Source organism: Pseudomonas frigoris (assembly GCF_047758635.1).
Lineage (GTDB): Bacteria > Pseudomonadota > Gammaproteobacteria > Pseudomonadales > Pseudomonadaceae > Aquipseudomonas > Aquipseudomonas frigoris.
This window is the reverse complement of sequence record NZ_CP180479.1, coordinates 3,771,433-3,828,771: the sequence shown is the minus strand read 5'-3', so window position 1 is coordinate 3,828,771 and position 57,339 is coordinate 3,771,433. Positions and strand designations below refer to the sequence as shown.

At 59.7% G+C, this 57,339-nt stretch carries 49 protein-coding genes and 6 pseudogenes (2 of these 55 cut by a window edge); 33 read left to right on the top strand and 22 right to left on the bottom strand.

Features of this window, described 5'->3' with window-relative positions; genetic code table 11:
- The 4 genes from ACMXYH_RS17580 to ACMXYH_RS17565 all read right to left on the bottom strand — a co-directional run.
- Positions 1–15, bottom strand: the 5' portion of a protein-coding gene (locus ACMXYH_RS17580) for an amino acid ABC transporter permease/ATP-binding protein (RefSeq protein ID WP_415764307.1). Its footprint begins 1,533 nt before the window's first position; only the first 15 of its 1,548 coding nucleotides appear in the window; the start codon lies at positions 13–15; its stop codon lies beyond the left edge, outside the window.
- Between the two features lie 64 nt (positions 16–79).
- The gene (locus ACMXYH_RS17575) at positions 80–874 is read right to left on the bottom strand and encodes an ABC transporter substrate-binding protein (RefSeq protein ID WP_415764305.1); all 795 of its coding nucleotides are present in this window, start codon (positions 872–874) and stop codon (positions 80–82) included.
- A gap of 45 nt (positions 875–919) precedes the next feature.
- A complete protein-coding gene (locus ACMXYH_RS17570) occupies positions 920–1,990 on the bottom strand; it encodes an isopenicillin N synthase family dioxygenase (RefSeq protein ID WP_415764303.1) in 1,071 nt (356 codons plus the stop codon).
- Between the two features lie 14 nt (positions 1,991–2,004).
- On the bottom strand, positions 2,005–2,856 hold the full coding sequence (locus ACMXYH_RS17565; RefSeq protein WP_415764302.1) for a sugar phosphate isomerase/epimerase family protein: 852 nt from the start codon (positions 2,854–2,856) through the stop codon (positions 2,005–2,007).
- 733 nt (positions 2,857–3,589) lie between these two features.
- Here ACMXYH_RS17565 and ACMXYH_RS17560 point away from each other — a divergent pair.
- Positions 3,590–4,141: a chalcone isomerase family protein gene (locus ACMXYH_RS17560; protein WP_415764300.1), complete on the top strand. Its 552-nt coding sequence runs from the start codon at positions 3,590–3,592 to the stop codon at positions 4,139–4,141.
- Between the two features lie 19 nt (positions 4,142–4,160).
- Positions 4,161–4,685, top strand: coding sequence for a DUF3833 domain-containing protein (locus ACMXYH_RS17555; RefSeq protein ID WP_129443797.1), 525 nt, complete (start codon positions 4,161–4,163; stop codon positions 4,683–4,685).
- 1 nt (position 4,686) lies between these two features.
- On the opposite strand, the gene ACMXYH_RS17550 is transcribed toward ACMXYH_RS17555, so the two are convergent.
- From ACMXYH_RS17550 to ACMXYH_RS17495, 12 genes and pseudogenes are all read right to left on the bottom strand, one after another.
- Positions 4,687–5,190: a DUF2878 domain-containing protein gene (locus ACMXYH_RS17550; protein WP_415767718.1), complete on the bottom strand. Its 504-nt coding sequence runs from the start codon at positions 5,188–5,190 to the stop codon at positions 4,687–4,689.
- 39 nt (positions 5,191–5,229) lie between these two features.
- Positions 5,230–5,847 (bottom strand): annotated as a pseudogene (locus ACMXYH_RS17545) (DUF1365 domain-containing protein); the annotation flags it as partial.
- A pseudogene (locus tag ACMXYH_RS17540) lies at positions 5,844–7,093 on the bottom strand (NAD(P)/FAD-dependent oxidoreductase). The pseudogenes ACMXYH_RS17545 and ACMXYH_RS17540, both read right to left, overlap by 4 nt.
- A pseudogene (locus ACMXYH_RS17535) lies at positions 7,090–7,344 on the bottom strand (SDR family NAD(P)-dependent oxidoreductase); the annotation flags it as partial. The pseudogenes ACMXYH_RS17535 and ACMXYH_RS17540, both read right to left, overlap by 4 nt.
- Positions 7,334–7,635, bottom strand: a pseudogene (locus ACMXYH_RS17530) (nuclear transport factor 2 family protein); the annotation flags it as partial. The pseudogenes ACMXYH_RS17535 and ACMXYH_RS17530, both read right to left, overlap by 11 nt.
- Before the next feature lie 290 nt (positions 7,636–7,925).
- Positions 7,926–8,447 carry a DUF3455 domain-containing protein gene (locus ACMXYH_RS17525; RefSeq protein WP_415764299.1) on the bottom strand — a complete coding sequence of 174 codons (522 nt, stop codon included), beginning with the start codon at positions 8,445–8,447 and terminating at the stop codon, positions 7,926–7,928.
- A gap of 291 nt (positions 8,448–8,738) precedes the next feature.
- Positions 8,739–8,939 (bottom strand): annotated as a pseudogene (locus ACMXYH_RS17520) (adenosine-specific kinase); the annotation flags it as partial.
- The gene (locus ACMXYH_RS17515; protein ID WP_129443800.1) at positions 8,936–9,847 is read right to left on the bottom strand and encodes a YeeE/YedE thiosulfate transporter family protein; all 912 of its coding nucleotides are present in this window, start codon (positions 9,845–9,847) and stop codon (positions 8,936–8,938) included. The gene ACMXYH_RS17515 and the pseudogene ACMXYH_RS17520, both read right to left, overlap by 4 nt.
- Positions 9,848–10,078: 231 nt before the next feature.
- Positions 10,079–13,099, bottom strand: a complete 3,021-nt coding sequence (locus ACMXYH_RS17510; protein WP_415764297.1) for an EAL domain-containing protein — start codon at positions 13,097–13,099, stop codon at positions 10,079–10,081.
- Positions 13,087–14,106 (bottom strand): substrate-binding domain-containing protein, encoded by a 1,020-nt coding sequence (locus ACMXYH_RS17505; RefSeq protein ID WP_129445168.1) that lies wholly within the window; start codon positions 14,104–14,106, stop codon positions 13,087–13,089. The genes ACMXYH_RS17510 and ACMXYH_RS17505 overlap by 13 nt, the downstream gene beginning before the upstream one ends.
- Before the next feature lie 648 nt (positions 14,107–14,754).
- Positions 14,755–15,558 (bottom strand): putative hydro-lyase, encoded by an 804-nt coding sequence (locus ACMXYH_RS17500; protein ID WP_415767717.1) that lies wholly within the window; start codon positions 15,556–15,558, stop codon positions 14,755–14,757.
- 91 nt (positions 15,559–15,649) lie between these two features.
- Positions 15,650–16,597 carry a LysR family transcriptional regulator gene (locus ACMXYH_RS17495; RefSeq protein WP_415764295.1) on the bottom strand — a complete coding sequence of 316 codons (948 nt, stop codon included), beginning with the start codon at positions 16,595–16,597 and terminating at the stop codon, positions 15,650–15,652.
- A gap of 266 nt (positions 16,598–16,863) precedes the next feature.
- Here ACMXYH_RS17495 and ACMXYH_RS17490 point away from each other — a divergent pair, with 266 nt between their 5' ends.
- A complete protein-coding gene (locus ACMXYH_RS17490) occupies positions 16,864–18,126 on the top strand; it encodes an OprD family porin (RefSeq protein ID WP_415767716.1) in 1,263 nt (420 codons plus the stop codon).
- Between the two features lie 150 nt (positions 18,127–18,276).
- Positions 18,277–18,492 carry a TOBE domain-containing protein gene (locus ACMXYH_RS17485; protein ID WP_008145745.1) on the top strand — a complete coding sequence of 72 codons (216 nt, stop codon included), beginning with the start codon at positions 18,277–18,279 and terminating at the stop codon, positions 18,490–18,492.
- A 35-nt stretch (positions 18,493–18,527) separates the two neighbouring features.
- Here ACMXYH_RS17485 and ACMXYH_RS17480 read toward each other — a convergent pair.
- Positions 18,528–18,725, bottom strand: a pseudogene (locus tag ACMXYH_RS17480) (LysR substrate-binding domain-containing protein); the annotation flags it as partial.
- Here ACMXYH_RS17480 and ACMXYH_RS17475 point away from each other — a divergent pair.
- Positions 18,670–19,029 (top strand): SDR family oxidoreductase, encoded by a 360-nt coding sequence (locus tag ACMXYH_RS17475; RefSeq protein ID WP_415764294.1) that lies wholly within the window; start codon positions 18,670–18,672, stop codon positions 19,027–19,029. The pseudogene ACMXYH_RS17480 and the gene ACMXYH_RS17475 overlap by 56 nt on opposite strands.
- Before the next feature lie 73 nt (positions 19,030–19,102).
- Here the strand turns inward: ACMXYH_RS17475 and ACMXYH_RS17470 are convergent, their stop codons facing one another.
- Together ACMXYH_RS17470 and ACMXYH_RS17465 are read right to left on the bottom strand one after the other, a co-directional pair.
- Positions 19,103–20,302 (bottom strand): MFS transporter, encoded by a 1,200-nt coding sequence (locus ACMXYH_RS17470; protein ID WP_415764292.1) that lies wholly within the window; start codon positions 20,300–20,302, stop codon positions 19,103–19,105.
- A gap of 86 nt (positions 20,303–20,388) precedes the next feature.
- Positions 20,389–21,411, bottom strand: a complete 1,023-nt coding sequence (locus ACMXYH_RS17465) for an alpha/beta hydrolase (RefSeq protein WP_415764291.1) — start codon at positions 21,409–21,411, stop codon at positions 20,389–20,391.
- 269 nt (positions 21,412–21,680) lie between these two features.
- On the opposite strand from ACMXYH_RS17465, the gene ACMXYH_RS17460 reads away from it, so the two are divergent.
- Together ACMXYH_RS17460 and ACMXYH_RS17455 are read left to right on the top strand one after the other, a co-directional pair.
- Complete coding sequence (locus ACMXYH_RS17460) at positions 21,681–22,616, top strand: AraC family transcriptional regulator (protein WP_415764290.1); 936 nt, start codon at positions 21,681–21,683, stop codon at positions 22,614–22,616.
- A gap of 254 nt (positions 22,617–22,870) precedes the next feature.
- Entirely contained in the window at positions 22,871–24,097 is a 1,227-nt protein-coding gene (locus ACMXYH_RS17455; RefSeq protein ID WP_134420342.1) for an RtcB family protein, read from the top strand.
- A 27-nt stretch (positions 24,098–24,124) separates the two neighbouring features.
- On the opposite strand, the gene ACMXYH_RS17450 is transcribed toward ACMXYH_RS17455, so the two are convergent.
- Together ACMXYH_RS17450 and ACMXYH_RS17445 are read right to left on the bottom strand one after the other, a co-directional pair.
- Complete coding sequence (locus tag ACMXYH_RS17450) at positions 24,125–24,838, bottom strand: cupin domain-containing protein (protein WP_415764287.1); 714 nt, start codon at positions 24,836–24,838, stop codon at positions 24,125–24,127.
- Between the two features lie 40 nt (positions 24,839–24,878).
- Positions 24,879–25,736, bottom strand: a complete 858-nt coding sequence (locus ACMXYH_RS17445; RefSeq protein ID WP_415764286.1) for a GNAT family N-acetyltransferase — start codon at positions 25,734–25,736, stop codon at positions 24,879–24,881.
- 242 nt (positions 25,737–25,978) lie between these two features.
- On the opposite strand from ACMXYH_RS17445, the gene ACMXYH_RS17440 reads away from it, so the two are divergent.
- From ACMXYH_RS17440 to ACMXYH_RS17380, 13 genes are all read left to right on the top strand, one after another.
- The gene (locus tag ACMXYH_RS17440; protein ID WP_415764285.1) at positions 25,979–27,451 is read left to right on the top strand and encodes an aldehyde dehydrogenase family protein; all 1,473 of its coding nucleotides are present in this window, start codon (positions 25,979–25,981) and stop codon (positions 27,449–27,451) included.
- Between the two features lie 476 nt (positions 27,452–27,927).
- Complete coding sequence (locus ACMXYH_RS17435) at positions 27,928–28,596, top strand: haloacid dehalogenase type II (RefSeq protein WP_129444761.1); 669 nt, start codon at positions 27,928–27,930, stop codon at positions 28,594–28,596.
- Positions 28,597–28,653: 57 nt separating this feature from the next.
- Positions 28,654–29,928, top strand: a complete 1,275-nt coding sequence (locus ACMXYH_RS17430) for an NAD(P)/FAD-dependent oxidoreductase (protein ID WP_415764284.1) — start codon at positions 28,654–28,656, stop codon at positions 29,926–29,928.
- Between the two features lie 94 nt (positions 29,929–30,022).
- Positions 30,023–31,660, top strand: coding sequence for an ABC transporter substrate-binding protein (locus ACMXYH_RS17425; RefSeq protein WP_415764282.1), 1,638 nt, complete (start codon positions 30,023–30,025; stop codon positions 31,658–31,660).
- Between the two features lie 45 nt (positions 31,661–31,705).
- Positions 31,706–32,662 carry an ABC transporter permease gene (locus ACMXYH_RS17420; RefSeq protein WP_033062145.1) on the top strand — a complete coding sequence of 319 codons (957 nt, stop codon included), beginning with the start codon at positions 31,706–31,708 and terminating at the stop codon, positions 32,660–32,662.
- Positions 32,659–33,534, top strand: a complete 876-nt coding sequence (locus tag ACMXYH_RS17415) for an ABC transporter permease (protein WP_033062146.1) — start codon at positions 32,659–32,661, stop codon at positions 33,532–33,534. The genes ACMXYH_RS17420 and ACMXYH_RS17415 overlap by 4 nt, the downstream gene beginning before the upstream one ends.
- Before the next feature lies 1 nt (position 33,535).
- Entirely contained in the window at positions 33,536–35,377 is a 1,842-nt protein-coding gene (locus ACMXYH_RS17410; protein WP_415764280.1) for an ABC transporter ATP-binding protein, read from the top strand.
- Complete coding sequence (locus ACMXYH_RS17405) at positions 35,374–35,682, top strand: (2Fe-2S)-binding protein (RefSeq protein ID WP_415764279.1); 309 nt, start codon at positions 35,374–35,376, stop codon at positions 35,680–35,682. The genes ACMXYH_RS17410 and ACMXYH_RS17405 overlap by 4 nt, the downstream gene beginning before the upstream one ends.
- Positions 35,664–37,055 carry an NAD(P)/FAD-dependent oxidoreductase gene (locus ACMXYH_RS17400; protein ID WP_415764278.1) on the top strand — a complete coding sequence of 464 codons (1,392 nt, stop codon included), beginning with the start codon at positions 35,664–35,666 and terminating at the stop codon, positions 37,053–37,055. The genes ACMXYH_RS17405 and ACMXYH_RS17400 overlap by 19 nt, the downstream gene beginning before the upstream one ends.
- Positions 37,052–38,206 (top strand): NAD(P)/FAD-dependent oxidoreductase, encoded by a 1,155-nt coding sequence (locus ACMXYH_RS17395; RefSeq protein WP_129444754.1) that lies wholly within the window; start codon positions 37,052–37,054, stop codon positions 38,204–38,206. The genes ACMXYH_RS17400 and ACMXYH_RS17395 overlap by 4 nt, the downstream gene beginning before the upstream one ends.
- Positions 38,203–39,360, top strand: coding sequence for an acetylornithine deacetylase (argE, locus tag ACMXYH_RS17390; RefSeq protein WP_415764277.1), 1,158 nt, complete (start codon positions 38,203–38,205; stop codon positions 39,358–39,360). The genes ACMXYH_RS17395 and argE overlap by 4 nt, the downstream gene beginning before the upstream one ends.
- 260 nt (positions 39,361–39,620) lie before the next feature.
- Positions 39,621–41,078, top strand: a complete 1,458-nt coding sequence (locus ACMXYH_RS17385) for an NAD-dependent succinate-semialdehyde dehydrogenase (RefSeq protein WP_415764276.1) — start codon at positions 39,621–39,623, stop codon at positions 41,076–41,078.
- A 25-nt stretch (positions 41,079–41,103) separates the two neighbouring features.
- Entirely contained in the window at positions 41,104–42,183 is a 1,080-nt protein-coding gene (locus tag ACMXYH_RS17380; RefSeq protein ID WP_415764275.1) for a tartrate dehydrogenase, read from the top strand.
- Positions 42,184–42,306: 123 nt separating this feature from the next.
- On the opposite strand, the gene ACMXYH_RS17375 is transcribed toward ACMXYH_RS17380, so the two are convergent.
- On the bottom strand, positions 42,307–43,233 hold the full coding sequence (locus ACMXYH_RS17375; RefSeq protein WP_415764274.1) for a 2-hydroxyacid dehydrogenase: 927 nt from the start codon (positions 43,231–43,233) through the stop codon (positions 42,307–42,309).
- Between the two features lie 272 nt (positions 43,234–43,505).
- Between ACMXYH_RS17375 and gabT the strand changes: the two genes are divergently transcribed.
- The 13 genes from gabT to ACMXYH_RS17310 form a co-directional block, all read left to right on the top strand.
- Entirely contained in the window at positions 43,506–44,798 is a 1,293-nt protein-coding gene (gene gabT, locus ACMXYH_RS17370) for a 4-aminobutyrate--2-oxoglutarate transaminase (protein ID WP_415764272.1), read from the top strand.
- Positions 44,799–44,893: 95 nt separating this feature from the next.
- Positions 44,894–45,550: an HAD family hydrolase gene (locus tag ACMXYH_RS17365; protein WP_415764271.1), complete on the top strand. Its 657-nt coding sequence runs from the start codon at positions 44,894–44,896 to the stop codon at positions 45,548–45,550.
- A gap of 45 nt (positions 45,551–45,595) precedes the next feature.
- Positions 45,596–46,084 (top strand): Lrp/AsnC family transcriptional regulator, encoded by a 489-nt coding sequence (locus ACMXYH_RS17360; protein ID WP_008055821.1) that lies wholly within the window; start codon positions 45,596–45,598, stop codon positions 46,082–46,084.
- 533 nt (positions 46,085–46,617) lie between these two features.
- Complete coding sequence (locus ACMXYH_RS17355; RefSeq protein WP_415764269.1) at positions 46,618–47,256, top strand: DUF4198 domain-containing protein; 639 nt, start codon at positions 46,618–46,620, stop codon at positions 47,254–47,256.
- 28 nt (positions 47,257–47,284) lie between these two features.
- Positions 47,285–48,490, top strand: a complete 1,206-nt coding sequence (locus ACMXYH_RS17350; protein ID WP_415764267.1) for a DUF1624 domain-containing protein — start codon at positions 47,285–47,287, stop codon at positions 48,488–48,490.
- Between the two features lie 66 nt (positions 48,491–48,556).
- Positions 48,557–49,900, top strand: a complete 1,344-nt coding sequence (locus ACMXYH_RS17345) for an OprD family porin (protein ID WP_415764266.1) — start codon at positions 48,557–48,559, stop codon at positions 49,898–49,900.
- A gap of 20 nt (positions 49,901–49,920) precedes the next feature.
- Complete coding sequence (locus ACMXYH_RS17340; RefSeq protein ID WP_129444745.1) at positions 49,921–50,166, top strand: hypothetical protein; 246 nt, start codon at positions 49,921–49,923, stop codon at positions 50,164–50,166.
- Positions 50,167–50,262: 96 nt separating this feature from the next.
- Positions 50,263–52,824, top strand: coding sequence for a nitrite reductase large subunit NirB (gene nirB, locus ACMXYH_RS17335; protein WP_415764265.1), 2,562 nt, complete (start codon positions 50,263–50,265; stop codon positions 52,822–52,824).
- Positions 52,824–53,201 carry a nitrite reductase small subunit NirD gene (nirD, locus tag ACMXYH_RS17330; RefSeq protein ID WP_129444743.1) on the top strand — a complete coding sequence of 126 codons (378 nt, stop codon included), beginning with the start codon at positions 52,824–52,826 and terminating at the stop codon, positions 53,199–53,201. The genes nirB and nirD overlap by 1 nt, the downstream gene beginning before the upstream one ends.
- A gap of 40 nt (positions 53,202–53,241) precedes the next feature.
- Complete coding sequence (locus ACMXYH_RS17325; RefSeq protein ID WP_415764264.1) at positions 53,242–53,682, top strand: CBS domain-containing protein; 441 nt, start codon at positions 53,242–53,244, stop codon at positions 53,680–53,682.
- Between the two features lie 189 nt (positions 53,683–53,871).
- On the top strand, positions 53,872–55,176 hold the full coding sequence (locus ACMXYH_RS17320) for an IS4 family transposase (RefSeq protein WP_415764263.1): 1,305 nt from the start codon (positions 53,872–53,874) through the stop codon (positions 55,174–55,176).
- 802 nt (positions 55,177–55,978) lie between these two features.
- A complete protein-coding gene (locus ACMXYH_RS17315; RefSeq protein WP_415764262.1) occupies positions 55,979–56,422 on the top strand; it encodes a CopD family copper resistance protein in 444 nt (147 codons plus the stop codon).
- A gap of 116 nt (positions 56,423–56,538) precedes the next feature.
- Positions 56,539–57,339 carry the 5' portion of a coproporphyrinogen III oxidase gene (locus tag ACMXYH_RS17310; protein ID WP_415764261.1) on the top strand. The gene runs 546 nt beyond the window's last position, so 801 of the gene's 1,347 nt are visible here — the first part of the coding sequence; it begins with the start codon at positions 56,539–56,541; its stop codon lies beyond the right edge, outside the window.

The window sequence follows — 57,339 nt, the reverse complement described above, 5'->3', positions numbered from 1 at the left end:
CCAATCGAATTGCATAGGGCACCTCAATCTGCCGCCCCGGTGCAGGGGCGGCAGATGACCAGACTACAAGGACACGTTCTTAGTTGGCAGTCGGTTCTTCCAAGCCATATTTCTTAAGAATAGAGGCGTATTCACCGCTCTTTTTGGTCTCCTCGAAGGCTTTTTGCACGGCCTGGAATGTTTCGTCGTTACCTTTTTTGACGAAGATACCCAGGGTTTGCTGATAGATCGGGTTTTCCGTGGTGATCACTACCCGGCCATTGGTCTTTTCCGCGATCATTTTTGCAGCGCCAGCGATTTCAACCTGGGCCTGAATGTTCTTGGACAACAGGGCCTGGGTCACTTCGGGCGCCGAGGGGTACTCGCTGACGGTGATGGCGCCTTTGTTGTTCGGCACGCAGTACTCATCGGAGAGCTTCTTGAATTCCTTGACCCAGGTGGTGCCCTGTTCCAGCCCCAGTTTCAAGCCGCACAGGTCTTCAGGTTTTTTCGCATTGATCTCGCTGCCCTTGGGCACCATGACTGCGGCACCGGTGTTGGCATAGGCGATGGTTTGGGCCTGAGTCTGGCGTTCCGGCGTGATGTACATGCCGGAAATGACCGCGTCGTACTTGGCGGAGTTCAGGCCCAGGATCAGGCTCGGGAACTTGGTGTCGACGAACTCCACCTTGGCGTTCATGTGCTTGGCCAGGGCCGCTGCCAGTTCGGGATCCGAACCCACCACGTTTTTGTCTTTGTCATAGGACTCGAAGGGCGGGTAGGTGATTTCCATGCCGACCTTGAACGTGTCTGTCGCGGCCATGCTCACCGAGGCACCGAGCATACCGGCTGCCAATACAGCCAAGCTCAACAGGTTTTTTTTATTGTTTTTCATTTTTTACTGACTCCGGCGTAGGTAAGGGGTAACTGAAAACTTCAATCAGGACGGTTGAGCCTGATTTTTCAAATGTCCGAAACTGGCGGGCTTGCGTGCCTTGCCTGGCAGTTGAACTTCCCCATTGGCCACCCTCTGGCGCAGATACTGATAGGTCTGCAGTGCCTGGCCATACATGTGTTCGCCGATTGTGATTTCTTCGTAGTCGTTGCCTCCCTGGGCGAACCCGGGCAGTGGTTTGATCTGGGTGTGATAGTCGCAGGCATAAAATAGAGGAAAGGAATAACGCTCCTCCTTCACGCTCCGCACCCGGTGCGCAGTGGCAACGAATGCGCCTGCCGTCATCACTTCCAGCATGTCGCCGATGTTGACCACAAAGGCATCGGCAATCGGTGGTGCATCGATCCATTGTCCAAGGTTGTTCATCACCTCAAGGCCTGGTTTGTCGGCCAGGAGGATGGTGAAGCACTCATAATCAGTATGGGCGCCAAGACCCGGTGCGTCATGGGCGGCACCGTCGAAGGGGTAGTGGATCAGGCGCAGCTTGGACGGCGGGCGGGTGACCAGGCTGTCGAAATAGTTTTCTTCCAGGCCCAGGGTCAGGGCAAAGCCACCGAACAGGCGCCGGCCCAAGGCGAAGATCGCTTCATAGTAGGCCTGCACCGACGCCTTGAAATCCGGCAACTGCGGCCAGTCGTTGGGCCCCAGCAACGGGGTGTTGGCCAGCACCAGCGGGTCATCGGCCGGGACTTCGAAGCCGACGTCGAAGGCTTCCTTGTGGTCCGGCTTGCCTTTGGAATAGACCTCTTCGCCTTCGGGTACAAAGCCCTTGTGGGTTTGCGAGGTGCCGATGTAGTGCCGCATCTTGGTGTCGAAGGGCTGGTCGAAAAAGTCCTTGGCAGCCTTGCGCAGGTTGGCGATCAGTTGCGGGTCGATACCGTGATCGGTGATATAGAGGAACCCGACTTCGCTGGCGGCGCGCCCCAATTGTTGGGCCACGGCCAGGCGGTGTTCCAGTTCGAAGCTGAACAGGCCGGCGATGTTGACCACCGGGATGCTATTGAAGTTGGCTTTGTGTGTGTCAGTGCTGGCGCTGTTGTTTTTATTGTCAGGCATGACGCATCGGCTCCCTAAGGATTGCTTGAGTGGTGGAAACGCTCGAAGTGTTCGCGCTCGGTCTGGCCCATCCACACGTTCAATGACCACAGGTCGGCGACCGGGACATTGGTGAAGGGCAAATGATGCAGGTAACCGTCGGCGCCGAATTCCGGGGTCAGGGTGCTGACCTGGTAACCGCGGGCTTGCTGCGAGCGCCAGATGCTTTCCCAGTGCTGCTGATGGAAAGCCAGTTCTTTTGCATATTCGGGAGCCGCCGGGTGCGGAACCTGCGGGCCTTGGTCGTAACCGACCCGTGCCTGGATATGGTGAACCCGCTCGATGAAAGCGCTCAGATCATCGGCCGGGTCATTCAACAGACGCTCGCAGGTCACGACCCAATGGCTGATGTCACTGGTGAACAACAGATCGGGTAGTTGCCGGATCAACTCCAGGGTCACCCAGGGGTTGAACAGCGAGCGCGAGCGGTGGGTTTCGAAACTGCAGACCTGACCGTGCTTGCGCGCCAGATCCAGCGCCTGACCAAAAAACTCCACTTGTTGTGGCAAGGACCAGCGGTCATTGCCCGCCAGCACGTTGACAAAACGTGGGCCGAGCTCGGCGGCCCACGCCAGTTTCTGATCGAGGTCATTGAGGTGAACATCAGCGGTCGCCGACTGGTCCGGCAGCACATCGTACGCCGTGAAGACTGTGCTGATGTAACCCAGGCGATTGGCCTGGAGAAAGAAGGCGAACTCAGCCCGTTCACGGGCGTCCAGTGGCAGACGTGCTTCCATTCCATCAAAGCCCGCCTGCAGCAGCTCTTCAAGCGCTTGGGCCTTGATGGCGGTGTAACCCCACAGCGTGCGGAAGATTTCCAGCTTCATCGGTGATCCTCAAAAATCCCTAGGCCTACTGCAAAAGCACTTCGACAAAGCCAGTCGGCGATCAAGGGCCAGCAACGGCACAGGATTTTTGAGCCGGGTCTCTGCCTGATGGGTCCCACTAAGCGCTGCCGAGGCTGGTTCGCTGTGGAGCCGATGTTAGGCATAGGCGGCGGGGTGGAAGAATCTGAAAATTCAAATGAATACTTCAGACTTTCGTCAACAAATAGCTAGCTATTTATCGCGCTTTTCAAGAGGGATTTTATGGGCGAGTAGGTGTCTACGCTGACTATTAGCGAGGGGTGCCATTGTTACGGCATTATTTTGAAGAGTCCCAAGCGACACTGGGGCGTTGATGGTCTGTTTCTGGCCGATTTCCGCCTGTCATGACTGACCGCGATCGATACCAAGTTTAAATCTGAGCCAGCCAGCAGCCTCTGATGTCCCGCAAGACAGTAATAAAGAAGTCGCCTCGTCAAAACAGCGCATGCCCAAGCCGGGTCGAGAAACGGCGCTGCGTAACCTGACAATTGCTTTCGAACACTACAACGAGCAGCGTCTGCACAACGCTTTCAATTATCGCTTGCCGAGGGAGTTCAGGCGCTTGGCAATTGCATCATTTGAACAAGACATTGTGTCCGTGTTGGTGGGGGATAAGGCCAGTTTAAGAGCTGTACAAAATAATTATTTAGTATAACTTTTAAAGGTGTCCATTGAGTCCTATCGAGGTCTTTGCATGACCATGCAGACGGACCGCTTAATCCGCCACCTTATCTGTCTTGTGCTGATGCTCCAGAGTGCTGAACTATTTGCTGATTGGCGCGAGGCGTTACCCGATTCTCGTCGGTTGGGTAGCGGGGAGATGCGCGTATTCGGTTTCTCCATCTACAGCGCGCAGTTCTGGAGCCCACGCCTGATTGCCGGAGAACCACTGGGTGCAGATGTGCCTTTTGCGCTAGAGCTGACCTACAGTCGCGCTATTAGTCGCGATGATCTGGTTGAGGCCAGCATCAAGGAAATCCGTCGCTTGTCGCCCAACTCCCTGAATTCAGAGTTGATGGCCCGCTGGGAGTGGGAGATGCAGCAGGCGTTTGTCGATGTGCGCGCCGGTGACCGCATCACCGGAGTCTATATCCCTGGAGAGGGCGCACGTTTTTACGTTGGCGAGAACCTACAACATGTGGTGAGGGATGATGCGTTCGCCAAAGCCTTTTTTGCGATCTGGCTTGACCCCCGAACACGCAACCCGGAGCTGCGCGCCCAATTGCTGGGTGCAGTTAAACCCTGAGTCCGTTGAGGAAATGCGCATGTTGAAGATATGGATGCTGCTGCTATGCATTGGCCTTACAAGTTGCAGCCGGGTGGATGTGCACACTTACAGCCAGGAGACGCCCACGCTTGAGTTGCGCGAATTCTTCGAGGGCCGGGTCGAAGCCTGGGGTATGTTTCAAAAGCGTTCAGGCGAGGTAACCAAGCGTTTCCACGTTGAGATCAATGGCCACACCGAAGGCAATAGGCTGATCCTCGACGAATCATTCACTTACAGCGACGGTACCAAGCAAAAACGGGTTTGGACTCTAACCCCCGCTGGCCCTAGTCAATGGCGCGGAACCGCTGGCGACGTGGTGGGCGAGGCGCGTGGTGAGGTGGCAGGCAATACACTGCGCTGGAAATATGTGCTGAACCTACCGGTGGATGGCAAGGAGTATCAGGTTCACTTAGACGACTGGATGTACCTATTAGACAAGAACACCATGATCAATCGCTCGTTCATGACCAAGTTCGGGGTGGAGGTAGGCCAGATCACCTTGTTCTTCCGCAAGCAGTCTTGAGTCAACGTGCATGCTGTCCGGCCATCCAGTGCAGCGCCGGCGTCAACATCGCCCATATCAATGCGAGTAGCAGAACGCTGGGCCAAACACCTAGCGGCAGACCCACGCCTGCTAGCTTAGCGCCTCCCAAATAGGAGAGCGGACCGCCTAAGGCCCCTAGTAGGCTGCCCATCCACCAAGGCCGTTTCGTCCAGCTCAGGCTGTGACGCAAAGTGCTGGCGAAAAGCAGCCATAGCATTGCCAGCCACAGCGGCAGAAAAGTAGCGGCACCGGAAAAGTAGAACAGCCCGAGGTGCAATAGGACACTGTCCAGGACCCAACCGCAGGCTGCCACCCGTAACAGACTGCGCCACTCATTAAGGTCGTTGGCAATCCAAAGCAGGTGTATAGCTAGGCAGGCGATTGCAATCAGCAGCAGCCATGGCCGTTGCGCACCAAACACGCAGGCGAACCAGCCGAGTTGGAACAGCCCTGCGTTCAGCAACAACTGGCCCCGCTCGCTCATGCCTTTAGGCCGAAGGGCTGCGGTCGTGTCCCGGGTTTGGCGCGTCAGTTCGATGCGCTCCAAGCCCAGGCCAGCTTCAAACATTTTTTGCTCGCCCTGCCAGTCCTGTATGGTCACGTGCAGCTTTTGGTCGGGAGCAGAGAAATGCATGCGGTACTCCAGATCGCGAGGCAGGAAGGGCGAGACGTGAAAGCTCTTGGCGACCCTATGGCGTGACTCAGCGGTCGCATGGGTCGGCAGTACGTAGTGGTAACGCTCTCGCCAAGGGGTGTTACTGACTTCGCAGAGAATTGCAGCCAAGCTGCCGTCCGTTTCGAAGCAGTAAAAAAGGCTGATCGGGTTAAAGGAAAGCCCCTAGCTACGCGGCTGGGTGAGCAGACAGATTCGTCCCTGCGGGGCGTGCCCGAGGGCTTGCTCCACGCGCTGGCGTACGGCATCGCTCAGCGTCATACCCTGATGCGTGGCGTGCGGCAGGTAGTCGGTTTCGCGGAAGGCGAAGGCGGCCCAGCGCGAATGTCCGGCCAGCCACGATAAGCCCAGCACCTGCGGTTGTTCCGCAAGATCCAGGTAGAGCATACCCATACGGTAACGAAACCCATGGGCGCGCGGCAGCAGCCGACGGTGGCTGACCCAGCCGCGATACAGCGCGCTGTTCACAGTTGTTCTCCGAAAGCAGCCGTCACGCGCAAGGCGCTCACCACTCCGTCCTCATGGAAGCCGTTAGCCCAGTAGGCGCCGCAGTAGTAGCTGTGTTGAGCACCCTGTAGTTCTTGCCAGCGTGCCTGGGCGACCAATCCAGCTTGGCTGTATTGCGGATGGGCGTAGCGGAAGTGGTCGAGGATTTTGCTCGGGTCAATGGCCGCGGTCTGGTTTAGGCTAACGCAGAAGGTGGTGTCGCTCTGGAACCCTTGCAGGATATTCATGTTGTAGGTGACAGCGGCCGGTTGCTGGGCTGAGCCGCCGAGGCGGTAATTCCAGCTTGCCCAGGCTAGGCGGCGGTTCGGCAGCAGACGGGTGTCGGTGTGCAGCACCACGTCGTTCTCGGCGTAACGCAGTGCGTCGAGTATCTCCCCGCTCGGCTTGGTTGGGAGCCGCCAGCAGGCATAATGCCTGGTCGCTGTGACAGGCGAACACCACGGTGTCAAAGCGCTCGTTGCCGGCGGAGCTGTGCAGGTTCACTCCTGCCATGTCACGTACCACACGATACACCGGACAGTTGAGGCGGACACGCTCGACAAAGCCGGCGCTCAGCGGCGCTACATAACTGCGCGAGCCGCCGCTGACCACACGCCACTGCGGCCGATGGGTAGCCGACAGGAGCCCGTGATTTTTACAGAAGCGCACGAAGAACTGAAGCGGAAAACCTTGCATATCGCCCAGTGACATCGACCAGATCGCCGACCCCATAGGGACTATGTAATGTTCGATAAAACGCAGACCGTAGCCGTTTTGCCGCAGGTAGGCTCCGAGGGTGGTGTCGGCGGTTATGCGGTGTTCGCGCAGGTCACGCAAGGCTTCGCGGTTGAAGCGCAAGATGTCGCGTAGCATGCCCCAGAAGCTGGGTGAGAGTAGGTTGCGCCGCTGGGCAAACAGGCTGTTGAGGTTGTTGCCGTTGTATTCGGTGCCGCTGCGCGGATCCTGAACTGAGAAACTCATCTCGGTGGGCTGCGAAGCCACGCCGAGTTGATCCAGCAGACGGATGAAGTTGGGATAGGTCCAGTCGTTGAAGACGATGAAACCAGTATCGATGGCATAGCGTTCGCCCTTTACTTCAACGTCAACAGTATGGGTGTGGCCGCCGATCCAGTCACTCGCCTCGAACACCATGACATCGTGCTGACGGTTGAGCAGGTAGGCGCAGGTCAGACCGGAAAATACCGCTAACGATGATGGCTATTTTCATGAAGACTCTTCTGTGGCGGGACGCGCCATGAGTTTGCCCAGCGTCAGTTGCAGGCGTTGAGGCAATATCGCTAATACGCGTAGGGCGGCGATAAATGGCCCGGGAAATGCGATTTCTAGCGGTCGTCTTTCCAGCCGAGTGGTGATATAGACAGCAGCCTTGTTGACCGGCCAACGCATAGGCACTGGGAAGTCGTTCTGTTGCGTGAGCGGCGTATCGACGAAGCCCGGGCTGACAACGGTGACGTCGACCAACAACCTCTATCAGTTGGCCACGGCGCAGGCGAGGATGGTGATAATGCATGGTCCAGCGTAGGTAACCGATGCCGTCTTGCACCTGGTCGTAGCCGTGAAACGTGAAACCTAGCTCGCTGACGTTGGCGTATAGCTCTGTAAAATAATCTTGCAGCGCTGTTAGGCCTTGGATCTCATGTAGCGGATCACTGAAGCGCACATCGTGACTGTACAACTCCTAAGTTTGTGCAAATTGCTGGCGTCCAGCGCTGCGAAGTCGTTGGCGAAACATCGCAGGAAGTCAGACACGTTGCGTCTCCACTGCCGGCAGATTCTTGGTCGAATTCAGCGTCCGCTGGTGTCTTCTGGCGACGTTGAGAGTCTGCCCTGGGTAATTCGCTATGCCAAATGGGTCACCTCGCTTGGATGAGGTGCTGATCCCGATTTTGCCGGTGTCTGTGGTGTCGACCATGGAACTCACCCCCTTTTTTCTTGTACAGCTCGAAGAATCCTGTACAGCTTTTTAAAGAATAGGGTGCATGCTGTACAGGTCGATTTTTTTGTACAACTATTTCTGCGGTTGGCCATTTGATGAGTGCTCAGCAGGACCAGTTCCTTTTCACTGAAGACAAAACATGTCTCTTCGGATCGTTGCGCTGGCTTGGGTGGTGGGGGTAGGTAGGTTTTTGCGCATGTGCGTAGGGCGCTTTGCCCGATAATGAGGTGTTAGAGGCGTAGTTGGCCTTGACCAACTGATAAGGGAGGTCACCAGTACCTGAGGGTGCAACCGCCAGTTGCGCCCCGGTGATTTTAGAGCCGTCTTTGGCTTGCCAGGTGGCAGGCGACCCGAAGTAGGTACCGACCTGTTTGCTGCTGCGATCATTCAATACCGCTTTAGGCCCGACAAAAAACCATTCAGTCTGGCCAGCGGCGTTCGCTTTGTCGCGACACTCATACGTGATTTCGCCCACGCCCACGGTCTCCAGCGCGACCTTGTGACCGTCAGGGACCTTGATGCTGTCGGGCAGATCTGTTTGGGCATAGGCAGCTGGGACTGTGACCAACAAGCAGGTTGCAGCAAGCGTAGTACTGACAATGCCCAGGACTCGTTTAGCGTTCATGCAAAGCTCTCCAGAAAGGTGATCAGTTCAGCAGCTATGGCTACTACCTGTACTACCCACTGGAGGACGAACTGGATGCAGCTAGTTGAAAAAGTATCAGTGCCGGAAGGTGTGTAACGTTATTGCTTGATCGCTGTATCGGTGTCGGCTAGTGGCCGTTTTCTGTCTGTCGTCACCGTCTATATTGAGTCGAAAGCGGCTGTCAGCGACCAGCTCCAATCGACACTTTGCAGATGTTCAGCCAGACGAAATCAAACCAGTCCCTTTCCCACGAAATGCTCGCTCTGCAATTCACAGCTTGTAGCCAATCTGCCGCAACAAGTTCTTGCGCCACAGGATGTCTTCATCGCCTTCAACGTCATTGGCACAGAAGCCATCCACTACGCCCAGGATCGCTCGCCCTTGTTCCGTCTCAGCGAGAATCACTTCAGTTGGATTGGCTGTTACACAAAAAATACGGCACACCTCTGGAACCATCTTGAGGGTGTTCAACTCGTACCGCGTTTTTTGCACCACAATGACACCAGAATGCCTGTGGCAATCGACACCAGTGGAATGCTTGAAGCAACGCCCAGTGTTGGAAACACCAACAGTATTTGCGAGTCGTTACCGCCGAGCATCATCGAAGCCCCAATCCCCATCAAAATACCCGCCAACAAATGAACGCCAGCCTTTGATGGGGTAAAGGCCTCGAAACGGAACGTTTTCCTGTACAGGGTAAAACTCAGCATGCCTGCCAGCAACATAACAAACACCGCAATACGCCGGGCGCTGATTGCCATATCGGCTTGCCAGAACATCTGCGAAACATTGTAAAAGAACACACTAGGTGTCCATAACGGCTCGAACGTATAGAGCGCACTCGTCAACGCACCCAGCAGCATACTGGAGAGCACCAGGTGTTTATTACCATGTATGCCGACCAAAAATATCAGCACCAGCGCCACTACACCGATCAACAGCCAGTAATGGCGGCTGGAAATTTCCGGCATCAGAATGGTCTTCTGTTCGGGCATCATGCGCATGTAATACCAGAGCACGATCCCCAGGACCCAACCGATCATCGTGAACAGTTTATTGAAATTGCCACAGGCAAACTTGGTTAGCGTGCCTACGCTGCAACCGTTGTTCAGCACCGATGCCACCCCGAACAACAAGCCTCCCGAAACCAGTGAAGGATAGGAAATACCAGGCGAGTACAGCGGCAGGCTGACCTCGGAGAAACGATAGAGCGGGGCCAGCATCAACCCGAACAATCCACACGATGTCAGTGCCACAAACAACGTCGGGCGCCCCGCCAGCAATTGTTCGCTCGCTTTGACAAGACACATACCCATACGCTGCGAAACCCAGCCAATCAGGAACGCTAATACCAACGCCATCAGTAAAGAGAAAACCATGTTCGTGCGCCACTGCTGATTTGGATGGACGGGGCCTCACTAGGCATTAGCGTAGCTCTCGATCAGGCTAACTGTGTATCTGACACAGCCGATTGCTGCCAGTCGTGAATGGTAGACACAGTCCCTAGTGGCCGATAGCTGCCCGTCACTAACGGCAGCTATGCGGGCTGTCGCCGATCGGTAACGTCGCGACTTTACTGTTGAAAGATTGGGTATGGGCCCTGCGCAGTATTAATGCCCGGGCATTGGACTGCGTGGGCGTTTTACATCGCGTTTTCGGCTTACCGAGTCAGGGCTCGCAATGCGGCTCGGTTGAGGCAACCGGGGCGTACGCAGTAACACACTGATTTCCTCTGCGCTTACTGCTTTGCTGAAAAAGTGGCCCTGAATTTCATCGCAGCCGTTTTCACGCAGGAAGGTTTGCTGCTCTTCGGTTTCGACACCTTCGGCAATGACCTTGAGGTTCAGTTTGTGCCCCAACGAAATCACTGCGGTGGCGATGGCTTTGTCGTTCTCGTTGTCGGGCAGATCGCGCACGAAAGACTGGTCGATCTTGAGTCTCGCGATCGGGAAGCTTTTCAATGCGGCGAGGCTGGAGTAGCCGGTGCCGAAGTCGTCGATCGAGAGACTGATCCCCATAGATTGCAGTTCCTTCATTTTGCTGATGGCTTGCTGAAGGTCTTGCATGATCAGACTTTCGGTCAGCTCCAGCTCAAGGTACATCGGGTCCAGTCCAGTTTCTTGCAAGGCATGCCTCACCCGATCGATCAGGTCCCTTTCGATGAACTGGCGTGCTGAAATATTCACCGACATGGTGATCGGGGGCCAGCCCGCGTCCTGCCAGGCCTTGTTCTGTCTGCACGCGGTATGGACCACCCAGTCGCCGATGGGCACGATCAACCCGGTCTCTTCGGCCTGCGGAATGAATTTGATTGGAGACACGATGCCGAGTTCGGGGTGCCGCCAGCGGATCAGTGCCTCTACGCCGATAATCTGACCTGACTGCAAATCCACCTGTGGCTGGTACAGCAGCAGGAACTCGTCATGGTTGAGTGCGTTTCGAAGCCCGTCTTGCATGGCGAGCTTGCCCTGAACCTTGTTATTCATCTCGCTCGTATAGAACTGATAACTGTTGCGACCCAGCTCCTTGGCCCGGTACATGGCGGCGTCCGCGTTGCTGAGCAACGTGTCGGTATCGCTGCCGTCGGCAGGGTAGGTGGCCAACCCCATGCTGCAGGTGACGTGGAGTGTATGTCCGCTGAGCTGAATCGGCCGCAGGATGGCTTCCTGGATTTTGTGCAGGGCTGGAGTAACGCCGTCGAGGTCTGAGGGCTGGTCGAACAGGATGATCACAAACTCGTCGCCACCCAGTCGCACGACGGTGTCGGTGCGGCGTACACACTCCAGCATGCGCTGGGCGACGGTTTTCAGCAGTTCGTCTCCAGCGCTGTGCCCAAGGCTGTCATTCACCAGTTTGAATTTGTCCAGATCGAGAAACACCACCGTCACCAGGCGGCTGTAGCGCTGAGCATAAAGTATTGCCTGCTTGAGACGGTCTTCGAGCAGTGTGCGATTCGGCAGCCCGGTCAGTGCGTCATGGTCGCCCATATAGCGAATGCGCTTTTCGGTCAGTTGGCGTTCTATCGCAATGCCGGCAAGCGGTGTCGCCATGTCGATCAGTCGCGTCTCGGCCGAGCTGGGGCTGCGTACGGTGTTGGAATACAAGGCAAACGTACCCAATACCTTTCGCTCATGGGACAGAATCGGCGTCGACCAGCAGGCGCGAAATCCATAGGGCGCAGCGGCTGAACGGTACTCCTCCCACAGCGGATCCAGCTCGATATCCGTGACGATGACCGGTTCTCGTCGATACACCGCGGTGCCACATGAACCGACGTTCGGACCGATTGCAATCCCGTCAATGAGCTGGTTATAGGCTTTCGGCAAACTGGGGGCAGCCCCGTGCAGCAGGTGCTTGCCATCCTCATCCAGCACCAGGATGGACACCATCATCCCCTTCAGTTGGGACTCCACCAGGTGAGCCAGGCTGTCGAGGACTTCTGCAAGCTCGGTGCTCCTGGCGATCAGTTCCAGGACATGACGTTGTCCGGCACGGATGACGGCTTCTTGCTCTAATCGGCTGTTTTGCAGGGCGAGCCGCTCTGTGGCGATACTCAATTGGACCGTTCTTTTTTCCAGCTGAAGTCGGTCTTCGAGGAATTGATTCACCGCGCGAGCCATGTTGCCGATCTCGTCCTTCCCATGTTCCGCCATCATCAAATGCGTTTTGTCAGTGTGTTCCTGACGCAATTGCCGGCTTATTTCATTCAGACGCACGAGCACATGACGGCCCATGAAAACCCGGGTCACGAACCAGGCGAACACCAGGCTGACCCCCAACATGATCAGCACCCATTGCTGGCTACGATTTGAGGCCTCGACCAGGCGCTGCAGGGCTTCGCGATAGTCTTCGGTGTAAGCACTGGATTGCGCACGGGCCACCGCGACCAGAACCCCTGCCTCATTCTTCAGTTCCTCATTGAAGCGCCGTATGACGCTGTGCTGATTGATGAGCCTCAGGCGCAGGGAGAAGAGATCGGGCGTCTCCACATCAGCGTCGGGTAACTTGCCTGCGGTGCGTGACAGGCGCTCATAGCGGATCTGCAGCCGTTGCACGGCATCACTGTCAACAGCCTGCGGCAGATCGAAAAGTAACATCGCCAGTTCCAGGCTGGCCCGGGTCTGAGGCGCGGTTAACCGGGTGGTGTGATCCTCCATGGTTTGCTCGAAGGTGACCTCGGTTTGCAGCAGGCTTTCTCGCAGTTGCGCAACGATGTTGGCGGTATTGCGGAACATCTGACTCGACTGATGCATGTCGAGTATCGCCACGCCACTGTTCGCGGCAGTCAGCTGCTGCACCAGTTGATCAAGGGCTTCAAGCTGTTCGACGGTCGCCGCATAGCTTGAACGCAGGGTGTCGGGGGAGCGGGTTGTCAGAAGCTGATCGGTCTGGCGTTCGATCAGCAACGTACGCTGCAGCATGTCTTGCCCATCTTGCATGCGGACCAGTCGTTCATCCGTCAGCTGGCGGGTTGCGCTGTTTGACGTGCGCAAGGCGTAGACCGCAGTTGCACCACTCGCCAGAATCAGTAGCGCCAGCGTCAGAAACGCCAGTGTGAACTGTGCGCGTAGCGATTGCGGCAATAGCTGGCGTCCGAGCCGGGAAATAACGTCCAATCTCAGGGATTCCATTGGTGGCGATAGATGTCTCGATAGCCATTGTCAGGGTCGTACTGGAATTTCTTCCCGCCGTCGAAGGCGATATTGTCGGCATTGACCAGGTGAATCGGCGCGACGAAGCCGCTCACCGGCTGACCTGCAAACAGCCGGTTCAATTCATCCATCACTTGCCAGCCATGCAGGTTGAGCGGCTCGGCCACGGTGACGGTCTGGTAGGTTTTTGCCTGTATGCGCAAGAAAGCCGAAGCGCTGCCATCACCGGCAGACAACAGACTGATGCCGTCACTGGGTATTGCGGCGTTGGTCAATGAGGCGATCGAGTAGTCGAAATAGATATCGTTGATGGCCAGCGTGTGGGTCCAGCGCTTGCCATAGCGCTGAAGCAGCTCCTTGGTGATCGCCGGCATCTTCTCGCCACTTTCGGAGATCGCGACATCGCGCACTTCCAGCAACGTACATTCCCGACAGGCCCGAATGACGTTTTCCATGGCCTTGGCTTTCGCCATGGCGATGCTGTACTTGGAGTCGGTGAGGATGACCACGCCGGCCTGTCCGTTTGACTGTGCCACTGCCGCCATGGCCGTGAGGCGAGCCACTTCGAGCGGGTCGGTCGTGACGTTCATGGCCACCGGCGTGCCGTCAATCGGCCCGGGTCGTGCCCCGGCGTGCCAGCCAACCACTGGCACATCCCTGTTGGCGAAGAGGGTCAGCGCCGTATTGTTCTCAAGGGCATCGGAGCCGCACAGAATGAGGCCGTCGGGTTTCGCTGCCAGGGCATCGGAAAAGGCCTTGGCGCGCCCGGCCGATGATCCCGCGCCATCGAATATCTTCAGCGTCCAGCCCATCGCCTTGGCTGCCTCGCGAGCGCCCTGCGCGACACCGACAATTCCTCCGTTACGCAAATCTTCTGCGACAAAGGCGATGCTCTTGCCCCGCAGGGCTTGCGGGCCGGATTCAGGGCCGCTCCAGCGAACGGCTTCGAGGGTGGCCCTGGAAACGATTTCCTGCGCTTGAATCACCGTAACCGTGGCGTTTTCGACACCCGCGGCGGTTGGCAGGTTCTGGCCGAATCCGGGAGTTGCCGTGAAAAGACAGAAAGCCGTAATTGAAGCCATCCAGGGTAGCCCGGACCTGATCAGACAGGTTCGATCACCGCATGTGATGCCGGGTCTGGAGCCGATGGCGCGATCATGGTCTGGCATGGCGTCCCTTTTTGCCAAGAGTGCAGCGTTCACTGTCCGAAAGGATAGTCGGTTCTGCTGTCATCAGGTCTTTTGTGGGTAATGTGCGCGAACTTTAGTCCTGAACATTCAGGAAATGGGGCAGGGTCCATGGCACAAAACAAGGGACGAAGGCCGATTGCATCGTTGACTACATTGAGTGGTTTTACAAGGCTTCGACTTTGCATATACACCAGGTAAAAAAACGACAGCCAAAACGCGATCCGTAGCAGCTGGCGAAGCCTGCGTTCGACTGCGCAGCCGTCGTAAAACCTGAGTTTGCGGTCTTCCTGAAACACCGCATCGTCTGATTTCACGACTGCTTCGCAGTCGAACGCAGGCTTCGCCAGTTGCTACGGATTGTTTCGTTCCTAAACTGATTGGCATTACGGCTTCGGCCTCTTTTTTCGTTCCGGCACCCCCCTGAACTCAAGCACACCCACGCCTTTACAAAGCACTGTTGTACAAATCCGTCACCAGCATGCAACCGGGCGCATGGGTGATGCACAGTGGCGGGCGTGAGGCCTGCACCACCGATTGAGGCGTCACGCCGCACGCCCAGAACACCGGTATTTCGTCAGCTTCAATGGGAACGGCATCGCCGTAGTCCGGGGTGTTGAGCGCGTGGATGCCGATCAGCGACGGATCGCCGATGTGCACGGGAGCGCCGTGGACGCTGGGCATGCGTGCGGTGATTTGAATGGCCTGGATGGCGGCAGCGGCTTTCATCGGCCGCATGCTCACCACCAGCTTGCCACCGAGGCGAGCGGTGGGGCGCGTGTCGATGTTGGTCTGGTACATGGCGACATTGCGCCCCAGATCGATGTGCTTGAGGGGGATGCCGGCATCCAGCAGCGGTTGTTCGAAGGAGAACGAGCAGCCAATGGCGAAGGCCACCAGGTCATGCTGCCAAAGGTGCTCGATATCCAGCGGTTCATCGCTCAGTTCGCCATGGCGATAGACCCTGTAGCGGGGCACGTCGTGGCGAATATCAATGGCTGTCCCGAGATTGCGAAAGTACGGATCGCCTGGCTCGGTAATGTCGAGCAACGGGCAGGCCTGACGATTGAGGGTGCAATACCTGAGGAATTCATTGGCCCAATCACTGGGCAAAATCACGATATTGGCTTGCACCCGGCCTTGGCCAAGGCCGCTGGTGTGACCCTGATAGTGCCCGGCGGCGATGCTTTGGCGCAGGGCGAGAGGGGTGCTGCGCTGCAGTTGTTCGAAGGACGGGGCGGGTTGATTCATCATGGCATCTCGGCAGGTTCTTTGACCCTTTTTAGAAAACCACGGTGATGCCGTCCAACAAGGAATCTTGTTGCCCCCAGACAACTAAAAGTTATTCAGGGGGCAGTCGGCTGTCGAGGCCCGGCGCCGCCACCATGAGTAACGGACCCACATCCGCAGCGTATTGGCAGACCACCTGGCGGCTCATCTCGACAATATTCTCGATCAGCTCCAGCCCGACCCCGGCACGCCACGAGGCCACGACATCCAGTTGCGGCAAGCGGCTGCCGGGATCCAGCTGGATCAACTCGCCGCTGGCCAGGGGTTTGGCCACCAGTGCCGCCGGCAACGCACCGATACCGAAGCCGTCACGAATCAGCCGGGTCATGGCCGACACCGAGTTGACGCAACTGACGCGCGGTGCGCCGATGCCATGGGCGTGCAGCAGGTTGAGCACATCCTGATGCGGTCGTGAGTGTTTGACGAAGGTGATGATGCGCTCGCCGGCCATCTCGGCGAGCGAGGCATAAGGCCGGGCGTAGATCGAGTTGCTGGCGGCGATCCAGTGCATGGGGTAGTGCGCCAGTTCGAGGTTGCGCACGCTTTCGTGGCGGATCAGGTCCGTCTGGAAAACGATGTCCAGATAGCCCTTTTGCAGTTGCTCGCAGAGATTGCGCGCGGCGTCGGCAGTGATCTCGATTTCCACGGCAGGGAAGGTCTGCATCAGGGTCGACATCAACGGGCTGAGCCAGGTGTGGATCACCGTATCCATCACGCCGATGCGCACCAGCCCCTGCTGCGGGCTGGTGTTGTCCAGCGAGTGTTTCAGTGCGCGCTGAACCTCGAGCATTTGCTCGGCGTAGTCGAGCACCTTGAGACCTTCGGGCGTCAGCGACACCCCGCGTGAATCACGCACGAACAGGCGCAGGCCCAACTCGTCTTCCAGCGCGGCGATCCGGCTGGAGATCGCGGCCTGAGTGCTGAACATTTTCTCGGCGGTCAGACTGAAGCTTTGCAGGCGGGCGACCCAGACGAAGGTTTCGAGGAATTTGAGGTTCATGGCGGTTCCCTTGGCGCTTGTGGCTCTTGTAATGAAGGGGCGAGTTGCAATTGTTACTCCAGAGTCCCCCATCGCGGGCATCAAATTTTCTTATGCATAACCTCGCCTTTTTCCCGTTTGACGCCGTTCTGCCCCGACACGAAGAATCCGCTCCACGACGCAGGTCGCTGCGTCCGCCCCCCACGACAACGCCTTCACAAAAAAACAATGAGGCGCGTCCGTCATCTTCGCTTGCTGCCGCAGGAACCTCTTCCATGGAAAAAATCATGACTGTCCACGTGCCTTCAAAAGCGGGTCGCACCCGCCCATTCAAGGGGTACGCCCCGGCCGGCACATTGCTCGGCCTGAGTCTGCTCTGTGCGCCGGCCGCTCAGGCGGATTTCGTGGCGGACAGTAAAGGCAGCCTGGAAGCGCGCAACTTCTACTTCAACCGTGATTTTCGCCAGGACGGTTCGCGCGACAAGGCCGAGGAATGGGCGCAGGGTTTTCTGTTGCGGATGGAGTCGGGTTACACCGCGGGCACGTTCGGTTTTGGCCTGGATGTTTTGGGCATGGCCGGTTTCAAACTGGACTCCGGTGGCGGTACGGCCGGTACCAACTTGTTGCCACCGGATTTGTCCGGCGGCTCACAGGATCGCTATGGCGAGTTAGGCCTGACCGGCAAAATGCGCGTGTCCAACAGCACCCTGAAGTTCGGGACGTTGCAAATCAAAGACCCGGTGGTGAATTCCAACGATACCCGCCTGCTGCCCGGAACGTTCAAGGGCGGCCTGGTGAACGTGCAGGAAATCGATCGTTTGAAGCTCACTGCCGGTCAACTTACACAGATCAATTTTGTCGACTCCACCGACTATCAGGACATGACCGCCAACCGCATTGGCGGGAAGAGTGACAAGTTTCAATTTGCCGGGGCCGACTATCAGTTCCTGCCGAACCTGACCGCGCAGTACCGCTACGGCCAGCTGGAAAACATCTACCAGCAAAATTACCTCGGGCTTGTGCACTTGCTGGACCTGGGCGCCGGCCAGTCGCTCAAGAGCGACGTACGCTATGCGCGCAGCACCGAAGACGGCAACTTTCGAGATATCGATAACCAGGCCTTCGGTGCGATGTTCACCTATAGCCTGGGTGGCCATGCGTTGGGCTTTGGCTATCAGCGCATGAGCGGCGACGATCCGTTTCCGTATATCGGGCGCAGCGATCCGTACCTGGTCAACTTCGTGCAGATCGGTGACTTTGCCAACATCGACGAACATTCCTGGCAGGCGCGTTACGACTACAACTTTGCCGCACTCGGTGTGCCGGGATTGACCTTCATGACGCGCTACATCTCTGGCGACAATGTGCAACGCACTGCGCCGGGTGAAGGCAAGGAATGGGAGCGCAACACCGATATCGCTTATGTGGTTCAGGACGGTTCGTTGAAAGGGCTCGGCCTCAAATGGCGCAACGCGTCAGTGCGCTCGAACTTCGGTAATGACCTGGATGAGAATCGCCTGATCGTCAGCTACACCGTGGCGCTGTGGTAGATGATTTTCAGGGAGCGGATATCGGCTTGGATATTCTATTTGGGAATAAGCAAATCAATATATATTCCTTTTAATATTGATTCGGGAGGTTCATTTTGAAGGCCTGCACATCCGTGCGGATGTATTCGACATCAGACAGGAAGCCTCATCATGACCATCAAAGCGATCAACGTCCGCAACCAGTTCAAGGGTGTCATCAAGGAAATTGTGACAGGCGAAGTGGTCTCCGAAATCGATGTGCAAACCGCCTCCGGCATCGTCACCTCGGTGATTACCACCCGTTCAGTGCGCGATCTTGAATTGAAAGTGGGGAGCGAGGTGATTGCCTTCGTCAAATCCACCGAAGTCTCGATCGCCAAGCTCTGAAATGGCCAGGGCTTGAATCCGCGGAGCCGCTCACGTCAAGAAAAGGACAGCCCCTGGCTCGCGCGAATCAAGTCATAAGCCTTGCGGGCAATCAAGTTCGCGGTGTTGGGCCTGATCCACAGGTAGTAGGTCACGTCCGGCAGTCGCGGCAATCCGTCATTTTCACCCAGCACACGCATGTCTGGACCGAGCATCTCCATGCTTCTGGGGGTGACACCCAGGCCTGCGCGGGTTGTCATCGGCCTGCAGGGATACGCCCCTTACAACATGGCGAAGGAGGCGGTGCGTGCCTTGACTCGCTCGGCGGCAAGGGAGTGGGGGGCTGACAAGATCACTCTCAACAATGTCATGCCGGTCGCAGACACTTGGGGGACTGCGGCAGATGTGCCTGCGCCCACTAACGTACTTGGCCGTTATGGATCACCTGAAGAGGACATTGCGCCGGTCGTGCTATTCCTCGCCAGCAAGGATGCACAATTCCTGACGGGATACAGCCTGACGCCGGACCGTGGCCAAATCATCGACAGCGCACGCTGACCGTAACGTCCAACGTTCGAATGTGTGCTCAATCTAAACTACAAGGCATGCCTTGGCGTGTCTTGTGGTTATTTCAAGCGATGTTCGCCGATGCAAGAGGCTCCTGTGATGCTGCGCGTGCAGCCAGGAATGCAAGAGCGGCTGCCACGCCCAGCAAAGCCGCGCTCAACTCGAAGGTCGCTCGATAGCCGCTTACGTCAAAGACCAGCCCGCCAATGGTTGCGCCAGACGCAATGGCTAGTTGGATGATCGCCACCATTAAGCCGCCTCCCGCTTCAGCAGCGTCTGGCAACGTTCTTGCCAGCCATGTCCACCATCCCACGGGCGCAGCAGTCGCAACCAGCCCCCAGAGGCCAAGCAAGACAGTCGTGGTGGCCACCGAGCTACCGAATGAAACAAGCGCCAGTGCAATCACCGCCATCAAGATCGGGATGACGACGAGGGTTCGATGCAGGCCATTTTTTAAGAACGCTTCAATCAGGAAGGTTCCCGCGAGGCCCGCCAGACCCAGGACAAGCAACATCAGCGACAGCATGGAAACACTGACGTGCGTGACCGTTTCAAGGAACGGGCGCAAATAGGTAAACAGCATGAACTGGCCCATGAAGAAGACACTGACCGCCACCATGCCTAACGCGACCGGTATGCTTTTCATCAACCTGAAGACATTTCCAGTGCCTGAACCGCTTTGCGATTTCATCGCTGGAAGGCTAAACAAAAGCCAGACAGAGGCGACTACCGCGACCGGAATGACGCATAAGAATGCACCGCGCCAGCCGATCAAGGCGCCGAGAAAACTGCCCAATGGTGCTGCAATCACTGTCGCCAAAGCGTTGCCGCCGTTGACGATTGCCATTGCGCGAGTGATCTGGTCATCAGGCACCAGACGCATGGCGGTTGCCGCCGACAATGACCAGAACCCACCTATCGCAACACCGATCAGCGCGCGGCCGATCATGAACACCCAGTAGTTCGGCGCGAACGCGACCACTGTTCCGGAAAGGATCATCAACAGTGTCAGTGAAAGGAGCAGCGGGTTGCGGTCAACACGCGTAGCCACCGATGCGATCAGAAGACTGGTGAACAAGGCAAACAGTCCCGAGATGGAGATTCCCTGGCCGGCTTGTCCCTCGGTGATATGCAGATCTGCGGCAATCGGTGTCAGCAGGCTGACGGGCATGAACTCCGACGCCACGAGCACGAAGGCGGCGAGCGACATGGCGAATACGGCGCCCCATGATTTATGGGGCTTTGGGAGGAGGTGATCAGTCATTGTCTGAATCCTGTATTACGCGAAGCGTCGCAACCCCGAGAACGAGGCTACGAGAGAACCGGTGCCCGGCCAGGGCACCGATCAGGCTACTTCAGGTTGCTTTTGAAGAACGTGGTCAACTTGGCGAATGGAATGAGGCTGACCCGATCGTAAAGATCCACGTGTCCGGTATCTGGAATGATGAGCAGCTCTTTAGGCTCGGCGGCTCGCTTGTAGGCATCCTCACTGAACTCGCGTGAGTGTGCCTGGGCGCCGGCAATGAACAGCAGTGGGCGCGGGGAGATGCTCTCGATGTCATTGAACGGATAGAAGTTCATGAACTTCACGTTGCTGGTCTGCGTCGGCATGGTGGTTGTCTGCGCCGATGCGCCAGTCGGAGTGACTTCGCCTCGCGGCGTGCGATAGAAATCGTAGAACTCGTCGCCCACGGCGTTGCCGGTCAGTTTGAGCGGCGTGCCACCGGTGTAGCGGATTTCACTACCTTGGAATTCTGCATAGCGCTGCTGGCTCGCTTCACGAATGATCTGCTGGCGTTGTTCAAGAGTGACGCCGTGCTTGAGGCCATTTCGATTGGCCGCGCCCATGTCGTACATGCTGACGGTGGCGATGGCCTTCAGACGCGGATCGATCTTGGCCGCACTGATAGCGAAGCTGCCACTGCCGCAGATGCCGAGGATGCCAACTCGCTCACGGTCGACAATCGGTCGAGTGCCGAGAAAATCGACAGCAGCACTGAAGTCTTCCGCGTAGATATCTGGCGAGACTGCATGGCGAGGCGCGCCCTCGCTTTCGCCCCAGAAGGACAAGTCCAGCGACAATGTGACAAATCCTTGTTCGGCCATTTTGGTGGCATACAAGTTTGCGCTCTGCTCCTTCACCGCCCCCATGGGATGGCCGACGATGATGGCAGCGTTCCTGGATTTGGGGTCGAGGTCTTTCGGGGTGAACAGGTTGCCCGCCACCTTCATACCGTATTGATTCTTGAAGGTGACCTTTACTACGGTCACCTTGTCGCTTTTGTAGAAGTTGTCCGCACCGTTTGACATATCGGCTCCCATTGAAGAAAACGAGGTAACGAGAAGCCCCAGGGCAAGCAAAATTCCTTTCACTGGATATTCCTTTCGATTGATTTGTAGTTTGCTGGAGTGTTTTGACCCAAGGGCTTAATCAGCCAACGTGGCGTTGTCGATCACGAAGCGATACTTGATGTCATGGGAGATTCCTCAATGGGTTTGTCGGGATGAACATTCTCCGGCTCTGCCCAGACTCTCTGTAGTGCATTCCACTGGATTACTTGCCTGATTCTATGAGTCTCTGTTTTTTTGCAGGACGGTCGTGTGCTGGCGAGATACAGTTCAGCCAGAGGTACGAGGTGAACATGACGACCCAACACGCAACCGCCACATCGTCCCAGGAAGCGCTCGCCCAAGTCATTGGCACGCAGGTCTCCAAACCAGGGGATTTCGGAACGCCCATTGCGGGCCTCGGCTTCTTCAGGCGCGAACATCCATCGCCGCCCGTCGTCTGCATGGTCGAGCCAAGCATCATCATTGTCGCCCGGGGGGAGAAGCAGCTCTGGGTGGGGGGCGAGGGCTACCCGTATGACACGTCGCGATTTCTGATCACCTCATTGGACTTGCCTGCCAATTCAGAAGTGCTAGCGGCAAGCCCGGAACAGCCATGCCTGGGGCTGACTTTGAAACTCGATCTGCGCATGCTGGCTGAGCTGATAGCGCAAAGTGACCTGCCGCCAACCCGTGATCGTACAGTTGCGAAGGGGGTAGGAATTGGTTCAGTGACCCCTGCAATGCTGGCGTCATTCGGGCGCTTATTGGCACTGCTCGATGAGCCGGAGTCCATCCCCGTTCTCGCCCCCTTGATCCAACGCGAGATTCACTACCGTCTTTTGCAGAGTGATCAGGCGAGCCGGCTTCGACAAATAACCTCTGTCGATGGCCAAGGTTATCGGATCGCCAAAGCCATCGATTGGTTGAAGTTGAATTACACCTCGGCGCTTCGCGTCGAGGAGCTTGCGGCCCGAGTTCAGATGAGCACTCCTACTTTTCACCACCACTTCCGCCAACTAACCACAATGAGCCCCTTGCAATACCAGAAATGGCTACGACTGAACGAGGCAAGGCGTTTGATGCTCAATGAACATCAGGATGTGTCCAGTGCGGCTTTCAAGGTCGGATATGAAAGTCCGTCCCAGTTCAGCCGCGAATACAGCCGTCTGTTTGGCGTACCCCCCAAGCGGGATATTGCGGTGTTGCGTGGCAACGCCAATGGCACTGCAACGCGAAAGCAGTCATGAGAAATCAATGGGGGCACCGTGACAGATTCACATTCATGGAATGCATTTGCAGCGCGTCTCTGAGACCGTCTTGAACGATCACTCAGTAAATAAATTTGTCCCCCTTTTTTCCGCAAAGTAGGAAAATCAAAGCTGATACGTCGGCTGCTATACCTTTCTCAACAGGCGACCGGCGATGCCTATTGCACCGACCTTTTTCACCTCAGGCGCCAGAACAACGCCGAACAATCGGCCAATCGAAAAGAATCGAAGTCATGCAAGCACATACCTACCAACTGCTGGAAGTCGCCAACGGCAAACCGATCAAGCTGTGGACCGAAGGCGTTCCGGTAGAAAACGAAGCCAGACAGCAATTGATGAACACCGCCAAGATGCCGTTCATCTTCAAACATCTGGCTGTGATGCCCGACGTACACCTGGGCAAGGGATCGACCATAGGCAGTGTGATTCCCACGGTCGGCGCGATCATTCCGGCCGCCGTCGGAGTGGATATTGGTTGCGGCATGATCGCCGCGTGCACGTCGCTGACCGCCAGTGATTTGCCAGACAACCTGCATGGCTTGCGTTGCGCGATCGAGAAAGCGGTGCCCCATGGTCGCACCAGTGGGCGCGGCGGTCGGGACAAGGGCGCCTGGGACAGCGTTCCGCATCAGGCGGACCGGGCTTGGGCGGCACTGGACCCACGGTTCAAGGCGATCACCGACAAGTACCCGAAACTCGCCAACACCAATAACCGTGGGCACTTGGGCACGCTGGGCAGCGGGAACCACTTCATCGAGGTGTGCCTGGATGAAACCAACCGGGTCTGGTTCATGCTGCACAGCGGTTCCCGTGGCGTCGGCAACGCTATCGGCAACCTGTTCATTCAAATGGCCCAGGCGGATATGCGTCAGCACCTCGCCAATCTGCCGGACCGTGACCTGGCTTACTTTAAAGAGGGCAGCCGGCACTTCGCTGACTACGTTGAAGCGGTCGGCTGGGCTCAGGACTTTGCCAGGCAGAACCGTGCATTGATGATGCAAGCGGTGATTCAGGCGACACGAAAAGTGATCAGCAAGCCCTTCGAGGTTGCGCTGGAAGCGGTGAACTGCCACCACAACTACGTGCAAAAAGAGCGGCATTTTGGTCAGGATATTCTGGTCACCCGCAAAGGCGCGGTGTCGGCCAAGAAGGGCGAGTTGGGGATTATCCCGGGCTCGATGGGCGCCAAAAGCTTCATCGTCCGTGGGCTGGGTAACGAGGATTCATTCTGCTCCTGCAGCCACGGCGCCGGCCGCACCATGAGTCGTACCAAGGCGAAAAGCCTGTTTACCGTCGAAGATCAGATCCGAGCCACCGCCCACGTGGAGTGCCGCAAGGATGCTGCCGTCATCGATGAAATTCCGATGGCCTACAAGGACATCGACCAGGTCATGCACGCCCAGCGCGAGCTGGTGGAGGTGCTGCACACCTTGCGTCAGGTGGTGTGCGTAAAAGGATAGGAAAAATGGGCACGGGTATGCCTTGCACTACTTCACCGCATAGAACTTGCGCACATACCGCGTACTTTTCCACGCGCACGGTGCACCGAGCGGCACAAACACACTGTCGCCGGTGTTGACCTCCACGCTCGTTCCATCAGGCGCCAGCAAGGTGACACTGCCTTCGATCAGGTTCATCAGCTCATGGAGTTTGTGGGGCCGGCCGTGACGCTCATACGGTGTCGAATCCCAAACGCCGACGCGCAGGTGGGTGGCGTCGTCTTCGAAGGCATTGTGTGACCGGCACTGCGGCGTCGGCCCTATCAAAATCTGCGGTTCCGGTGCGACCGAAGGCGAGAGCATGTCCAGCGGGTCGAGCGCGGTCAGGCCGGGTGTCGGGTTTGCGGCGGGGCTGGTGACGGCACAAAAGGCCCAGCACGTATCAGCATGAGCCTGAAGTCGCAGCGATGTCCCGCGACCTATCACGGCGCTGGCCCCGACACCCAATTCCAGCGTCTGCGTTTCGGATTGCAGCACGACGTGGCCGGCGTGGACCACGATCACTTCGGTGTGCGGAAAGTCATTGCTATCGAGCGTTCCGCTGATGTGCACGATGCCCGCTGATACGCCATCCGGGCCGTTATAGGCCAGCTGGCGACCGTCCTTGAACGGATCGAAAGCACCCAAAGACGCTGCTGTAAAAGACGTGGTCACGCGGCTGCCGTCGGCGCGAGCCAACAGCAGAACGGTAGGTTCAGACATACGGGTGACGCTCCTTAAAAAGGACTGTGGGGGATAGCGGTCAGCCAATGGCTTGAGTCACCAGTGCGAACTGTTGGACGCCATTGGCTGTTTGCGGTGGCGTGCCCTTGGCCATTTGCGCCACGGTATCGACCTGCTTCAAACCCGCCGACTCCAGCCATTCGGCCAGGCCGCTGTCTGCCGGAATGTCGATGCGCACGAAAGCGTCCGGTACGTGCGCCAGCAAAACGGCGATCAGGTGTTTGGCTTGTTCGAGGTTTTCGGCGACGACCGGGCCGATGCAACGACCACGGCCGAAGGGGCGCAGCAAGGCGAAGGCGCGTAACTGGCCGTCGCGCTCGATCCCCACCGAATGCTCGACCACTTCAAACAGATCCGCGAGCACCGCTTCGCGATCCAGCCCGCTGCCGGCGTTGGCCAAAGCCAGCACGCGAGCCTGATCTGCCGCGTTCAGTGCACGGCAATGTTCGCCGTCGGCCAGTGCGGCGGGTGCAGGTGCATTGACGTTGCCCTGATGCTGCTGAATCCGGCCGAATTCGACAAAGCCCTGGCTGGCGTAAAGCGGTGCGCCGGCCAGTGTGGCGTTGAGCATCGGGGTGCGTGACTGGCAGGCATCCAGTGCCTGTTCCATGAGCTTGCGGCCGATGCCTTTGCCTTGATAGTCATCACTGACAATCACCAGGCCAATGGTGGTAAAGCCACCCTGGGGGCAGGCGAATGCCGTGCCGATCACACGCTCGCCATCCAGCACCACAAAGCCGTCGCTGACCCGTTGCAGCATCGCCCAGTCGTCCAGGCGATGGGGCCACTTCAACTGCACGGACAAGGCGTGGGCCGAGGGCAGGTCGGCGGCCGTCATTGGCCGATAGACATAAGCAGGTTGTTGCAAGGCGGACATGGCGAGTCTCCGTTGGACAGTGTGCGCGAGCGGCCGGATTTCCAGCGCGATGGTGCCTGTATCCCATCTGTGCGAAGGCCTGACAAGGGGGGCTGGAGCATTCGGCAGATTCCGCAAGCCCGAGGCCGGCAGACCACACTTACTACTTAAATGCACCGCAAGGTCGGCAGCAAATGCCAGGGCTTTTTTTCTACGATGAAGACCTGAGTTCACGACGCGTCGTCCCTTATTTGGAGTGCTCCATGGATAGCTTCGATCCCCGCCTTATCGCTGTGCGCAGCGCTCACTTCATTGCTGGAAAGTACCGCGATGCGCAACCCGGGCTTGAGGTGGTGCGCCCCTCTGACGGCCAGGTCTATGCTCAGTTGCCAATCGCCGATGCCGACCTGGTGGATGAGGCGGTCACTGATGCCTGGCAGGCGTTCAACCGCAGTGACTGGGCCAGCCGTCCACCCCGGGAGCGAGCGCGGGTGATGCGCCGCTGGGCCGATCTGATCGAGGCGGACGCCGCCATTCTGGCACCGCTGGAAGCCGTGGGCTCGACGCGTCCTTATAAAGATGTGATCGCCTGGGACATTCCTTATGTCGCCGAAGGCATTCGCTTCTTCGCCGAACTGGCGGACAAGCATGGCGGTCACGTGGCAGCGACCCAGACCGATCGACTGGGCATGCAGATCGCCGAACCCTACGGCGTCATTGCCGCCATCGCACCGTGGAACTTCCCCTTGAGCATGGCCTCCTGGAAAGTGGCCCCGGCGTTGGCAGCCGGTAATGCCGTGGTGCTCAAACCTTCGGAGCTGACGCCATTCTCCAGCCTGCGCTTTGCCGAACTGGCACTGCAGGCGGGCATTCCGGCGGGGATTTTCAACGTTATCCAGGGCGATGGCCGCATCACGGGCGATGCCTTGTGCCGCCATCCGCGAGTGGCCAAAGTGACGTTCACCGGGTCCACGGCGACCGGGTCGAGCATCATGTCGACCTGTGCGCTGGTGGGGCCGAAACCGGTGACCCTGGAACTCGGCGGCAAGAGCCCGCAACTGGTGTTCGCCGACGTACCGGACATCGCCAGAACCGCGCGCACCGTGGCGCTGGCCATCACCGGCAACGCCGGGCAGGTGTGCGTGTCTGGTTCGCGGTTGTTGATCCAGCGCTCGATCCTGGAACCCTTTGTTGCGCATTTGCAGGCGTATTTCGAGGAACTACGCCCGGGGCCGACCTGGTCATCCGAGAGCACGTTGTCGCCGATCATTTCCCGACTGCAAGCCAGTCGCATCGACGGTATCGTCCAACGCTCGCGTCAGGCTGGTGCTGAAGTGCTGGCCGGCGGCGGAGTGTTTGAAGGTCTGGGCGGCGCTTATTACCAACCGACGTTGCTGACGGGGCTGGACAATGACAACCCGGCCGTCTGCGAAGAAATCTTCGGCCCTGTGCTGACGGTGCAGGCATTCGATGATGAAGAACAGGCGCTGAGCCTGGCCGCGCACGCCACCTACGGCTTGGCGGCGGGTGTACACACCGCCGATATCAATCGCGCCCTGCGCCTGGTCCGGCGGCTGGAGGCGGGGACGGTGTGGGTGAACCGTTACGGGCGCAGTAACGACTACATCCTGCCGACTGGCGGCTACAAACGCTCCGGCATCGGCAAGGACCTGGGGCGCGAAGCGTTCGAAGCCAATTTACGCTTCAAGAGTGTGCTGATCGATATCGTGCAATAACACAAATCCCCCTGTGGGAGCGGGCTTGCTCGCGAAGAGGGAGTGTCAGTCGACATCAATGCTGCCTGACACACCGCCTTCGCGAGCAAGCCCGCTCCCACAGGTTCTCAGCAACCTCCAGATATTCGCCACGTTTGAATCAGCACCCAAACGGGCGCTTCCGCAAGGAAGCGCCCGTTTTCGTTCAGCCCGGCGCAGGTTCTGCGGTAGATCGGTGCGTGATCGGGCCTTGCAGGGCTATAAAGGCCCATAAGAGCGCACAAATACGGGGTTTGCCCAAGGCTTGTGCGCGCCGCAAAGTCTGCTGAGGGCAGGCGCCAAAACGGTGGTTTGTATCGAGCGAAGGTCGCTTTTAACGCCATCTGCTGATTTCACAGTGTTGTAATGACGGTGTGCTGCAGCGTTGCATCACAGCTTCGGTAACGGAGCGAATGCTTGTCACGCCATGACCTCAACGAACTTCAGGACCGCACTCAATGAGCTTTCTTCGCCCCAAATTCATTACGTTCGACTGCTACGGTACGCTGACCAACTTCCACATGGGCACGATGACTCGCGAGCTGTTCGCCGATCGCGTGAAGCCCGAGCAGATGGATCAGTTCGTCAAGGACTTCTCGGCCTACCGCCTGGACCAGGTCATGGGTGACTGGATGCCATATGACGAAATCCTCAAGACCGCACTGGCGCGGACCTGCAAGCGCTGGGGCATCGAGTACCGTGACGAAGGTCAACTGTATTACGACGCCGTACCGACCTGGGGCCCGCACCCCGATGTGCCGGCCGGCCTGTCGAAAATCGCCGACAAGATCCCGCTGGTGATTTTCTCCAACGCCAGCGACAGCCAGATCATGTCCAACGTCGACAAACTCGGCGCGCCGTTCCACAAGGTTTTTACCGCCGAACAGGCCCAGGCCTACAAGCCGCGTCTGGCCGCGTTCGAGTACATGCTCGACAACCTCAACTGCGGACCGGAAGACATCTTGCATGTGTCCTCCAGCTTCCGTTATGACCTGATGCCGGCCCACGACATGAAGATCAAGAACAAGGCCTTCGTCGCCCGTGGTCACGAAGTCCCGGCCAATGCCTTCTACGGCTACCAACAGATCACCGATATTGGCGGGCTGGCCGCACTGGTTGGTCTCTGAGTCGAACGGTAACGGCGCTCTTCAACGCATTCTTTTTTTGGCATAGGCGGGTTAGACATGGGCAGTGAATCCTACTGGCTCGACACCGCACCGGCGTTCAGCGGTGCACAGCTCGGCGCATTGCCCGGGCAGGTCGACATAGCCATCGTCGGTGGTGGTTTCACCGGCCTGGCGGCGGCCCGGGCGCTGGCCTTGAAGGGCGCCAGCGTGGTGGTGCTCGAGGCCGGAAGGGTCATCGGTGAAGCCTCGGGGCGCAATGGCGGCCAGTGCAACACCGGCGTTGCCCAGGACTACGCCGGGCTCAGCGCCAGCCTCGGTGCCGACAAGGCTCGGGCTTATTACCAAGCCTACGAAAGCGCGGTGCAGAGCGTGGTGTCGTTGGTGGAGCAGGAGCAAATCGCCTGCGACCTGATTCGCAACGGCAAGCTCAAACTGGCCGCCAAGCCCATGCACTACGAAGGGCTGGCACGGACCTGCGAACTGATTCGCAAGGAAGTCGATGCCGACGTCGAATTGCTGACCGCCGAGCAGACCCGCGCGGAAGTCAATTCCGCGCAGTTCCACGGTGGCTTGCTGCAGCGCAACGGCGTGCAGATGCATGTCGGGCGCTTCGGTGTCGGGTTGGCCGAGGCAGCGGCACGTCACGGCGCGCTGATCCATCAAGGCACTTCGGTCACTGACTGGAAAGCCCAGGCCGGCGGTTATCAGGTCAACACCAGCAAAGGATCGCTGCACGCCGGTCAGGTGTTATTGGCCACGGGCGCCTGTCAGCACGGTGGTTTGGGCTGGTATCGGCGGCGGATCGTGCCGGTGGGCAGTTTTGTCATCGCCACCGAAGTCCTTCCACCGTCGCTGATCGAGCAGTTGTTGCCGGGCCGCCGCGCCTATGTCACCAGCCGCATGATCGGTAATTACTTCCGCCTCACCCCGGACAATCGCCTGCTGTTTGGCGGCCGTGCGCGGTTCGCCATGTCGGACAGCGTCAACGACGCCAAAAGCGGCAAGGTGCTGCACGCGGCGATGGTGCAGATGTTCCCACAGTTGGCCAACGTGAAGATCGACTACTGCTGGGGCGGGCTGGTGGACATGACCTCAGACCGACTGCCTCGGGCGGGTCAGCACGGCGGTGTTTATCACTCCATGGGCTACAGCGGCCATGGCGTGCAGATGTCGGTGCACATGGGCCAGGTCATGGCCGATGTCATGGCCGGCAACGTCGAAGCCAACCCTTGGCGTGAACTCGAATGGCCGGCGATTCCAGGCCATTTCGGCAAACCGTGGTTCCTGCCGTTCGTAGGTGCCTATTACCGCTTCCAGGATTATTTGCATTGAGTTGATGTTGTGGCGTCACCGTCGTTTGCGTTTCCAGGACGTTCCGGTCAACCGGGACACTCGAGCCTTCTCATTTTCGACAGGTACAACTGATATGACTGACAACAAGATCGACTCCCAACTGATCTCCGGCCAGGAAAGCCTACGGGTATTCGAAGGCCTAAATCGCGGCATGTCGCGCCGCAACGCCTTGCAGATGCTCGGCGTGGCCGGTGTGGCTGCGGCGGGCGCCGGCAGCCTGTTCGGCGCCGCCGGTAAACTGTTTGCCGAAGAAGCCGCCACCCCCGGCAAAGGCAAACCGGGCGGGCGGATTCGCGTCGCCGGCATGTCCAGTTCCACCGCCGATACGCTGGACCCGGCCAAAGGCGCGTTGTCGACCGACTACGTGCGCCACTTCATGTTCTACAACGGCCTGACCCGTTTCGACGCCCATTTGGTGCCGCAACTGGAGCTGGCCGAGCGCATCGACAACACCGACGCCACGCTGTGGACCATCACCCTGCGCAAGGACGTGACCTTCCACAACGGCAAGACCCTGAGCGCTGCCGACGTGGTGTACTCCCTGTCGCGCCACAAGGATCCGCTGACCGGCTCCAAGGTCATGCCGCTGATGGCGCAGTTCGAAGAAATCAAAGCCACCGACCCCAACGAAGTTCAAATCCGCCTGAGCGCGCCGAACGCCGAGCTGCCGTCGATCCTCGCCGTGTCGCACCTGATGATCGTTCCGGAAGGCACCACCGACTTCAACCAGGGCATCGGCACCGGGCCGTTCAAGGTCAAGGAATTCAAACCGGGCGTGCGCTCGATTGCCGCGCGCAATACCGGCTACTGGAAACCGGGCCTGCCGTACCTGGACGAAATCGAGTTCATCGCCATTGCCGACGAACCGTCGCGGGTCAACGCGCTGTTGTCGGGCGACGTACACATGATCAACGAGGTCAACCCGCGCTCGACCACGCGAATCAAGGCCAGCGCCAAGCACCGGGTCGTCGATGCGCCATCGGGTAACTACACCGACTTGATCATCCGCCAAGACCAGATGCCGGGCAAAAGTGCCGAATTCACTCAGGCCATGAAGCACCTGCTGGACCGTGAACAGGTTAAATCCGCAGTGTTCCGGGGCTTTGCCGTGGTCGGTAACGACCATCCGATTTCCCCCGGTTCGCGCTACTACAACGCCGACCTGCCGCAACGGGTCTACGACCCGGAAAAAGCCAAGTTCCTGCTGAAGAAGGCCGGCATGGAAAGCATCACCATGCCGCTGGTCGCATCACCGGCCGCCACCGGTTCGGTGGACATCGCCGTGCTGTTGCAACAATCGGCGAAACAGGCCGGGCTCAAGCTCGACGTCAATCGCCTGCCGAGCGATGGCTACTGGTCCAACCACTGGATGAAGCACCCGCTGAGCTTCGGCAACATCAACCCGCGGCCGAACGCCGACGTGATGTTCTCGCAGTTCTTCCAGTCGAAAGCGCCGTGGAACGAATCGGGCTGGCAGAACGATCAGTTCGATCAGTTGCTGATGCTCGCCCGGGGTGAAACCGACGACGCCAAGCGCACCAGGATGTACGCCGACATGCAGACCCTGGTGCATGACCACAGTGGTATCGGCGTGCCGGTGTTCATCAGCAACATCGACGGTGTCGACCAGCGCATCAAAGGTTATGGCAGCAACCCGCTGGGTGGTTTCATGGGCTACATGTTCGCCGAGCAGGTCTGGCTGGACGCTTGATGAGCAGTGGTTGAAGCGACGGGGACATTGCATGAGGGTAGGGCGATGAATAGCAACACACTGTGGTTGATCGGCCGGCGCCTGGGCGCCGCGATCGTGACTTTGTTGATCGTGTCCATGGTCGTGTTTGCGATCACGGCGGTACTGCCGGGGGACGCGGCGCAACAATCGCTCGGGCAGTTCGCCACGCCGGAACAGGTGGCGGCCTTGCGCCTGAAACTGGGGCTGGATCAGCCCGGTGTGTTGCGTTACTTGCACTGGTTGATGAACCTGCTGAGCGGCGACATGGGCCAGTCGGTCTCCAACGCCATGCCGGTCAGCGAGTTGATGGCCGGGCGGGTGCCCAACACCTTGATGCTGGCGGCCGCGACGGCGCTGGTGTCAGTGCCGGTGGCGTTGATTCTGGGCATCGGCTCGGCGATGGGCCGCGGGGGGCGCATCGACAGCTTCCTGAGCTTTTTCACCCTGGCCATGGTGGCCGTGCCGGAGTTTCTGGTGGCGACCCTGGCGGTGCTGATTTTTGCGGTGAACCTGGGCTGGTTGTCGGCGCTGTCCTATGCCAGCGACATCACCTCACCTTGGCAATTCATGCGCACTTACGCCTTGCCGGTGATGACGCTGTGCTGCGTCATCGTCGCGCAAATGGCCCGCATGACCCGGGCAGCGGTGATCGATCAACTGGACAGCCCCTACGTGGAAATGGCCCGGCTCAAAGGCGTGAGCCCGATGCGCATTGTGCTGCGCCATGCCTTGCCCAATGCCATCGGACCGATCGCCAATGCCATCGCCCTGAGCCTTTCTTACCTGTTGGGCGGGGTGGTAATCGTCGAGACGATCTTCAACTACCCCGGCATCGCCAGCCTGATGGTCGATGCGGTGACCAACCGCGACATGGCGCTGGTCCAGGCCTGCACCATGCTGTTTTGCACGGCGTACCTGGGGTTGGTGCTGATTGCCGACCTGTGCGCGATTCTGTCCAATCCGAGGCTGAGAAACCAATGAACAATCTCATTGTGAAATCGACGCCTGCGACCCCGGACCTGTCGGTTGGCAAGGTGTCTCATGGTCCGGCCTGGCTGGGTCTGATCGGGGCTGCGATGTGCGTTATCTGGTTGCTGGTGGCGATCTTCGGCCCCTGGCTGGCGCCGCACCCGGTGGGTGAAGTGGTCTCTGACAATGTCTTTGACAGCATCAGCGCCGTTTACCCGTTCGGTACCGATTACCTGGGCCGCGACATGCTCAGTCGCATCCTCGTCGGCGCACGTTTCACCGTCGGCCTGGCGTTGGTGGCGGCGGTGTTGGCCAGCGGTCTTGGCACCAGTTGCGCGCTGCTGTCGGTGGTGTCGCCGAAGTGGCTGGACGAGGTGATCAGTCGCTTGATGGACGCCTTTATCTCGATCCCGAGCAAGATGCTGGCGCTGATCATGGTCTCGGCCTTCGGCTCGTCGGTTACCTTGCTGATCTGCACCGCGGTGCTGAGCTTCACCCCCGGCGCGTTCCGCATCGCCCGCAGCATGGCGGTGAACATCGAAGCCCTGGAATACGTGCAAGTGGCCCGTACTCGCGGCGAACGTCGGCTGTACATCGCGTGCGTGGAGATCCTGCCGAACATGCTCAACCCGGTACTGACGGACCTGGGGCTGCGTTTCGGCTTCATCGTGCTGCTGCTCAGCGGCATGAGCTTCCTCGGTCTGGGCGTGCAACCACCGGATGCCGACCTCGGCTCACTGGTGCGCGAAAACATTGGCGGCCTCAACCAGGGCGCGCCGGCCATCGTGATTCCGGCCCTGGCCATCGGCACCCTGACCATCGGTGTGAATCTGTTTATCGACCGCCTGTCTTCGCGACGTAGTCGACGTTCGGGAGGCCATTGAAATGAGTGAATTGATTCGAGTCGAAAACCTGCGCGTGGTCGCCTGTGGCGAGCGCGGCGAAGTAGAAATCGTCAAGGGCGTGAGTTTCTCCCTGGCCAAAGGTGAAGTGTTGGCGCTGATCGGCGAGTCCGGTTCGGGCAAGACCACCATCGCGCTTGCGCTGCTCGGTTACGCCCGGCGCGGTTGTCGCCTGGCGTCTGGCGTGGTGCAGATCGGCGAGCACGACATGCTCGCGTTGAGCGAAAGCGAGCTGCAAGGCCTGCGGGGCAACCGGGTGTCCTATATTGCCCAGAGTGCGGCGGCGGCGTTCAACCCGGCGAAGAAACTGATCGATCAAGTAGTGGAGGGCGCGTTGATTCATGGCCTGGGCAGCCGGGCCGTGCTCGAAGCCAAGGCCGTCGAGTTGTTTCGCGACCTGGCGCTGCCGGACCCCGATCGCATCGGCCAGCGCTATCCCCATCAGGTCTCCGGCGGGCAACTGCAGCGGGTGATGGCGGCCATGGCACTGATCAGCGATCCGCTGCTGGTGGTGCTCGATGAACCGACCACGGCACTCGACGTGACGACCCAGATCGACGTGCTGCGCGCCTTCAAACGGGTGGTGCGCGAACGTGGGGCGACGGCGGTTTACGTGTCCCACGACCTTGCCGTGGTGGCGCAGATGGCCGATCAGATTGTGGTACTCAACGGCGGTGAGATTTTCGAACAAAGTGCCACCGCGCCATTACTCAAAGGCCCGGCCCACGAATACACCCGCAGCCTGCTGGCGGCGGCGCGGCCGGACACGACGATTCGTCCGCCCTGCGATGTGGCGCAAGACACGCCCTTGCTGACCATCCAGGGCCTGACTGCCGGTTACGGCAACAAGAACATGCACGGCATGCCGTCGATTCGGGTGCTGGAAGACATCGACCTGACCGTGCGCCGGGGCCAGGCCATCGGCGTGATCGGTGAGTCGGGCTCGGGCAAATCGACCCTGGCGCGGGTGGTGGCGGGGCTGCTGACCCCGGCGCTGGGCGGGCTGACCTTCGATGGTCAACCGCTGGGCGGCAGCCTGTCCGAGCGCACCGCCGAACAGTTCCGCCGCATTCAAATGGTGTTCCAGAATGCCGACACTGCGCTCAACCCGATGCACAGTGTCAGCACCATTCTGAGCCGGCCGCTGAAGATGTATTTCGGTCTCAAGGGCACCGCATTGCGCGAGCGCATCGACGAGTTGCTGGACCTGGTGCGCCTCCCGCGAGACATGGCGGAACGGCGTCCGAATGAACTGTCCGGCGGGCAAAAGCAGCGGGTCAACCTTGCCAGGGCGCTGGCGGCCAAACCGGACCTGATTCTGTGCGATGAGGTGACTTCGGCGCTCGACACCGTGGTCGGCGCGGCGATTCTCGAACTGCTGCGCGACCTGCGTCAGGAACTGGGGGTTTCGTACCTGTTCATCAGTCACGACATCTCCACCGTCCGCGCGCTGTGTGATGACATTGTGGTGATGTACAGCGGCCACAAGGTTCAGGCCGGCACTCGGCAAGCGTTCGCCCAAGCCCCGTTCCATCCTTACACCGACCTGTTGATCCATTCGGTGCCGGAACTGCGTCAGGGCTGGCTGGAGAACTGTGGCACCACTTGCGGCGAACTGCCGCCAATCGGCGCCAGGGCCAACGTGCCAGAGCTGTGCACCTTTCTCAATCGGTGCCCGGTGCGGGTCGACAGCCTGTGTAATCGCACCGCGCCGAACCGCCGGATCATCGCCGGTGGCAGCGAAATCCTTTGCCACCACGACACCGCCGAGCTGCTGAAAACCCAGCAGGATTTGAACATCATGACCCAGGGAGCCTATGCATGAAGGGGCGTTTTGTGAGGCTGGCCGAGCAGGGCCGACCGACCGTCAATCTGAAGGTGGACGGCGCACCCATCGAGGCGTTGCTGGGCGATACCCTGATGGTCGCGCTGCTGACCCAGGGCTCGGCGTTGCGCCAGTCGGAATTCGATTCGGGCCGCCGCGCCGGTTTTTGTTTAATGGGCGCCTGCCAGGATTGCTGGGTCTGGACCCGCAGCGGCGAACGCTTGCGTGCCTGTTCCAATGAAGTCCGTGATGGGCTGGACATCGTCACCACACAACCGGAGGCGATATGGCCACTGCACGGCTGAGCTCTAATAAAGTCGTTATTGTCGGCGCTGGGCCGGCCGGGATTCGCTGTGCCGAAACCCTGGTGGACGCGGGTTTCAAACCGATCCTGATCGATGAAAATCGCCGGGATGGCGGGCAGATCTACCGTCGCCAACCGGAAGGCTTCACCCGCGATTACGCCACGCTGTACGGCACCGAAGCCGCCAAAGCCCAGGACCTGCACCAAAGCTTCGATCGCTTGCGCGGATCGATCGACTACCGACCGGACACGCTGGTGTGGAACCTCACAGCGGGGCAATTGTGCTGCGTGAAACAGGGCAAGCATACGATGGTGGATTACGACGCGTTGATCCTCTGCACTGGCGCTACCGATCGCTTGATGCCGATCGAAGGCTGGCAACTGGCGGGCACCTACAGCCTCGGCGGAGCACAGATCGCACTCAAATCCCAAGCTGTTTCCATTGGCCACAGCGTGGTGTTCATGGGCAGCGGGCCGTTGCTGTATCTGGTGGCCAGCCAATATGTCAAAGCCGGCGCCAACGTGGCGGCAGTGCTCGACACCTCGCCGCTGAGCAAACGCATCCTTGCCATGCCCAAACTGTTGGCGCGTCCCGGATTACTGTTCACCGGGATGAAACTGTTGGCGCAGCTGTATCAGGCGAAAATCCCGGTACACCTGGGGATCAAACCCCTGCAAGTGCTGGGCGACGCGGCGAGCGGCGTCAGTGGCGTGCGGGTCAGCACGGCGAGCGGGGAAACCCTGACGGTCAATTGCGACGCCGTGGCCCTGGGTTATCACCTGCGCCCGGAAACGCAATTGGCGGACCTTGCCGGTTGTCGCCTGCGTTTCGATGAGGCGTCCAGCCAATGGTTGCTGGCGGTTGATGAGGATGGCCGAACCTCGGTCAGTGGTGTGTACGCGGCCGGGGACGGCTCGAAGATTCGCGGCGCGGATGCCGCTGAACACGCCGGAAGGCTGGTCGCCATGGCGCTGTTGGAGGACCTGCAGCAACCGCTGAATGTCGGGTTGCGCGACGAACAACGCCACGCGCTGGCGGTGATGGACCAGTTTCGCCTGGGGCTGGCCCAGGCGTTTCCCTGGCCGTCGGCGCAAGCCAAAGCTCTACCGGATGCCGCCATCGTCTGTCGCTGTGAAATGATCAGCGCCGGCGAATTGCGCCGCACCGTCAGCGAAAAGGGTGCCTGCGAAGTCAATCGGGCCAAGGCGTTCAGCCGCGTCGGCATGGGCCGTTGCCAGGGACGTTATTGTTCCCAGGCCGGGGCCGAGGTGATTGCTGCCGCTGCTGGTGTCAGCGTGCAACAGGTCGGTCGGCAGCGCGGTCAGGCGCCGGTCAAACCCCTATCGATGCTCACCGAGGAGGTGTCGCCATGACGGTTCATAAAGCCGATGTCGTGATCGTCGGCGGCGGCCTGATGGGCTCGGCGGCGGCGTTTTTTCTGCGTCAGCGCGGTCAGTCGGTGATCCTGCTGGAGCGCGACCAGATTGGTCAGTACGCCAGCGGCGTGAACTTCGGCAACGTACGGCGCCAGGGCCGATTCCTCGGGCAGCTGGCGTTGGCTAACCGTTCGTGGGCGCTGTGGAAACGCTTGCCGGAGTTGATCGACGACGACCTCGAATTCATCGCCAGCGGGCACATGCGTGTGTGTTACCGCGAAGACGAAATCCCTGAACTGGAAGCCTACGCGGCAGCGCCCGAAGCGGCGCAACTGGATCTGAAAATCTTTCGCGGCGCCGAACTGCACGCGCGGTTCCCGTTCCTCGGCCCGGACGTGAAGGGCGGCTCCTACGCGCCCCACGACGGCCACGCCAACCCACGTTTGGCCGCCCCGGCGTTTGCCCGTGCCGCACGGCGACTTGGCGCGCGGATCGAAGAACAGACGGAAGTCGCCGAAGTGCAGAAGGTCGGTGGCGAGTTCAACGTCACCACCACCGATGGCCGCCAGTTCAGCGCCGCTCAGCTGTTGATCACCGCGGGTGCCTGGGGCCAGAAGCTGTCGGCGCAGTTCGGCGAACCGGTGCCACTGGACACCCACGGCCCGCAAATGGCCGTGACCGAACCGGTGCCTTACGCCTTGCCGACCGTGATCGGCGTGTACACCAAAATTCCCGAGGAAGTGATCTATTTTCGCCAGATCCCGCGCGGCAACATCGTCATCGGCGGCGGCTACCGCAGCAAACCGGACATGCTCAATCGCCGGGCCTATGTCGAGCCGCGCAGCATCCTCAATCAGATGGAGCAGATGCGCCGTCTGCTGCCGGGTGTCGGCAACCTGAACATCATTCGGGTCTGGAGCGGCATCGAAGGTTATCTGCCCGACTCCCTGCCGGTGATGGGCCCCAGCGGCACCGTCGATGGCTTGTTCTACGCCTTCGGCTTCTGTGGCCACGGCTTCCAGCTCGGTCCTGGCGTCGGCGACGTGATGGCCGAACTGATCAGCACCGGCAGCACCAGCACGTCGATTGAGCCGTTCTCCATCAACCGGTTCGCCCTCTCAGCCGAGCAACGGAGCAAGGCCTCATGAAACCCCGTGTACTGGATATTCTCAAACGCCTGATGGCCTTCGACACCGTGTCGTCGGAGTCGAACATGGCCCTCATCGAGTACGTGCGTGACTTGCTGCTGACCAAGGGCATCGAGTCGCTGATCGTCAAGGATGAAACCGGCAAAAAGGCCAACCTGTTCGCCAGCACCGGTCCACGCGAGTTGCCGGGGATTCTGCTGTCCGGGCATACCGACGTGGTGCCGGCGGCGGGGCAGGCCTGGACCTTCCCGGCGTTTCAGGCGACGGTGCAGGACGGGCGGATTTACGGCCGTGGCAGTTGCGACATGAAGGGCTTCATTGCATTGGCCATCGACGCCATGCTCGACGCGGCGGACAGCCCGTTGAGCCGGCCGCTGCAACTGGCGCTGTCCCATGACGAAGAAACTGGTTGTGTCGGCGTGCGCCGCTTGCTGGACGTGTTGCACCTTGCGCCGGTACGACCGTTTTTGTGCCTGATCGGTGAACCGACCAACATGCAGTTTGTGTTGGGGCACAAGGGCAAGGGTTCTTACCGCACCTACTGTCGGGGCCTGGAAGCGCATTCCTCGCTGGCACCGCGCTCGGTCAATGCGATTCATGTGGCCTGCGATTTCATCGCCGCGCTGCGTCAAAGCCAGCAGCAGTTGCAAGAGCAGGGCACCCAGGATGCGGACTACGACGTGCCCTACAGCACCGTGCATGTCGGGCAGATTGTTGGCGGCAAGGCGCTGAACATTGTGCCGAATCTGTGCACCCTGGACTTCGAAGTGCGCAACTTGCCGGCGGACGATCTGGATCAGTTTCTGGAACAGATGCGCGAGCGTGCCGAAGTCATCGTGCGTGAGGCCAAAAAACTGTCCAGTGTCGCCGCGATCGACATTGAAACCGTCAACGTCTATCCCGGCCTCGATACGCACCCGAGCGTCGAAGCGGTGCGCTTCCTGAAGAACTTCGCCGCGCCGGATACCGGCACCGCCAAGGTTTCCTTCGGCACCGAAGGCGGGCTGTTCAAGCAGCGTCTGGATGTGCCGGTGGTGGTCTGCGGCCCGGGTTCGGTCGAACAGGCGCACAAACCGGACGAGTTCATCGAGATCAGCCAGATGGAGGCCGGTGAGCGGTTTCTTGATGGCCTGCTCGGTTCCCTGAAACTGTAATCAGGTTCCATGGCAAACACAGATCAAATGTGGGAGCGGGCTTGCTCGCGAAGGCGTCGTGTCAGTCAGCATTTATGACAACTGACACACCGCTTTCGCGAGCAAGCCCGCTCCCACATGGTTTTGTGTTGATCTGACAGATCATGAATCTGCCGTTCCACCGCTAATTTCAGCATCCGACACTGTCCTGAAATCGCTTTCAGCATCCTCACCCGCCACACCTCCCTAGACTGGAGCGTGTCTCGGATCAGGACTCGACCATGCTCAATAATCGTTTGAAAGACCCCAGCCTTTTGGCAGAACTCGCCTATGTCGACGGGCAGTGGACCGGCGCCGACAACGCCGCGACCCTGGACGTCATTGACCCGGCCAGCGGTCAGTTGATTGGCCGCGTACCGGCGATGCAAGGCGCGGAAACCCGTCGCGCCATCGAAGCGGCCGAAAAAGCCTGGCCGGCCTGGCGCGCTCGCCCGGCAGCGGAACGTGCGGCGCTGCTGGAGCGCTGGTATCAGGCCATGATCGACAACCTCGACGACCTGGCGCTGATCATGACCTGCGAACAGGGCAAACCGTTGAACGAAGCCAAAGGCGAAATTCGCTACGGCGCCGGTTTCGTCAAATGGTTCGCCGAGGAGGCCCGGCGGGTCTACGGCGAAACCATGCCGGCCCCCAGCGGTGACCGCCGACTGCTGACGCTCAAGCAACCGGTGGGAGTTTGCGCCGCGATCACCCCGTGGAATTTCCCCAACGCGATGATCACCCGTAAATGCGCACCAGCCCTGGCGGCCGGGTGCCCGATCATCGTCAAACCCTCGGACCTGACGCCGTTGTCAGCCCTCGCCCTGGCGGTGTTGGCCGAACGGGTCGGCATCCCGGCCGGGGTGTTCAACGTGTTGACCGGCATGCCCGCCGGGATCGGCGAAGAGCTGACCGGCAACCCGAGCGTGCGCAAGATTTCCTTCACCGGCTCCACCGCCGTCGGCCGCTTGCTGATGCACCAAAGCGCCGAACACATCAAGCGCTTGAGCCTGGAACTGGGTGGCAACGCGCCGTTCATTGTGTTCGATGACGCTGACCTTGAGCAGGCGGTGGCCGGCATCATGCTCAGCAAGTTTCGCAACGCCGGGCAAACCTGCGTCTGCGCCAATCGCATTCTGGTGCAGGATGGCATCTACGAACGCTTCGCCCAGCGCCTGGTGGAGGAGGTGGGCAAGCTCAAGGTCGGCAACGGCCTGGACGCCGACGTCACCATCGGTCCGCTGATCAATCCGGCGGCGGTGAGCAAAGTCGCGCGGCACATCGACGATGCCCTGAGCCAGGGCGCGCGTTTGCTCTGCGGCGGCATGCCCGCGGGCGACAGCCAGTTTGTCCAGCCCACGGTCCTCGGCGAAGCCCACGCGGGCATGCTGTTGGCCAACGAAGAAACCTTCGGCCCGGTGGCGCCGCTGATGCGTTTCACCTTTGAGGCTGAAGCCCTCGCGCTGGCCAATGCCACGCCTTACGGTTTGGGTGCCTACTATTTCACCCAGGACTTGCGTCGTTCATGGCGTTTCGGCGAGGCGCTGGAATTCGGCATGGTCGGCCTCAACACCGGGATCATTTCCATGGAAGTCGCGCCGTTCGGCGGTATCAAGCAATCGGGCCTGGGCCGCGAAGGCAGCAAGTACGGCCTGGACGAATACCTTGAAGTCAAAGCCTTCCACATCGGTGGGCTGTAATTCACAGACACGGGGAGGCAGATTGATGAGCAAGACATTCAAAATCGCCGCGATTGCCGGCGATGGCATCGGCAAGGAAGTCCTGCCGGAAGGGCTGCGAGTATTGGAGCGGGCCGCGAAGAAATGGCAGCTGGTTCTGAGCATCGAAGTGCTCGACTGGGCGCATTGCGATTACTACCTGGAACACGGGCAAATGATGCCCGACGACTGGTTCGAACAGCTCAAGGGCTTCGACGCGATCTACTTCGGCGCCGTGGGCTGGCCGGACAAAGTGCCAGACCACATTTCCCTGTGGGGTTCGCTGCTCAAGTTCCGTCGGGACTTCGATCAGTACGTGAACATTCGCCCTGTGCGGCTGTTCCCCGGCGTGCCGTGCCCCTTGGCCGGACGCAAGCCGGGGGACATCGATTTCGTGGTGATCCGCGAGAACACCGAGGGCGAGTATTCGTCGGTGGGCGGCAAGATGTTCGAAGGCACCGAGCATGAGTTCGTGCTGCAAGAGTCGGTGTTTACCCGACGCGGCGTGGACCGGATTCTCAAGTTCGCCTTCGAGCTGGCCCAGACCCGGCCGCGCAAGCGCCTGACGGCAGCGACCAAGTCCAACGGGATTTCCATCAGCATGCCGTACTGGGACGAGCGCACCGCATTGATGGCGGCGCAGTACCCGGACATCACCTGGGACAAGCAGCACATCGACATTCTGTGCGCGCGTTTCGTGCTGCAACCGGACCGGTTTGATGTGGTGGTGGCGTCGAACCTGTTCGGCGACATTCTGTCCGACCTGGGGCCGGCGTGTGCAGGGACCATTGGTATTGCACCGTCGGCCAACCTCGATCCCGAACGCCGCTTTCCGTCGCTGTTCGAGCCGGTGCATGGCTCGGCGCCGGACATCTATGGGCAGAACATCGCCAACCCGATTGCGATGATCTGGTCGGGGGCGTTGATGCTGGATTTCCTGGGGAATGGAGATGAGCGCTATCGCGCGGCGCATGACGGGATTTTGCAGGCGATCGAGGATGTGATTGCCAATGGGCCGATTACGCCGGATTTGGGAGGGAAGGGGTCGACTCAGGAGGTTGGCAAAGCCATCGCCGACATTCTTTAAACCCACCGCCCAACCAATGTGGGAGCGAGCTTGCTCGCGAAAGCAGTGTATCAGTCAACGATGATGTTGGATGTTAAGCCGCCTTCGCGAGCAAGCCCGCTCCCACATTGGATCTGCGAGTGTTCAGTAACCTTGGGTGCGATCGATTTGGCCCACCATCGGCTCGCCTCTTTGATGCCGCCGAATATTCTCCAACAACACCCCAAACGCACTCTCCGGCTGCGTCATCGCTGCAATATGCGGTGTCAGCAGAATCTGCGGATGGTCCCAAAACGGATGATCCGCCGGCGCCGGTTCTTCCAGTAGTACATCGAGCACCGCGCCACTGAGCTGCCCGCTGTCCAGCGCCTCCAGCAGATCACTTTCCACCAGATGCCCGCCACGGCCCATGTTGATCAACGCCGCGCCATGGGGCAATTGCCGGAACAACTCACGATCAAGAATGCCCTGGGTCTGCTCAGTCAGCGGCAGCACGCACAGCAGAATGTCGCACTGGCTGAGGAACGCCGGCAGTTGCTCGCGCCCGGCATAGCATTCCACGCCAGCGACCTGATGCGCACTGCGCGCCCAACCCGACAAGGCAAAGCCCAACGGCTGCAATGTCGCCAGAATCTGCTGAGCCTGGGTGCCAAGGCCCATGACCCCGATCCGGCGCGTGGTCGCCGGTTGCAGCAAGTGCGCTTGCCAGCACCGCGCCATTTGCTGCTGGCGATAGCGAAGCATGTCCCGGTGCAGGCTCAGCACCGCGAAACTGGCGTACTCGCACATGCCGCGGGTGATGCCGGGGTCCAGCAGGCGCACCACCGGCAAGCTCGCGGGCAAGCGACTGAGGTCCAGTTGATCGACCCCGGCGGACAACGCGAACAACACTTTCAGATTTGGCAGCAGCGTTTCCAGATCATCCGGTGCCTGCCATGCGGCCAAGTATTCAATCTCAGACGGATCACCGATGTCCGGCCAGGCGCGCCATTCGATATCCGGGGCGTGTTCGGCGAACAGCGCTTGCCACTGTTCGCCGCGCACAGGGTCAGCTTTATAAAGCAGGGCCATGGGCATGTCCTGAAGGATGAAGGTGCTGAACATCATCGCGCAATGCCAGCGCAGGATCTGTCGAAAGGGCCGGGTTAAACGGGTTTCGTGATGTTCGATCGGCGACGGCCCGGCAGATTCGGCGGGTGAAAGGAATCTGCCGTTTGGCAGGGTGAAAACAGTCGATCCGAATTTCTCAGGGGCCAAGTTCGGCGTAGATCGTTTCGCGCAAGGCTTAACCTGAACACCATCGCAACCACCTCCCGGTTGCCGGACTCACGATGGGAAATGCCATGAATAGCAAAGTCGACGAAACCCCTCATTTGCTTCGTCAGCGCGATCAATTCGTGCCGCGTGGCCTGGTTACCGCTCACCCGTTGGTGATCGATCGCGCCCAAGGTGCCGAGTTGTGGGACGTGGACGGCAAGCGCTACCTGGATTTTGTCGGCGGCATCGGTGTGCTGAACATCGGTCACAACCACCCGAAGGTGGTCGCTGCGGTGCAGGCGCAATTGCAAAAGGTATCTCACGCCTGTTTCCAGGTGGTGGCCTATAAGCCATATCTCGATCTGGCCCAGCGCTTGTGTGAAATGATCGGTGGCAAAGAAGCGTATAAAGCGGCGTTCTTTACCTCCGGTGCCGAGGCGGTGGAAAACGCGGTGAAGATCGCCCGCGCTCACACCAACCGCTCGGCCGTGATCGCCTTCCGCGGCGGCTTCCACGGCCGTACCTTGCTCGGTACCACGCTGACCGGCATGAGCCAGCCGTACAAGCAGAACTTCGGGCCGTTCGCGCCGGAGGTCTTCCACACTCCGTATCCGAATGCCTATCGCGGCGTCACCAGCGAGATGGCGCTCAAGGCCCTCGACGAGTTGCTGGCCACCCAGGTTGCCCCTGAGCGTGTCGCCGCGATCATCATCGAACCGGTGCAGGGCGACGGTGGTTTCCTGTCAGCGCCGGCGGAGTTTCTCCAGGCCCTGCGCGCGCTGACGGAAAAACACGGCATCGTGCTGATTCTTGATGAAATCCAGACCGGTTTCGGCCGTACCGGGAAGTGGTTCGGTTTCCAGCACGCCGGCATTCAGCCGGACCTGGTGACCGTCGCCAAGAGCCTGGCCGGTGGCTTGCCGTTGTCCGGGGTGGTCGGCAAGGCCGAGATCATGGACGCGCCGCTACCCGGTGGCCTGGGCGGCACGTACGGTGGCAATGCCTTGTCTTGCGCCGCCGCGCTGGCGGTGATCGAGGCTTTCGAGCAGGAACAATTGCTGGCCCGCAGCGAAGCACTGGGCGAGCGTTTGTGTCAGGGGCTGCTGCGTTTGCAGGCCCGTCACGGGCAAATCGGCGACGTGCGCGGCGCCGGGTTCATGCTGGCGATCGAATTGATCAAAAATGATGAGGCCCGCTCGCCGGACGCCGACCTGAATCAGCGACTGATCGATGAAGCCCGGGCCGGTGGTTTGCTGGTGATCAAATGCGGTGTGTACCGCAACGTGTTGCGCTTCCTCGCACCGCTGGTGACCACCGAAGAACAGGTCGATGAAGCGCTGCAGATTCTTGAAGCGGCGTTGGCACGGGTCTTGAACTGAGCTCATGCCTGCTCGGGGCGGTGCCACAAGGCATTGCCCGTGAGCGTTTATGGAGCATGGATTGATGGAATACATCATCGGAGGCTTTGCGCACCATGGGGCTGACTGAATATCGAGCACTGCTCATCGATTGCGATGAGGTCCTGGTCGATCGGGACTCGGGTGTCTGGACGGCACTGCAACCGCTGCTGGACAGCCGAGGCGGTCATCTGGACAAGGAACAGGTGCTGGCCGAATACAGCGAGGTGGTGCGTGCGCTCTATCCGCGTTTCGCTGAACTCGGCTTTAGTGGCGTGCTGTGCTTCGCCCATCGCCAGCTGGCCGAGCGCTGGGGCCTGAAAGCCAGCTGGGAGGAGGGCATGAGCTTTGCCCGTTCGGCGGCCGGCTGGTCGCTGTTCGAGGACGCGCCCGGGGCGATGTTGTACCTGCGCAAGTTCTACCGCTTGCTGGTGCACGGCGACCGGGATGCCGAGGATCGAGGGTTGCTGTGTGAGCGACTGGGGATCATGCCCGACGATTTCATCTCACTGGCCAGCGACCCGTTGCTCGATCCAGAGTGGTTGAAGGCCAACGAACTTGAACCCGGCAGCATCCTGCACGTGACCCGTCCTTCGGCCGGTCGACAGGCGGCCAAAGACGTGTGCCTGATCTGTCGCGGCCGCTCAAAACACCCCACGTCCTGCGCGGCGGATTACTGTATTAACAGCATGGCGGATCTGGTGGCTCAGCATCAGCTGTCTTTACGGCGCTGATTTTGCTAGAAGATTGTCTTACAAACGGCAGTCAAGAGGTACGCAATGGAAGGGTTAGTCAAACTGGACCGAATCGACATCAGCATCCTGGTGGAGCTGCAAAAGGACGGGCGCATGACCAACGTCAGCCTGGCCGATGCGGTGGGGTTGTCGGCCAGTCCCTGCCTGCAACGGGTCAAACGGCTTGAGTCGGCCGGGTATATTTCCAGCTACAAGGCGCACCTGAACCTGGCCAAGATCACCGATTCGGTGACGGTGTTTACCGAAATCACCTTGAGCGACCACAAGCGCGAAGACTTCGCCAAGTTCGAATCCAACATCCGTCTGGTGGACGAAGTGCTCGAATGCCATTTGATCAGCGGTGGCTACGATTATCTGGTGCGCTTCATGACCCGCAGCATCCAGCATTATCAGGAAGTGATCGAAAGCCTGCTGGACAAGAACATCGGCATCTCCAAGTACTTCAGCTACATCGTCATCAAGTCTCCGGTACTCAAGGACGGCGTGCCGCTGCGCAAGCTCCTGCGCCACTGACAGACTCCAATCTCAACACCAACACGAATCCCCTGTGGGAGCGGGCTTGCTCGCGATAGCGGTTGATCAGTCGACATCTTTACCGACTGACTCGCCGCCATCGCGAGCAAGCTCGCTCCCACAGTTGTTTTGCAGTTCGCGACGCACTGTGTTTGGACATGGGGCCTCTGGAACTGCCTAAGGCGCTTCATGCTGGCGCAGTCCGCATAAACAGCTGTTTGCTGCCTGCAAAACAGTCTTCAGATGCGCCGCGACCGATGAATACAGAACAACGCGCAAAAGTCTCTGCGGTGTAATGCGTTCAGAGAGAGGGGAGCGGTTTGTTGTCTTGCTGGTTTCGATAAAACGATGCGGCTGCAATGACCCGCTGAATAACACCAATCGGAGCGTAAAAAAATGCGAATGAGCAACGCAAAAGCACTATTGGGTACGGCGTCATCCTGCTGGCGAGCAGCAGCGAGGCGCATCAAATCTGGTATGAACAACCACCCGGGCAACCCCTGGCGTTGTACTACGGGGAATATGACAAGAACATGCTGGAAGTCACGCCGGGCGGGATGGACCGGTTCCAGCAACTCAAGGGCTGGTCGATCAGTAACCGGTCCCAGCCGTTGACACTGACCTTGCAGCGTCAGGCCTTTACGGTGGCGCATCAAACCCGGGCAGATGACTCGCTGCTGGCCCAAGACCCGCACTATCCGATCTTCGATATTCATGAGGCGGACAAGGCGCTGAAGACTCACTGGACGCCAGCGACCCGTTGGGTCGGTGACTTGCGCGCACGCACCCCGGAACTGACCCTGGACATCGTGCCCACCGGTGTCGCCGATGCAGGCAAGGCGCAGTTCCAGGTGTTCTATGCGTCCAAACCGTTGGCCGACCAGGACGTGGTGCTGGAAACCGGTTCCGGTGAAGTGTTCACCCAGCGCACCGACGCCGCGGGCAAAGTCAGCTTCGATCTGCCGTGGCAGGGCACCTATGTGGTGGCTGTGGAATACAAGGACCGCACGCCCGGCGAGCGCATCAGTCCTCAAGGCAAGGCCGAACCGTTCGATATAAAGAGCTTCAGTTCGACATTGTCGTTCTATCGATCACAGGGCCAGACGCCGTTGCCGCGCGCGCCGTCGCAGCTGCCGGCATCGGAAGTCGCCAGGCTGAAGAAACAGGCCTGACCCCTCGACCACTACATGAGTGACTGATATGACCCCATCTTCAGGATTGGCAGGGCCGGCGACAACCGCTTCCCCTGCGCTTGCAACCAGTGCCGTCAAGGCCAACACCCGCATGCTGGCGATCGACGCCCTGCGCGGTTTCGTCATGCTGTTGATGCTGATCGACCATGTGCGGGAAACTTTTCTGCTGCACCGTCAGGTCACCGACCCGATCGATGCGTTGAGCGTCACGCCGGACCTGTACTTCACCCGCATGCTCAGCGAAATATGCGCCCCGGCATTCATCTTCCTCACCGGTTTGTCGGCCTGGCTCTACAGCCAGAAACACACGGCGAAAGAAACCTCGGTGTTCCTGCTCAAGCGCGGGTTGTTCCTGGTGTTTCTCGAAGTTACCTTCGTGTGCTTTGCCTGGAACGCCGAGTTCCCGCCCAAGACCCTGTGGCTGCAGGTGATCTGGTGCATCGGCATCTGCATGATCGTGCTCGCCGGTTTGCTGCACTTCAAACGCAGCTGGCTGATCGTGCTCGGCGTGGCCATTGTCGCCGGGCACAACCTGCTCGATGGCGTGACCGTTGGGCCGGAGTCGCCGTTCTTCGTGCCGTGGTCGATCCTGCATCAGCGGGTGTTCATCGACATCACCGAATTCACCCGGGCCCGCACCACGTACCCGGTATTGCCCTGGATTGGCGTGATCCTGCTGGGGTGGGGGATCGGGCCGTGGTTCGGCAAGGACATGGACCCGGCCGAGCGGATTTCCCGCCTGCTTAAACTGGGCGTCGGCCTGCTGGTGGCGTTCGTGTTCATCCGTTACCTGAACGTCTATGGCGAGAAGCCCTGGGTGCAAACCGGTGATTCGCTGCGCACCTTCATGAGTTTCATGAGCGCCAAGAAGTACCCGCCCTCGCTGATGTTCCTGATGCCGACGATTGGACTTTCGCTGATCTTGCTGGCGCTGTTCGAGAAGCTGCAGGATCGCTGGTCCACCGCGACCCTGGCGATTTACGGCGGGGCGCCGATGTTCTTCTATTTGCTGCACTTGTACGTACTCAAGGCCATGTACCTGGTGGCAGTCGCGATCTGGGGCGCCAATCAGGGTGCCTACTATGGCTTCGACAACCTGCCCACGGTGTGGCTGTGGAGTGTGATCCTCGGGGTGTTGCTGTTCTTCCCGACGCGCTGGTTCGCCAACCTCAAACAGCGCCGCCGCGATATCGCGATCCTCAAATACCTCTGAGTTGACCTATGGTGTCCCCCGTTCGGCGGGACACCTTGCAGACCCCGAATTCTGTGGAGTTGCACTGTGAAAACCCTATCGACGCACACCCTGCTATTGGCATTGGGCGGGCAGTCCCTGCTCGCCCTGGCTTCAGAGCAAGACACCGCAAAAGGCTTTATCGAGGACAGTCAATGGAGCCTGCTCAACCGCAGCCTCTACGACCGTCGCGACTATGAACACGGCTCACTGAGCAATGGCGCGCGCAATGCCTTCAAGCCCCGCGCCGAACGCAGCGACCTGGCCGAGGAGTGGGCCTACGGCCTGATGGCCGATTTCACCTCCGGCTACACCGCCGGCACCGTGGGGCTGGGCCTGGACGCCCATGTCTATTCCGGCTGGCAACTGGACAGCGGCGGCGGGCGGGCCGGCAAGGCGCGGGTGTTGGGCGTGGACAATGACGGGCACCCCAAGGATGAGTTCAGCCGTGGCGGCGCCGTGGCCAAGCTGCGGTTTTCCTCGACTGAACTGCGTTACGGCGAGCAGCGGGTGAAAACCCCGGTGTTCGGTTCATCCGACAGCCGCTTGCTGCCGGAGACCGCCACCGGCTGGCTGCTGACCAGTCGCCAATTGCCCGCCACCACCCTGTATGGCGGGCACTTCAACGAAAGCACCGACCGCAACGCCACCAGTCATGACCAAGGCTTTGTGGTCAATTACTCCAACGGCAAACAGGGCGACAGCTTCGACCTGGTGGGGGTGCGCAACACGGCGGTCAAAGGGCTCAACGCCAGCCTGTTCAGCGCGGACTACGCCGACACCTGGCGACAGCACTACCTGGGCGCGGTTTACACCCAGCCGTTGGCGGAAGGCCAGGACCTGATCTTTGATCTCAATCTGTACCGAACCCAGGACACCGGCAAGGCCTTGTCCGGCCGCATCGACAACACCACCTGGAGTTTGCTGTCGACCTACAAGCTCGGTGCCCACAGCTTCGGCCTGGGTTATCAAAAGGTCGATGGCGACACGCCTTTCGATTACGTGACCCGTGGCGCGATTTACCTGAGTAACGCCGTGGCACTGTCCGATTTCAACGCGCCCCGGGAGGCTTCCTGGCAAGCGCGCTACGACCTGAACATGGCCGGTTACGGCATTCCCGGCCTGACCTTCGGCGCCCTGTACGTGCGCGGCAGCGGTATTGACGGTACGCACATGGACCCAAACGGCGGCTACAAATGGCTGGGCTACGGGCAGGGCGGCAAGCACTGGGAACGTGATCTGCAGGCCAAATACGTGGTGCAGTCGGGCGTCGCGAAAAACCTCGCGTTCAGCCTGCGCCATGCGGTTCATCGCGCGAATGCGGCGCAAGCAGAGCTGGACGCCAATCAGATCCGCCTGGCGATCGAATACCCGCTGGGTGGCAAATTCTGATCCGGAACGGGATCGCCTTTGTGCACTTTTATAAGGCCGCGCAACACGCCTCTGCACTATGCGAAGGCAAACATCGGGCGTTCATGGACACCCGTGGTCAACGTTTACTGGCGCAAGGACTGCCAATGGCCGACTGGCACAAAGTCTGCAAGACACTGTTCAGGCCCACTGTGAACACAGTCGAGTGGGCAGCCCCCTCGGTCAACGACGATCGATTGGCCGAACAGGTCGCGGGCAACATCGGTGAATCCGGCATAGATGCCTGACTTAGCACCGTAAACGAACAGGCAAAGACGCCTGGAACCGCAAGGTTTCAGGCGTTTTTTTTTTGCTTTTTGAACAGCTATCGACGGGTGTCTCTTATGAATTCCAATGTTGCCACTTTGAACAAGCTGCAAACGCTGATCGTGATCGGCAATGGCATGGTCGGACATCATTGTGTCGAACAGCTGATCGAACGCGGTGCCCTTGATCACTATCGGCTGCACGTGTTCAGCGAGGAGCCGATGCGCGCCTACGACCGTGTGCACCTTTCCGAGTATTTCTCCGGCCGTGATGCCGAGTCACTGGCCCTCGGTGAAGCCTCGCTGTACCAGACCCCGGGCGTCACGTTGCATTTGGGGGTGCCGGTCCTGGAAATCGACCGCGCCCGCCGCCAGGTGATCACCGCGCAAGGCTGTGTCTCCTACGACAAATTGGTGCTGGCCACCGGGTCCTATCCGTTTGTGCCACCGATCGAAGGCGCCGAGGGCGATTCGCGCCTGGTGTATCGCACCCTTGAAGACCTCGACGCCATTCGTGCCGCGGCAAGCAACGCCCGACGCGGTGTGGTGGTCGGCGGTGGCTTGCTGGGCCTGGAAGCCGCCAACGCCCTGAAAACCCTGGGGCTGGAAGCCCATGTGGTGGAATTCGCCCCGCGCCTGATGCCGGTGCAGCTGGACGAATACGGTGGCCTGGCGCTCAAGGCGCAGATCGAACGCCTCGGCGTCGGTGTGCACCTGTCGCGCGGCACTCAATCGATCAGCGCAGGCGAGGAATACCGCTACCGGATGAACTTCGCCAATGACGAATTCCTTGAAACCGACCTGATCGTGTTTTCCGCCGGTATCCGTGCGCAAGACGCACTGGCCCGTCAATGCTCGCTGGAAGTCGGCCCGCGCGGCGGCGTTGTAATTGACGATCAATGCCAGAGCAGCGATCCGAACATCTATGCCATCGGCGAGTGTGCGGCGTGGAACGGCAGCATTTTTGGCCTGGTCGCCCCGGGCTACCAAATGGCGCGCAGTGTTGCCGCACTGCTGTGCAATGAAACCGCCGAGCCGTTCATGGGCGCGGACATGTCGACCAAACTCAAGCTGCTGGGCGTCGATGTCGGTTCCATCGGCGACGCCCACGGCAGCACGCCAGGCGCACGCAGTTATCAGTTCATCGACGAAACCACGGCCAGCTATCGACGCCTGGTGGTGGACGCGACCGGCAAGCACGTACTCGGTGCGGTGCTGGTCGGTGACAACAGCTATTACGACACGCTGCTGCAATACATGCAGAACGCGATTGCGCTGCCGGCGGAACCCGCCAGCCTGATTCTGCCGTCGTCCGAAGGCGCGCCGACCCTGGGCCCGGGCGCGTTGCCCGAAGCGGCCACGGTGTGCTCGTGCCACAACGTCACCAAGGGTTCCATTTGCTCGGCCATCGACGGTGGTTGCACCGACCTCGGCCTGCTCAAGTCGCAGACCAAGGCTTGCACCGGTTGCGGTGGTTGTGCCGGGCTTCTCAAGCAGGTTTTCGAACATGAGTTGATTGCTCGTGGCGTCAGCGTCGACAAGAGCCTGTGCGAACACTTCGCCTATACCCGTCAGGAGCTTTATGCGCTGGTGCGGGTAGAAGGGGTGAGCACCTTCGAAGAACTCCTGGCCAAGCATGGCCGTGGCCACACCGGTTGCGACGTATGCAAACCGGCGGTGGGCTCAATCCTCGCGTCGTGCTGGAACCAGCCGATCATGGACGCATCGCTGGTGCCGCTGCAGGACACCAACGACACGTTCATGGCCAACATGCAGAAAAACGGTACCTATTCGGTGGTGCCGCGCATCCCCGGTGGCGAGATCACCGCCGACAAACTGATCGCGATCGGTGTGGTGGCGAAGAAATACGACCTCTACACCAAAATCACCGGCGGCCAGCGTATCGACCTGTTTGGCGCGCAGTTGCATGAACTGCCGGACATCTGGGCCGAGCTGATTGAAGCGGGTTTCGAAACCGGGCACGCCTACGGCAAATCGACCCGCACGGTGAAGTCCTGTGTCGGCAGCACCTGGTGCCGTTATGGCGTGCAGGACAGTGTGCAAATGGCCCTGACCATCGAGGACCGCTACAAGGGCCTGCGTTCGCCGCACAAGCTCAAGTTCGCGGTGTCCGGTTGCACACGGGAATGCGCCGAGGCCCAGAGCAAAGACGTTGGCGTGATCGCCACCGAGAAAGGCTGGAACCTTTACATCGCCGGCAACGGCGGTATGCGCCCACGCCATGCCGAACTGTTCGCCACCGACCTCGACGATGCGACCCTGATCCGCTACATCGACCGCTTCCTGATGTTCTACATCCGCACCGCCGACAAATTGCAGCGTACCTCGGTGTGGCGCGAAAGCCTGGAGGGCGGCCTCGATTACCTCAAAGACGTGATCATCCACGACAGCCTCGGGCTGGGTGAAGAGCTCGAGTCGCAGATGCAACTGGTGGTCAATCGCTATGAATGCGAGTGGGCCAACGCCCTCAAAGACCCGGAAAAACTCAAGCGCTTCCGTACCTTCGTCAACGATAAACGCCCGGACCCGGACATCCACTTTGTCCAGGAACGCGGCCAGCGGCGCCCGATCATGGCCGCCGAACTCAACCTTATCCCTGTTATCGAGGAGATTGCCTGATGAGCCAGTCCAATACCCAACGCATCGATTCCCTGGAAAACACCGAGGCCTGGCAAACGGTGTGCGAGCAACAGGACCTGGTCAGCAACTCCGGCGTTGTCGTATGGCTCGATGGCGCACAGGTGGCGCTGTTCTACCTGCCGGGTGCCGAGGGTCGGACCCTCTATGCCATCGACAATCATGACCCGCAATCTGGGGCGAATGTCATTGGTCGCGGGTTGGTGGGCAGCATCAAGGGGGATCTGGTGGTTGCTTCGCCGATCTACAAACAGCATTTCAGGCTTGAGGACGGTAGCTGCCTGGAGTACCCGCAACAGCGACTGCGTGTCTGGCCTGTGCGGTTGAACGCCGGCGCGGTGCAAGTCGGGGTGGCTTGAAGGTGGTCAACAGGATCGCGCAACGGTATCGGAGGCACTGATGAAAACAGCCGCACAATTGCTGAAACTCAAGGTCGTGCAAAACCGCCAGGTGCATAGCATCGCGCCCGATGAAATGGTGCTTGAAGCCCTGAGGATCATGGCCGAAAAGAACGTGGGCGCGCTTCCGGTGATCGAGGCCGGGCAGGTGGTCGGTGTGATCAGCGAGCGTGACTATGCACGCAAGGTCGTTCTGCAGGGGCGCTCTTCGGTTGGTACGCCGGTGCGCGCCATCATGAGCGCGCCCGTGGTGACCGCTGAAAGTCAGCAGAGCATCGAGCGTTGCATGGCGGTCATGACCGACAGTCATTTGCGACATCTGCCGGTGGTGGATGGTGGCGAACTGATTGGGCTGTTATCGATTGGGGATCTGGTCAAGGAAGCCATCGTCGAACAGGCGGATCTGATTCGGCAACTGGAGCATTACATTCGTGGGCACTGAACGGGGCCTCGCTGTTCACTTCAGGTTGGGGTACATATCCGTTTCTGCGGTGATGGCTGCTGGCGGTTTCGCTTTTACAGCCAGCCCTTTCAAGGTCTTTGATAAAATCCTCAAAACTCCAGTCAGGACGGCGAGACGATGTGGGCAGAAGTTTTAGCGCGGTTCGAGAAAAAAGCACCGGCCAGTGTCATGGCCAAATTGGTTTTGGAGCAGGCCGTTGCGGCAGAGTGGGTTGATCAGGTGTTCGAAGAACATCGTCAGCGCCAGTACCCGCGCGAGCTTTTGTTTTCGACCATTATTGAGCTGATGTCCCTTGTTTCTCTGGGTTTGCGGCCCTCCCTACACGCCGCCGCGCGGCAGATGGAGGATCTTCCCGTCAGCCTGGCGGCGCTTTATGACAAGGTCAGCCGAACCGAACCTGCGCTGTTGCGCGCGTTGGTAACTGGTAGCGCGCAGCGCCTGGCTCCGACGATTCAAGAATTGGGTTGCTCGGCCATTTTGCCTGGCTGGCAATTACGCGTCGTCGACGGCAACCATCTGCCTTCCAGCGAAAAACGTCTGGGCGCTTTGCGCCGCGAACGAGGTGCCGCCCGCCCTGGTTTTTCGGTCGTGGTTTACGACCCTGATCTCGACCAAGTCGTCGACCTTCAGCCCTGTGAAGATGCCTATGCCAGCGAGCGCGTCAGCGTGCTGCCGTTGCTGGAAAAGGCCACGGCGGGCCAGCTATGGATGGCTGATCGGCTCTACTGCACGCTCCCGGTCATGGAGGCCTGCGAAGATGCCGGCGCTTCATTCATCATTCGCGAACAAAGCAAGCATCCACGCCTGCTTAAAGAAAGCGACTGGCAGGAGCCTGTCCCGGTCGCAACCGGCAGCGTGCGCGAGCAAACCATCGAAGTAAAAGGCGGACGCCAGTGGCGGCGTGTCGAACTGAACCTGCAAAACCCCACCGAATCCGGCGACACCACGCTGTCCTTCTGGAGCAACTTGCCCGACACCATCAGCGCAGAGCAGATCGCCGATTTGTACCGACGTCGCTGGAGTATTGAAGGGATGTTCCAGCGTCTGGAATCGGTGCTGGACAGTGAAATCGAAACCTTGGGCAACCCCAAAGCCGCCCTGCTGGGGTTCGCGTCCGCCGTGTTGGCTTACAACGTTTTGTCCGTGCTTAAACGCAGTGTCGAACAGGCTCATTGCCAGACCCAACCCGAGGGCTGGGAAGCGTCGATCTTTCACCTGACGGTACAGGTTCGCAGCGGTTATGAGGGTATGCAAATAGCCTTGCCGCCAGAGCACTTATCCCTCCCCATCCCCGCAGGAGGGCTGGCTCAGTACCTGCTGACGCTAGCCCGAAACGTCCAGCCCAAAGCGGTCGCCAAAAGCAAACGAGGTCCGAAGGTGCTCAAGTCCAAAGAGTGGCTGGAGGGTAAGGCAGTGAATGCCCACGTGTCGACGGATCGGGTGCTCAAAGCCGCGAAAGTCAAAAGACCTTGAAAGGGCTGGCTTTTACAGCGAGTCACTTGGAAAAGCCCCAAGTAACCAAGGGCTTTTGCCCCTTTCGTTCGGTGGCTCGCCCAGGCTCGCCATGCCCTCGCTCCGGTCCTGCTCCGTGGGCCCGCCGCCATCGGCCATCCATGGCCGGGGGCGGCTAACCCGGCATCCATGCCGGGTTGCCCACTACGCAGAACCTCCACTCGGCCTCTCGAGGGGGCGTACACCGCAAACGCCAAAGCGAGGCGGCCTACCGGCCGGCCTGGGCTCAAGTGCACGCGTTCCCCTGTAGGAGCTGTCGAGCGAAGCGAGGCTGCGATCTTTTGATCTTGCCGTTGCTGTTGCTTTGCTTTGGCTTCAGATCTGCCGCCCCTTTCCCAGAGGCCGAACGCAGGCGTCGCGCAGGGGGCACCGCGGCTAGGATGCCGCGGTAGCCGCCCCCGGCCATGGATGGCCGATGGCGGCGGGCCCCCGGAGCAATGCCGGAGTGAGGGCATGCCGAGCCTAAGCGAGGCACCGAATGGCGGGGCAAGAGCCCTTGGTTACTTGGGGTTGGGCGGCATTCCGTATTTCCAAGTGACTCGCTGTAAAAGCGAAACCGCCAGCAGCCGCTACCGCAGAAACGGATATGTACCCCAACCTTAAGTGAACAGCATTACACGGTGAACAGGGGTTTTGCCGGTTTCTTGATCGGTGTCAACCGCATGCCCAGGCGGGCTCTGTAGTCTCCAGAGACCGACAGCCAGTGCGCTCCCCCCCAATGTTCGCCGTAGCGCGGGTTGCCTTGACCCAGGGCGAAAACTCCATGATCTACCCACTGATTCTGACCTTGCACCTGTTTGCCGCGCTGATCTTCATCGGCACGGTGTTCTTCGAAGTCCTGTTCCTGGAAAGCATCCGCAAACAGTTACCCGCCAGGGTGATGCTGCTAGTGGAGCAGGGCATCGGCCGCCGAGCCCGCACGCTGATGCCGTGGGTGCTGCTGGTGTTGTTCGGCGCGGGGCTGGGCATGGTCTGGTTGCGCTACTTGCCAGCCCTTGCCTCACCACTGGCCTCATCGTTCGGCACATTGCTGGCGTTGAAAATCGCAGTGGCCGTGAGTGTGCTGCTGCATTTCCTGGGCGCCATGTTGTTGTTCAAAAGCGGCCGGATGAGCCCGCGATACCTGCACTTCATCCATGGCAGCCTGTTCTGCCACATGGTCGTTATCGTGCTGCTGGCCAAGGGCATGTTTTACCTGACGTGGTAATCGGGTTTGACCGGTGCTCCGTTGTGCAGACACTTCGCTTGCGCTTGATGCAAATCAAGGAGCATTGATGGTTAAACCCGGAGACTGAAAATCCGCAGCCAGTCTCGGAGACCGTCATGCTCGATTTATTTCACAACCCCGGCGAGTTGATCGCTCGGTGCGATCAAGGCGTGCTTGACCCAAACTGTCACGCCGACACGCAAAAATTTCATGACGGTATTGGCTCTCTGGATCTGCTTCGTGCATTGCGCGTCAGCCGCCAGAAGTGCCGTCCGCTGTCCCTGAACGTGCAGCTGCCTTCCAGCCTCAAGCCGTCTTCCTGTTCCCCGCGCGATATCGCCGGCGAGCACAATGGAATCGAGCAGTACCTGCAGCGCCTGGAGCGTGAAATCGATCTCGTCGGTTGTCACCTCGGTGCAGAGCAACGGGTCGAGCAGTTTCATCTGGGGGGCGGAACACCCGCGCCTGCCCATCTGGAGCGGCTGATGAGTCATCTGCGTGGCCGGTTCAACTTTCTTGAACATGAAGGCGGTGACTACAGCGTCGAGGTGGACCTTCACCATACCGACTGGTCGACCATGGGGTTGCTGCGCGACCAGGGATTCAATCATGTGAGCATCGGCGTTCCGGATATCGACGCCGACTGTGACAGGTCGGTGGCCTGCTACCAGAACCCGGCGCCGATCCAGTCGCTCATGGATGCCGCGCGCACCTTTGGCTTTCGATCCATCAACGTCGATCTGGGTTTTGGCCATGCCTGGCAGACGCCAGACAGTTTTGCGCTGAAGCTGGCGACCATTATCGAGCTGGAGCCTGACCGGCTGATGGTGTTCGACTATGCCCGGCCGCCACGGCGCTATCGGCCGGTGCTCGGTGACAAAGTCAGAGCGCTGTGCCGCCAGGACGATAAAGGCGCG

What these genes read in the sequence shown, in the direction of transcription:
- ACMXYH_RS17560 (WP_415764300.1), top strand. Translation starts at nt 3,590, where the DNA reads ATGACCATGCAGACGGACCGCTTAATCCGCCACCTTATCTGTCTTGTG.
- ACMXYH_RS17575 (WP_415764305.1), bottom strand. Translation starts at nt 874, where the DNA reads ATGAAAAACAATAAAAAAAACCTGTTGAGCTTGGCTGTATTGGCAGCC.
- ACMXYH_RS17380 (WP_415764275.1), top strand. Translation starts at nt 41,104, where the DNA reads ATGAGCAAGACATTCAAAATCGCCGCGATTGCCGGCGATGGCATCGGC.
- ACMXYH_RS17430 (WP_415764284.1), top strand. Translation starts at nt 28,654, where the DNA reads ATGGGCAGTGAATCCTACTGGCTCGACACCGCACCGGCGTTCAGCGGT.
- ACMXYH_RS17395 (WP_129444754.1), top strand. Translation starts at nt 37,052, where the DNA reads ATGACGGTTCATAAAGCCGATGTCGTGATCGTCGGCGGCGGCCTGATG.
- ACMXYH_RS17565 (WP_415764302.1), bottom strand. Translation starts at nt 2,856, where the DNA reads ATGAAGCTGGAAATCTTCCGCACGCTGTGGGGTTACACCGCCATCAAG.
- ACMXYH_RS17495 (WP_415764295.1), bottom strand. Translation starts at nt 16,597, where the DNA reads ATGAACCTCAAATTCCTCGAAACCTTCGTCTGGGTCGCCCGCCTGCAA.
- ACMXYH_RS17415 (WP_033062146.1), top strand. Translation starts at nt 32,659, where the DNA reads ATGAACAATCTCATTGTGAAATCGACGCCTGCGACCCCGGACCTGTCG.
- ACMXYH_RS17490 (WP_415767716.1), top strand. Translation starts at nt 16,864, where the DNA reads ATGACTGTCCACGTGCCTTCAAAAGCGGGTCGCACCCGCCCATTCAAG.
- ACMXYH_RS17325 (WP_415764264.1), top strand. Translation starts at nt 53,242, where the DNA reads ATGAAAACAGCCGCACAATTGCTGAAACTCAAGGTCGTGCAAAACCGC.
- ACMXYH_RS17555 (WP_129443797.1), top strand. Translation starts at nt 4,161, where the DNA reads ATGTTGAAGATATGGATGCTGCTGCTATGCATTGGCCTTACAAGTTGC.
- nirD (WP_129444743.1), top strand. Translation starts at nt 52,824, where the DNA reads ATGAGCCAGTCCAATACCCAACGCATCGATTCCCTGGAAAACACCGAG.
- ACMXYH_RS17400 (WP_415764278.1), top strand. Translation starts at nt 35,664, where the DNA reads ATGGCCACTGCACGGCTGAGCTCTAATAAAGTCGTTATTGTCGGCGCT.
- ACMXYH_RS17405 (WP_415764279.1), top strand. Translation starts at nt 35,374, where the DNA reads ATGAAGGGGCGTTTTGTGAGGCTGGCCGAGCAGGGCCGACCGACCGTC.
- ACMXYH_RS17315 (WP_415764262.1), top strand. Translation starts at nt 55,979, where the DNA reads ATGATCTACCCACTGATTCTGACCTTGCACCTGTTTGCCGCGCTGATC.
- ACMXYH_RS17470 (WP_415764292.1), bottom strand. Translation starts at nt 20,302, where the DNA reads ATGACTGATCACCTCCTCCCAAAGCCCCATAAATCATGGGGCGCCGTA.
- ACMXYH_RS17355 (WP_415764269.1), top strand. Translation starts at nt 46,618, where the DNA reads ATGCTGGAAGTCACGCCGGGCGGGATGGACCGGTTCCAGCAACTCAAG.
- ACMXYH_RS17515 (WP_129443800.1), bottom strand. Translation starts at nt 9,847, where the DNA reads ATGGTTTTCTCTTTACTGATGGCGTTGGTATTAGCGTTCCTGATTGGC.
- ACMXYH_RS17320 (WP_415764263.1), top strand. Translation starts at nt 53,872, where the DNA reads ATGGCCAAATTGGTTTTGGAGCAGGCCGTTGCGGCAGAGTGGGTTGAT.
- ACMXYH_RS17435 (WP_129444761.1), top strand. Translation starts at nt 27,928, where the DNA reads ATGAGCTTTCTTCGCCCCAAATTCATTACGTTCGACTGCTACGGTACG.
- argE (WP_415764277.1), top strand. Translation starts at nt 38,203, where the DNA reads ATGAAACCCCGTGTACTGGATATTCTCAAACGCCTGATGGCCTTCGAC.
- ACMXYH_RS17500 (WP_415767717.1), bottom strand. Translation starts at nt 15,558, where the DNA reads ATGAATCAACCCGCCCCGTCCTTCGAACAACTGCAGCGCAGCACCCCT.
- ACMXYH_RS17375 (WP_415764274.1), bottom strand. Translation starts at nt 43,233, where the DNA reads ATGGCCCTGCTTTATAAAGCTGACCCTGTGCGCGGCGAACAGTGGCAA.
- ACMXYH_RS17445 (WP_415764286.1), bottom strand. Translation starts at nt 25,736, where the DNA reads ATGTCCGCCTTGCAACAACCTGCTTATGTCTATCGGCCAATGACGGCC.
- ACMXYH_RS17385 (WP_415764276.1), top strand. Translation starts at nt 39,621, where the DNA reads ATGCTCAATAATCGTTTGAAAGACCCCAGCCTTTTGGCAGAACTCGCC.
- ACMXYH_RS17365 (WP_415764271.1), top strand. Translation starts at nt 44,894, where the DNA reads ATGGGGCTGACTGAATATCGAGCACTGCTCATCGATTGCGATGAGGTC.
- ACMXYH_RS17570 (WP_415764303.1), bottom strand. Translation starts at nt 1,990, where the DNA reads ATGCCTGACAATAAAAACAACAGCGCCAGCACTGACACACACAAAGCC.
- ACMXYH_RS17420 (WP_033062145.1), top strand. Translation starts at nt 31,706, where the DNA reads ATGAATAGCAACACACTGTGGTTGATCGGCCGGCGCCTGGGCGCCGCG.
- ACMXYH_RS17455 (WP_134420342.1), top strand. Translation starts at nt 22,871, where the DNA reads ATGCAAGCACATACCTACCAACTGCTGGAAGTCGCCAACGGCAAACCG.
- ACMXYH_RS17550 (WP_415767718.1), bottom strand. Translation starts at nt 5,190, where the DNA reads ATGAGCGAGCGGGGCCAGTTGTTGCTGAACGCAGGGCTGTTCCAACTC.
- ACMXYH_RS17350 (WP_415764267.1), top strand. Translation starts at nt 47,285, where the DNA reads ATGACCCCATCTTCAGGATTGGCAGGGCCGGCGACAACCGCTTCCCCT.
- ACMXYH_RS17485 (WP_008145745.1), top strand. Translation starts at nt 18,277, where the DNA reads ATGACCATCAAAGCGATCAACGTCCGCAACCAGTTCAAGGGTGTCATC.
- ACMXYH_RS17425 (WP_415764282.1), top strand. Translation starts at nt 30,023, where the DNA reads ATGACTGACAACAAGATCGACTCCCAACTGATCTCCGGCCAGGAAAGC.
- nirB (WP_415764265.1), top strand. Translation starts at nt 50,263, where the DNA reads ATGAATTCCAATGTTGCCACTTTGAACAAGCTGCAAACGCTGATCGTG.
- ACMXYH_RS17525 (WP_415764299.1), bottom strand. Translation starts at nt 8,447, where the DNA reads ATGAACGCTAAACGAGTCCTGGGCATTGTCAGTACTACGCTTGCTGCA.
- gabT (WP_415764272.1), top strand. Translation starts at nt 43,506, where the DNA reads ATGAATAGCAAAGTCGACGAAACCCCTCATTTGCTTCGTCAGCGCGAT.
- ACMXYH_RS17450 (WP_415764287.1), bottom strand. Translation starts at nt 24,838, where the DNA reads ATGTCTGAACCTACCGTTCTGCTGTTGGCTCGCGCCGACGGCAGCCGC.
- ACMXYH_RS17475 (WP_415764294.1), top strand. Translation starts at nt 18,670, where the DNA reads ATGTCTGGACCGAGCATCTCCATGCTTCTGGGGGTGACACCCAGGCCT.
- ACMXYH_RS17410 (WP_415764280.1), top strand. Translation starts at nt 33,536, where the DNA reads ATGAGTGAATTGATTCGAGTCGAAAACCTGCGCGTGGTCGCCTGTGGC.
- ACMXYH_RS17440 (WP_415764285.1), top strand. Translation starts at nt 25,979, where the DNA reads ATGGATAGCTTCGATCCCCGCCTTATCGCTGTGCGCAGCGCTCACTTC.
- ACMXYH_RS17510 (WP_415764297.1), bottom strand. Translation starts at nt 13,099, where the DNA reads ATGGAATCCCTGAGATTGGACGTTATTTCCCGGCTCGGACGCCAGCTA.
- ACMXYH_RS17460 (WP_415764290.1), top strand. Translation starts at nt 21,681, where the DNA reads ATGACGACCCAACACGCAACCGCCACATCGTCCCAGGAAGCGCTCGCC.
- ACMXYH_RS17360 (WP_008055821.1), top strand. Translation starts at nt 45,596, where the DNA reads ATGGAAGGGTTAGTCAAACTGGACCGAATCGACATCAGCATCCTGGTG.